Below are 55,483 nucleotides of genomic sequence, written 5' to 3'. Positions count from 1 at the left end.
CTAAGTGGCATGAGGTACGCTCACTATCGTGGGTCAGAGGGAGTTAAGGCACAGGCGCTGTTAACGGCGACTGCGCTTAATGTGAAAAAAATCGCCACTATCCTTGATAATAGAGGATAGGAATACCTTTCTCAAAGCAATATCACCCCTCAAAACTGATTCTAAGCGCAAAAAAGCCATGTTTCATCTCTAAAACATGACTTTTTCGACAACCTCAAACCCCCTGCTATTAGAGCAGGGGGTTTGTGCGTTAAGAAAATCTAGAGTTCGCCGGCAGTAACACGCTGCACCAAATCTTCCACCTTTTCTTTAATCAGATCCCGAGTTGTCCGAAACCCTTCAATGGGTCCACCGGAAGGATCCTCCAGTCCCCAATCCTCCTGGTGTTGGTTGGGCCAGTAAGGGCATACCACACCACAACCCATGGTGATTAGTATATCCACTTCTTCAGGAATATCTGAGAGTAGCTTCGGATAATGGTCACTCATATCAAGGCCGACTTCTTTCATGACCTCCACTGCACCAGGTTTCACTTCATGGTAAGATTCAGTGCCGGCAGAGTAAACTTCCAGAATATCTTTTCCAAGATGCTTCGCCCAGGCCTCAGCCATTTGTGAACGGCAGGAATTGTGTATGCACACAAAGGCAACCGTCTTCTTCATGATACCGCCTCCTTTGTTTTGAAACCCATCATACAGAAAAGATCTCTGAGAAACAAGCGCATTGATATAAAATTTTGATGAAGTCGACCGGCATCAATCTACATACCTTCTGTTCAGATTAAAACGGAGAGCAGGCTTTTTCGGGGCAGATGTCATTGGCATATAAGTCAGTGACAGTCAACACAACGGATCAAGTGCAGTGACGGTGGATAATCCCGGTCAGCTAAAAAAGGACTGCATTATTCGGATGCTGCCGGCGGTTCATAGGCAGTGAGTATATACGCTTCATTCATCAGTTCAAAATCCTGACGAAGTCCGGGGGTCAGAATCACTTCATCGTCGCGGGTGATAAAAAGGGCATCAGCACCGGGAGTATCAGTTACATAGCGGTAACCTTTCTCCAGCCCCATCACAAAGACGGCGGTGGAGAGGATGTCGCCCTCAAGGGCGGTGTCAGAGGCGATGGTGACGCTCACCAGTTCGTTGGAAGCAGGTCTGCCGGTGCGGGGATCAAGGATGTGGTGAAAGCGTTCACCTGTGTTTTCATCAGCGAGATAACGTTCGTAGTCACCTGATGTCACCACAGATCGATTAGTAACACCAAGACGCCCTACCAGGCCAGTGCTGCCAGGGATGGGCTCTTTGATTCCCACGTACCAGGGAGTGCCGTCAGGCTTTTCTCCCAAGGCATAGACATCGCCGCCAAAATTGACAAAACCACTGGTGATACCCAGATCCTGGAGCACCCGGGCAGCCTCATCCACGGCATAACCTTTGGCGATACCTCCCAGATCAATAGCGGTGCCACGTTGGCGTATGCGCACGTCACTGCCTGAAATTTCGATGGTTTCGATGTCAATGGCCGCCAGGGTATTCTGAATGGCTTCTCGCTCGGGTACCTGGGGCCGGTCTGTGCTGAGTCCCCAAAGGGATGTCAGGGTTCCCAGTCCGATATGAAACAACCCATCAGTGAGCTGATAATAGCGAAGACCCTCTTCAATCATAAAGAGCACATCGTCAGTTACGGTGACGCCTGTTCGGCCTGCAGCGGTATTGATGTGATAGATTTGGCTGTCAGGCAGTGTGGCAGACATGCGCCCTTCAATTTCCTGTACCCGTTCGAAAGCCGATGCCACAGCAGTGTCGCCTTCGGGCCGATGCTCACTGTGAATTCGAATGTGGCTGATGGTGCCCAGTACTGTTTCAGTCTTTTCAGACCAGCCGGGATCGGTGGTACTACAGCCAAAGAACAGAACAGCGAAAAGCAATGAAGCAGAAAGCAGCAAACTGGCCATTTTCACCGGAATGCCGCGTGTTGTCGGCAGATGTTTCATGATTTTTCCCCATTTCCTGCGTGATTAAGAACATCCTAATTACAGCATAGGCAAAAGAGAATGTCAATGGCTGGCAGTGGGAAGTGTCATGAAGTTGCATCGCTGGCCTGACTGTCGAAAGTATGAATACGAAAGTAATTGAAAAAGGTGATGACGAGGATTGTTTGTGTTAAAATGAACATGGCCAAAGAACTGTCGGCGGCTATGAATGATCAATGACAAATGACCATTACAGAGAAGGAGTGGATATCTATGAAAGATCCGCGCATTCAACAATTGGCACATAACCTGATTCATTATTCTGTTTCCCTGCAGCCGGGTGAGAAAGTTCTCATTGAAGCAGTGGGGCTGGAGTATCCCCTGGTGGAAGCCCTCATTCATGAGGCATATCAGGCGAAAGCAATGCCATTTGTTGCAGTGAAAGAACCCCGGTTCACCCGTCAGTGGCTGCTGGGAGCCGGCGAAGAACAGGTGAAACTGGCTGCTGCCGTTGAACTGCAGCAGATGAAAGCCATGGATGCTTATATCGGTATTCGGGCAGGCAACAATGCCAATGAACTGGCAGATGTACCCGGAGAAAAAATGCGCCTCTATTCAGAGCACTTTGTGGGACCGGTGCACATTCAGGAGCGGGTGGGCAATACCAAATGGGTGGTACTGCGTTATCCCAACGAAGCCATGGCACAGGCCGGGATGATGAGCACCCAGGCTTTTGAGGATTTTTATTTCAATGTGTGCAACCTGGACTATGCCAAAATGGACAAAGCCATGGACAGCTTGGTGGAATGGCTGGAGAAGACTGACGAAGTACACATCACCGGCCCTGGCACAGACCTGCGGTTTTCCATCAAAGACACTGGTGTGGTGAAATGTTCCGGCAAACGAAATATTCCTGACGGTGAGGTGTACACAGCACCAGTGAAAGATTCGGTGGAAGGAACCCTGACATACAATACACCTTCACTGCATCAGGGTTTTGTGTATGAAAACATCTGCCTAACATTTAAGGAAGGCAAAATTGTTAAAGCCATCTGCAATGATGAATCAAAAATCAATGAAGTACTGGATACCGATGAAGGTGCCCGCTATATTGGTGAATTTGCCATAGGTGTGAATCCCTACATTCTGCATCCCATGAAAGATACTCTTTTTGATGAAAAAATCATGGGAAGCTTTCATTTCACCCCCGGTAATGCCTATGGCGAAGCTGACAACGGCAACCGGTCGTCGGTGCACTGGGATTTGGTCTGCATTCAAACCGCTGCTTACGGCGGTGGTGACATCTACTTTGACGGTGTGTTGGTGCGCAAAGACGGTCTTTTTGTGCCGGAATCACTGCAGGTGCTGAATCCTGAACAGCTGAAGTAAAAGAGAATCATTGGAGAGGGAGTGAGCAGAAATGACACCGGAACAGCTTGTAAACCGTCTGAAAAACGGCATCCTGCTGGGAGATGGGGCCATGGGTACCATGCTGGGAGATGCGCTGGCCGATGTCCAGTGCCCAGAGGCACTAAATGTGCATATGCCTGAAAAAGTGAAAGCTGTCCATGAGGCCTATGTGGCGGCGGGCAGCGGCATGATTCAAACCAATACTTTTGGTGGGAATCCACTGAAATTGAAAGCCTATGGACTGGAAGCCTCTCTGGAGAAAATCAATGAGGCGGCAGTCAGGCTGGCTCGGGAAGCAGCCGGTGAGCAACGGTTGGTGGCCGGCGGCATTGGTCCGACAGGCAAATTGCTGGCTCCCATGGGTGAATTGTCTTTTGACGATGCGGTGGCCTGCTTCCATGAACAGGCCTGCGTGCTGGCAGCAGCAGGCTGCGACCTGTTTCTCATTGAAACCATGTCTGACATTCAGGAAGCCCGGGCAGCGGTCATTGGGGCCAAAAAAGCAGCGAACCTGCCGGTGATCTGTACCATGACTTTTGATGCCAATGCCAGGACCCTCACTGGTTCTGATCCGGAACAGGCGGCCACAGTGCTGGAAGCGCTGGGGGTCAGTGTGTTGGGAGCCAACTGTGGCATCGGGCCTGAAGTGATGGTGGAAATCATTCGCCGGATGCGCCGGGTCACCAGCCTGCCCCTCATGGCCCAGGCCAATGCCGGCTTGCCGGTGCTTCGGGAGGCCCAAACGTACTTTGAGATGACACCCGATAAAATGGCCGCTTTTATCAACGGAATGGTGGATGCCGGTGCCAATGTGATCGGCGGCTGCTGTGGCACCACACCAGATCATCTGGCGGCGTTTCGTGCCATTACCCGCACCTTGAAACCGGTGCAGGTGTCTGAGCGTGGTATTACCAAGCTGGCGGGCACTCAGGTTACGGTGATGGCAGGTCCCGGCCATCCCACTCCCATGATCGGCGAGAACATTAATCCCACTGCCCGAAAGGCCATTAAAGAAGCCTATCTCAGTGAGGTGTATGATCCCATTGTGGAGGAAGCCCTGCGCCAGCAAGAAGCGGGTGCCTCGGTGATTGATGTGAATGCCGGCGTTCCCGGTATTCAGCAGGTAACAGTGATGCCCCGCATCTTACAGCGAATTCAGCAAACCGTTCCACTGCCCTTGTCCATTGATGCCACCGACCCGGAAGTGACTGAAGCAGGACTGAAAGTCATTCGGGGTAAAGCCTTGATTAACTCAGCCAACGGTGAAACAGCACTGCTGGAAAGAATGGTTGATCTGGCGGTCACCTATGGGGCAGCGTTGCTATGCCTCACTTTGGATGAGAAGGGAATTCCCGAAAAAGCTGAAGGTCGTCTTGCTGTGGCCCGGCAAATGGTGGATACGGCAATCAAGAGAGGTATGCGCCGGGAAGACATTCTCATTGATCCTCTGACACTCACTGCGGGAGCACAGCAGGACCTGGTGATGGAAACCCTGCGGGCTCTGCGGATGATTCGGGAAGAACTGGGTGTGAAAACCATCTTAGGTGTCAGCAACATTTCCCATGGTCTTCCCGCTAGAAAGCCGGTGAATGCCGCATTTTTGGCCATGGCACTGGAAGCCGGGCTGGATATTCCCATCATCAATCCCAGGGAGCCGCTGTATCGTCAGACGGTGGCAGCAGCAGATGTGCTGACGGGGCGTGACCAGAAAGCCGGCAGGTATATCAAAATGGCGGCAACCGCTGAGTCTCAGCCCGGGTATCAGACACAGACAACAGCATCCACTGGAAAATCAGATATTGGAAAAATATCAAAACCGGGTACATTTGCGGCGGATTCACCGACGGCGAAGGAAGCGCAAACCCCGGCTCATCGACTTCATCAGAAAATTGTTCAGGGGGATGCCGAAGGCATTCTTCCCCTGGTGGAAGCCCTGCTGGCAGAGGGATGGAACGGACTGAAGATCATCGAAGAGGTGATCTCGCCGGCTCTGGGGAAGGTGGGGGACTGGTATGAAGACGGTACCTATTTTCTTCCGCAACTGCTCATGGCAGCCGAAGCCACACAGGAAGCCTTTGCCGCCATTAAAAAAGCCCTGCCGGGATCTGATGAAACCAGCAGAGGGACCATTGTCATGGCCACTGTGAAAGGCGATATTCATGATATTGGAAAGAATATTGTATCAGTGATGATGGAAAACCATGGCTTTCGCGTGGTGGATCTGGGGCGGGATGTACCGGCGGAAACCATTGTGGAGGCAGCTCAGCGGGAAGGGGCACACCTCATTGGACTCAGTGCCCTTATGACCACCACCATGCAGCAGATGGAACAGGTGGCAGCACTTCTAAAAACGGCGGGAATGGCAATACCCCTGATGGTGGGCGGCGCGGTGCTGACGCAGGGATATGCAGAGAGCATCGGGGCGGTCTATGCACCAGATGCGGTGCAGGCAGTGAAGACAGCCAAAAGGCTGCTGGGTTAAAGCCCGGCAGCCTCAGCCTGATCAATCACCTAAAAGCATGCCCAGTGCAATCAGTTCCTGCTGCAGATCAATCAACTTGTTTTTCAGAGCATCATAATCCTTCTTTAACATTTCTTCATCCAGTAAGCGTTCTGTCTGGGGAACCAGGCTTTCAATCTGCCGGTAAACCTGCTCAAGTTCCCGTTTAATGTTCTCTTTTCGCTGAATGGGCAGTAACACTTCGTTAGAATCGGCTTTTAACACGGCTTCTTCCATTTCAAAAACATAGCCTACAGAAGGGATTTCAACAGGTATGTGAAACTGATCCCGAATCAGAACAGCCAGTGCGCTGGAGGCATCTGGTTCGCCATGAACCAGAAATATTTTCTTGGGCTTCTTTTGAAAGCCTCGCAACCACTCCAGCAAAGCCGGTTGGTCAGCATGCCCTGAAAAACCGTCGATGCTCACCATTTCAGCTTTTACAGCGATTTCTTCCCCCAGAAGCTTCACTTTCTTAATGCCATCTTTCAGTAACCGTCCCAGTGTTCCCTGGGCCTGATAACCCACAAAAATCACTGTGTTTTTCGGGTTCCATAAATGGTGCTTCAGATGATGGCGCACCCGGCCGGCGGTACACATGCCGCTGGCAGAAATGATGATTTTTGGATGGGTGGCAGTGTTTAACTTAATGGATTCATGATGATCCCTAACAAAATGAAGGTTGTCAAATGACAGCGGGTTATCTCCCCTGAGAATCAGCTCTTTGGTGGTATCATCAAAAGAATGGGCATTCTTCTTAAATATTTTCGTGGCAGAGATGGCCATGGGACTGTCGATATAAACCGGTGTTTTTCGGAAAAGATCCATCTCGTTTGATTCGCCAAAATAACGATTCAGCTCATAGATCAGCTCTTGGGTCCGTCCAACGGCAAAAGAAGGAATGATGACGGTACCACCCCGTTGAAGTGTTCGGTTAATGGCGCTCATCAATAATTTCATTCGGTCTGACACCTGTTCATGAGTGCGGTCTCCATAGGTGGATTCCATGATGAGGTAGTCTGCCTCTTCGATGATTTCGGGGTCGCGTATCAATGGTTTGTCAGGCATGCCAAGATCGCCGGAAAAGACTATTTTCACAGTGTCTGGCGCTTCGCCGCCATTTGGCTCTGCAATCCAGAGTTCAAGGATGGCTGAACCCAAAATATGACCTGCATCCCTGAATCGAATGCTGATCTGATGGTCAATCACAATTTTTTGATCATAGAGAACGGGATGAAAGTACCGCAGGCTTTCTTCGGCATCCCTGACAGTATAAAGAGGTTCAATGGGTTGATCTCCTGCCCGTTCCCGTTTTCGATTGGTCCATTCAGCGTCATTTTCCTGAATATGGGCGCTGTCCAGCAGCATAATCTCTGCCAGATCGCTGGTGGCCCGGGTGGTAAAAATTTTCCCCCTGAAACCCTCTTTGACCAGCAGCGGAATCCGGGCGCTGTGATCGATGTGCGCATGGGTCAAAAATAGATAGTCAATGGTGGCGGGGTCATAGGTAAAGGGCTTTCGGTTCAGAGTTTCCAGTTCGCTGCTCCCCTGAAAAAGGCCACAGTCAATTAGAAAGCGTCTTGATTTCGTTTCGATTAGAATGTTGGAACCGGTGACGACCTGAGCAGCACCCAGAAAACGAATTTCCATGGCATTCACCTTTCTTTCTTGTGATAGATTCAACAACACCAGCATTGTTACATACATTCCCCAATACACAGATGACAAACAACCGAAAAAAGCCGTTGCCTTGTCACTAAAGAAACGTTACACTGATAGAAAGACTCAACAACAACGGGGACATCATATCAGTGACGACGCCACAGAACTGCGTGGCCGACGTTTCCGATCCTGCTGAAACCGGAGCGAAAGGAACCTGAAGCGACGATGCAAGCTGCCAAAATACTGATTCTGGAAACCAGCACCCATAATAACAGACTAAACAAAGACCAGTTTCGAAAATGGGGCTTTGAGGTAATTCAGCGTATCTGCGACGACGGTGTGTTGCAAGAAGTGCTTCGCATGGAGCCGCAGCTGATCTTCGTCCAAACCGACGACGAAAACATACCTAAGCTGCTTGACTGTATCAAACATGCCAGATTACAAATGAAACTGAAAGAAACGCCCATTGTTGTGCAGCTTCCTGACAAGGGGAACACCACAAAAGAGGCGCTGTTCTCTGCAGGAGTCACTCAGTGCCTTTTGGAACCAGTTTCGGAAATAGAGCTGAAAGAGTGCATCAACAGTCTGTTGAAACAAGTGGAGTTGAAAAACAGGCTGGAGATGACCCGGCGTGCATTGGAAGAGAGTCTTCATAAAATTAATCGACAACGGGCGGAGCTGGATCATCACCTGACATTAGCGGCTAAAATTCAGGAGTCGCTGATACCTCAAAATCTGATACAAGTACCTTTTTGCAATTTCTATTGTCACTTTCAACCTTCTGGAAAAGTGGGAGGCGACATTTACGACATCTTCATGCTGGATGACCGGCACATGGGACTTTATATGGTGGATGTGATGGGACACGGAGTGGCATCATCCATGCTGGCCGTGGCACTTTCTGAGTTCCTGGTGGTGGATGTGAATCGGGGAACACCCTTAAAAAGAGAACTGGATGAAGCACCCTACTATGAAATTGTATCACCGGTGGAAGTGATTCACTACTTGAATAAAAGATTTTCCTTTACAAAATACCAGCATTATTTTACAATTTTCTACATGGTGTTCAATGTGGAGACTGGTGAGCTGCGTTATGTTCGAGGCGCCCATCCTGAACCGCTTCTTATGCGGCAGGATCAGACAGTTGAAACACTGAACGCCTATGGCACGCCGATTGGTTTTGAGTTCTCGCAGGGATATGAGGAAGGAATACTTCAGTTGCAGCCTGGAGACAGGTTACTGGTCTATTCAGACGGACTGTTGGAACTGGAGGATGACATGAGGCAACCCATGGACTATGATAAATTGCAGCACATGGCTGGCGAATATCTGGCTGACAGTAACGGTCAGGGAAGGCCCTTTGCCATGAATTTCAAGCAAATGGTAGATCATCAGTCGCGTTTAAAAGATGATCTGACCATGATTGAAATGGTGTGGCAGCCCTGACATCTCTCATGGAATGATGATTGCGGAAAGAAGGGATTTATGAAATAGTGCGATTTTAAAATGGATAGTACCCCCTGCCACTGTTGATTCATATCAGAATGATGAACAGAGCCGCAACATATCACCAATGAATAGGAGATGCTGAGTTGAAAGAGTTTACCATTATGAAGAAACTGGAAGAATACACGTATGTTTTGGAAGTTATTTTGGCTGTACTGCTGGCGGTTGGAATCGCCATAGGCCTTATTGACATTGTCAAGTATTTCTTAGTAATTTTACAGGCAGGAACGGATGAAGCATATGCCGTCTTCAAGCATTTTTTGGCGCATACACTGCTATTGGTGGTTGGCATCGAGCTGATGCTGATGCTGTTATCCCATTCAACAAATGCCATTTTGGAGTTGGTGTTATTTGTCATCGCCCGAAAGATGTTGATATACGGTGAAACCATGATGGATATGGTGCTGGGAACATTGGCCATTGCCGGTGTTTTTGCCATTCTAAAATACCTGGCGCCGAAGAAAGACTTTGTTGCCCGGGATGACAGAGTTTACTCTGCATCCACCAGTGTTGATAAAATTCATCAGGATACCGGATTGGATTTGCCGACAAACCGGGGGAACACTGTGGGGGGACTGGTGTGCAGTCTGGCAGAAGAAGCCTGTGTACCCGTTTCGCAGGGATCAGAGTTCGAATCGGGAGATATTCGCATCAAAGTTGTTAAAGCCACTGATGGAGTGATTGAAAAAGTCATGATCACCAAAGTTGACCAAAATTCAGAAGCAGATAAAGACAAAGAAGACACACAGGCAAACTGGCATTATTAATAACTGCCTGCAAAAACCTCCTTTTCACGGAGGTTTTTGCATAGATAAAACGGGAAAAGGTTTGCATAAATATACACTTATGTGAATTATTTTACATTTCCCCCTTTACAATTGAATGGAGCATGCTATAATTAGTTTTATTGATGGTGTCGATTCATCAAGGCGAAGGAGGCTATGACAATGGAAAAAAACCTTGATCATTTATTGTCACAGAAGTTGCTCTACAGTGTGCCTGTATGGGCCCATGACAAGGACTTGCTGACCAGGTTGTTGCAGGCATTCCCCAACATCCAGTTTGTTTCGCTGGTGGGGGTTGATCTGAGAGGAAATAATACAGATGAAAAAATTCCCATTTCCATTATGCTGGATGATGTGGAAGCCTTTTTAAAACTGGGTGTTCAAACGGACGGTTCCAGTGTTATGCTTCATGAGATTGCAACGCTCAATAATGCCAAAGTGGATATCATTCCAGATCTGGAAGTTAACTGGTATGTGGACTACAATCCAGATCACCTCCATGAAGAAACTGGACTTCCCATCGGAACACTTCGCATTCCTGCTTTTTTGGAACATGAAAACACCTATGTTGGTTCCCGTGGTGTCTTGAAACGGCTGGAACTGTTTTTTGACACAGAACTAAAAAATACATTCAGTGCTCACCCTGAAATGTTAAAACCTTATGGAATTAGCTCTGTAGATGACATTGATAAAGTGAAGCTGACTGCAGCAACAGAGCTGGAGTTTTGGGTTAGAACGCCCCAGGATAGAGCCAATATCGAAAAGCTGTCCACTTCACAAACGCTGAAAGAGCAGTATTGGAAGCGCACAAAAGGCAGTGTGCGGACAGCCCTGGAAGAAACCATGATGATGCTGGAGTACTACGGTCTTGAGCCCGAGATGGGGCACAAGGAAGTGGGCGGTGTGACGGCTAAAATTGGCAACACAGGCAAACTGGACCATGTCATGGAGCAGCTTGAAATCGACTGGAAATATAACACTCCCATGGAGACAGCTGACAATGAAGCTTTTGTCAGGGATATTATTGAGGAAGTCTTCGAAAAATATGGGCTGGAAGTCACTTTTATGGCAAAACCCATTGAGGGTGTTGCTGGCAGTGGGAAACACACACATATGGGGATCGGACTCTCCCTGAAAAGTGGTCAGTTTATTAACTTGATGACTGCGGCTGAAACTGATGAGTATTTAAGCCCGGCAGGGTGGGGCTGTCTCATGGGGCTCTTGGAAAACTATGAAGCAATTAACCCGTTTGTTACTTCCACCAATGATGCCTTCAACCGGCTGAAGCCGGGGTTTGAGGCACCGGTGTGCATTGTGGGGTCAGTGGGTCACACACCTCAGTCCCCTTCCCGAAACAGAACGGTACTCGTTGGATTAGTGCGCGACATGAAGAATCCGTTGGCCACCCGCTTTGAGCTGCGTGCACCCAATCCGCTTTCTAACACCTACCTGTACGTGGCAGCTTCCTATCAGATGATGCTTGATGGGATCAAGGCAGTGGCCGCTGCCGGCTTATCCTCGAAAGAACTGGAGCTGGAGTTTTCCAAAGCTGCCGGTGAAGAGAAATTCTACCTGGCAGACGATCGAATGTTCCGCAGTGAGCATGATGTTTTTGATGACTATACAGAAAAAGAAAGAAATCAGCTTTTCAGCAAGCCGCCAGCTACTGTTTGGGAAAACCTGACGATCTTCCGCGGAGCTGCTGCTAAAAGAGAAAAATTATTCCGAGGTAACGTTTTTACAGAAGCCATAGTCCATTCTTATGAGCTGGCTACTCTGGACCAATGGGTCAGCGAAATTTCCGGGCGCATCATTTATCAGCACATGAAACTTGTTCGCAAAACCAATAAGCTTCATGGGTTGGAGTACGTTACCGATATTGATGTCGTTAACTGGGAAAAAATCAATGCCATTCGGTACGAGCTGATGAAAGACAGCCTTGAAAAGAAAGCGTATCTGACACAGTTGAGAGAAGCAGTTGCTGATCAAGACTATGCACGTGTTTCTGAACTGCAGTTGTACATTGCGGAGCAAGTGAACAGCCTGAAACAGCTTTACCTTCAATACCGTCGAAATCTCCTGGAAGAGATTAATGGGTTTTAGGTAAAGCCTGCAGTAAAAATAGTACAACAACTTCAGACTAATATCGCCATCAGCCCCCGGTTTTTCTGGGGGCTACTTTATTTTTTTCGGCATTTCTGTCGATGAAGAACGCCAAAAGTCTCAAAATGCTTGTTTATATTGCATAAGATGGGGTATAATTCAACGAAACAACGTCATCAAATAAGGGAGTGAAAGTGCATGAGCTTGAAAGAATTGTCCAAAAAAATGCATGAACTGAAAAAGGTGCTTGATCCTGAACGTGCACGGAAAGAAAAAGTGGCTGAAAAAAGAAGGGGTGTTGCAAAAGGTCTGGTTACCGGTGCATTCCTTGGTGGCTTAGCCGGTGTTTTCTTTGCTCCTGACAAAGGAGAAAACACCCGCAAAAAAACAAAGGAAGAAATTTTAAAAGCTAAGGAAAAGGTTGAAGAGGAACTGAAAGAAACCAAAATCAGACTGGGCGAAAATCTGGAAGAGAGCAAAGAAAAAATCAGCTCCTTTTATGAAGAAACAAAAGAAGTGATTGGTGACAAGGCTGATGACCTGAAAGAGAAAGCAGTCGACTTGAAATTGAAAATCAAGCGGGATAAAGATAGCCTTGAAGCAGAACTTGACGCGATGGCAGAGGATGTGGAAGACAAAGTCGAGGATGTCAAGGATCAGGTTGAAGAAGCTGTGGAAGAAAAAGTTGAAAAAGGGAAAGAAGCGAAGCAGAAAGTTGAAAAAGCTGCCGAAGCTGCAAAAAAAGAACTTGAAAAATAACAATCTTCCATAAAGGTGTGATTACATGAATGCAACCATCACTGTTGGCGAATTGCTCGTCGTGCTGATGTCTGTTTTAGGTGTGGGTGTGCTGGTCTATCTTCTGATCCTGCTCATGCGGGTGAATGAAACACTGAAGAGTATCCAAGAAATTGTTTCAAAAAATGAAAAACACCTGGACGAGTCCCTGGAACGTATTCCCCGTGTACTTGAACATGTGGAAGGGATCACGAAACATGTGGATCAAAGTATGGTACATGTTCAGTCGGCCATTGAAAATGTCAGCGATGTGACTGATTATGTGACAGATATGGTGGAAGGCATCAATGAAGAAGTGGTGGAGCCCCTAAAGGAAGCGTTTAAATTGCTGCTGATGATAAAATCGTTCTTTGGGGGATCCAAAAAGAAAAAGTGGTTTTAGTTCTGGTGAATCATGCACAGATGCCATAACAAATTGAATAAATATAAATAAGCAGACGTTTTCTTTATAAAGAAGGCGTCTGCTTATTTATGGTTCAGATAACGGCACAGCAACTAAGCTGCGGAGAAAATGCTCACAAAGCGTCGGGTTTTGATTTTCAGAATGCGCTTTTTTCGAAAAGCTGTCAACTGGGAGTCTGCCAAAGACAGTAAGGATCAATTTTTTGATAACTGAAATAAAGGTGTCATAGATAACGGGCAAACAGCAAAAAGAACTTGACAATAAGGCTATTTATAAGTATAAGTGTATATATATACATTTAAGGAGGAGTGGTTCATATGAACCCCTGTGAAAAAGCCGGCATTTTGGTGGAGAGTATCCCCTATATTAAGCAATTTAGAAATGAAATTGTGGTCGTTAAATACGGGGGGAATGCCATGATTGACGAAGAGTTAAAACAGACTGTCATTGAAGACATAGTGCTGATGAAATATGTGGGGATGAACCCTGTGATCGTTCATGGTGGTGGACCGGAAATCAACGCTCTCATGGAGAAAATGGGCAAAGAGCCGGTCTATGTGAATGGACTTCGGGTGACTGATGCTGAAACCATGACATTGGTGGAGATGGCGCTGCTGGGAAAAATCAACTCAGAAATAGTCGGCCGCCTGAATCAGATGGGTGTGCTGGCAACTGGCATCAGCGGAAAAGATGGGAGACTGCTGGTGTCTGAAGTCCGCGACCCGGCTCTAGGGATGGTGGGAAAAGTGAAAGAAGTGAGAGGCGAACTGATTCATCAGCTGTTGAATCTGGATTATGTTCCGGTGGTGGCACCAGTCGGCATTGGTACCTCCGGTGAGTCATACAACATTAATGCCGACGAAGCAGCTTCGCGAATTGCATTGGCATTGAATGCCAAGAAACTGGTGTACATCACCAATGTTGAAGGTGTGCTGGAATCGGTAGAATCACCAGGGAGTCTGCTGTCGCATATTCATGTGGATGAAATCGACGATCTCATCGCCCGGGGGATTGTTCGAAATGGAATGATCCCAAAAATAAAATACTGCCGAAAGGCTGTTATGGGAGGCGTTGAACGCGTTCACATGATCAATGGCAATAAACCACATGCATTACTGCTTGAAATTTTCACCAACGATGGAATTGGCACCATGCTAACCAGGTAACATTATTATTCTGACATCACAAAAACTGCCGCATGAGGGTAAAGCTTGTGTTGCTTTGCAACAGCCTGAAACCTGCCGCTATGGCGGGTTTTTTGCATATTAAACCATGCAATGGGTATAAGCTCAAGGAAGGCCGAAGACAGCGGAATCTGTAGAAGTATAAATGATCAGAAATGGAGCTGATGTTCATGAAGTTCATTTTGCAGGATAAAGTGGTTTTGGGAGTGAGTGGGTGTAATTTTGGGGCACCCTACAGATATAACCGGAAAGGGTGGGATCGAATCCGGCTTTTGAACAGGGAGCAGGGTGATTTTATCTGGCATCCGGTGTGTCCTGAAGTGATGGCTGGCCTGGGTGTCCCCAGAGATCCCATTCGACTGTCGGGAGGTAATGGTCACGATGTATGGGCAGGAAAAGCACGTGTGTTGAATCGCAGGGGAAAAGATGTGACAGATGCTGTCAAACAGGCGTGTCTCCAGTCTCTGGAGATTTTGAGATCAGCCGGTGCGGTCGGGTATGTTTTTATGGAGGGAAGCCCTACCTGTGGCGTTTACCGTACAAGTCTTAAAAACCAAAGACTGGGACATCCTCCGGGCGTTCTGGGGGCATTGCTACTTGAGGAAGGTTTTTTTCTTATCCCCGCTGTTGATCTTGAGAGCCCGCTGCGTTGGTGGGATTGGCGCAGAAGATTGCATGCGTTTGTCTGGGTGGGAAGACAAGAGGTGACATCGAAGCAGGAACTGTATAATTTATGGTACACAGTTAAATTTTTGTGTCAAGAGTTGGACGAGCCAGCCGCACGGCAGATCGGAAAAGACCTGGCAGCACTGCCTAAGGGCTTTTTTCCCGGGTATGCAGAAGAACTTAAAATACAAATACAGGCGATTCTAAGGCAACCATCAAAGGTGAGTCGGATCAAACAACGTCTTTGGAAAAGCTATGTTTATTATCGAAGACATACACTGGGTGACGATGCATTTGTTCAGCCGCCAGAAACGCCTCGCAATATGACCCGGATTACCCATGAGTTGATGAATATGGAAAGAAAAGCCTTTGAAGAAGGACAGTTTTTTTCCTCTGCCCCCATACTCTACCGGGATGAACAGCGGGTTCGTAAAATGATGAATGAATCACCTGATGCTCCGTGAGACGGTGTCTGCTTTTGCCAAAGAAGTAAGTGCAAGAGAAATTCATCGAAAAACTTGCTGAAATCTGTTAAAATGATGGTGTGGAAGTGTTAAGATGACTGAAAACCGGACTTGATCAAGGGGTGAAGACCACACTGAATCGATCCGTTGGGAGGAGACGTGTTTGTGCTGATCAATTCCCATTCGTATATTTGGCTTTTTTTCTTTTATGGCTTGGCCTTTTTTACTCTGGGAACCTCATCATTGCAACAAAAGTTGCGGCATAGCAGTGAATTTCCACTGATGCGATGTATTCACTTGCTGGGTTTTTTTGGGGTGCTTCATGGTATTTCCGAATGGATAATCATGTTGCGGGTGATGGGTGTTTATCAGGAAATTGATTCGGGGCTTTACCTAATCGAAACCCTTGTTAATGGTGCTTCCTATGCATTCTTACTCAGCTTTGCCATAGCCCTGTTGGTGCGGTACCGCCTAAAACATTTAAACCTGCATATTTGGATTCCAACGATGATTTTTACCCTTTGGTGTTTTTTCTACCTTGGAAGATACTATGGCGCTCCGGTGCAGGCATACCGTCACATCACTTTATTCAACCACCTCTCCCGCTATTTCATGGGATTCCCTGGGGCACTGCTGTCGGGTGTGGCCTACTACCTCAGTGGGCGTCAACTGCGGTTACTCAAGTTGCCGGTTTATGCCCGGTTCTATAGTGTTGCCGGCGTTCTGTTCATCGTCTACGGGATCACAGCGGGGCTCTTGACGCCACAAATGACAGGTTTACACCAAAATGTCTCGGTGATGGAAGCCACGATCATGACATCAAGGCTTCCAATTGAGCTGTTGCGGGCGGGGTCAGCCATCGGCATTACCATATTGACCATACGGCTGTTTGATTCTTTCTGCTGGGAAATGCAGGAACGTCTCAATGAGTATGCGCAACAACAGCTCTTGCTGCAGGAACGAAAGAAAACCACTCGAATGGTGCATGATCAGATTATCCAACGTCTTTTTGGAGCAGGAATCTATATTGAAAATATGCTTGGAAAAGACCCGACCACCTATGAAGAAGGGTTGTTGGTACTCAAAGATGAGTTGAATACAACCATTGGAGAAGCCCGGGCGTTTCTGAAGAGTTTTTCTGAGAGCAGCCTTGTTATGGAAGACTTTCAGGAAAATCTGCAACATCTCGTAGATCGCTTTCGAATGCAATCTCAGGCAAAACTGGATTTTGAGTATCATGTCCCGCCGATGGTGCTGGGAAAACTCTCTGCCGAGAAAAATGCACAGCTGTATTATATTGTACAGGAGGCGCTGCTGAATATTCAAAAGCATGCCTTGGCAGATCATGTTCGACTGACAGCCACCTCAAACCTTGAAGAACTGGTGATTCGTATTGAAGACAATGGCATTGGCATTTCATTAACATCTGATTCTCTTCAAGGTTTTGGAATACGATCCATGAAAGAAAGGGCAGAAAAAATGAATGCCACCATTCATTTTGAACGTCGGCAATTACACACCTGCGTAACCATCATGGTTCCCTGGGAGGAGCGATAAGATGAAAAATGACATCAGTCAGATCATGCTGGTGGACGATCATAACATTGTACGAATGGGGCTCAAAGGATTAATTGACAATGATCCTGAACTGAAAGTCTGCGCAGAGGCAGCATCATTGTCTGAAGCCTACCAGCAGTTGTCATCGATCACACCTGACCTGATACTGCTTGACATGAAACTGCCCGACGGCTATGGCGCTGAAGGTGTCAGAGAAATCAAGCGAATGGTTCCAAGTTCAAAAGTGTTGATTCTGACAGCTTTTGCAGAGGATTATATGGTTCAGGAAAGCCTGCGTAACGGTGCTGACGGATACTTGCTGAAAAATGTGGATGGACGCTCTATCATTCAGGCGATTCATAACGTCTTAAACAGCCTGATGGTGATGGATCCATCGGTGGGAAATACCATGTTGTCCACATCCAGAGATCCGCTGATTGCCCAGTTGATTGATCGGGAACAGTTGGTTTTGAACCTGATTAGTCAGGGAAAAACCAATAAAGAAATTGGCGAAAGTCTTTTTTTGGCAGAAAAGACAGTGCGCAATCTGATTACTAAAATCATGAAAAAAATAAACGTGACCAATCGAACAGAAGCCGCAGCTTTTTGGTTAAAACATCGGGCTGGAAAAGATGAAGAACGGTAAGAATCATTGACAGAAATAGAGGGATAAATATCACTTTTTATTAAGCTCCCAAACGAATGTTTTTCTTCAAAATGAAGTCGTCAGTGAAGAAGTGATTGAAGAACAGGGATAAAGGAAGATGGATGATACAAAAATACGCAACAGGCGTGGCACAAATGTCCCGTGTCAGTAATAACCACTTGTTTAAATTGATGTATGTGGGTATAATGATGAAGGTATTAACGGAATGGTCAATCGATCGTTGTTAAATATGAAGGAGGCGTATGATGCTTAAGAAGCAAATGAAAGGTGTACTGATATTGATGATGGTTGCAGTGCTTACCATGGGAGTATTGACTGCCTGTGGTGGATCGGGAGCGACAGAAGAGGCACCTGCAGCAACCCCCCAGACAGTAACAGGCACAGGACAGGGATATGCAGACGATGTGGTTGTTGAGGTGACTGTTCTTGACGGGGTTATTCAGTCCATTGAGGTGGTTGAATCAGCAGACACCCCGGGCTTGTCTGACGGCGCCTTTGATGCTGTTATCGAAGCCGTTCTGGAAAACCAGTCCACCGATGTGGATGCGGTCTCCGGTGCCACCGGTTCCAGTGAAGGACTTCTGGAAGCCATTAAAGATGCTCTTTCCAAAGTTGAATAACCATTATAAAAGCTAACGAACCCTCCGGCATCCATTTGGAAGCCGGGGGGTTCGTTTCGGTGACAGTAAAATGTTTCTTCAGCGGTAGCTGTGAATTCCAGGTAAAAGCGTATTCACCCCAATAAAAGTAAAAATAACGGCAATGAAACCAATGACAGAAAACCAGGCTGCTGGTTTTCCTTTCCACCCCCGGTTAAACCGCAGATGAAGATAGGCAGAATAGATGATCCAGGTAATGAGGGACCAGGTTTCCTTAGGATCCCACCCCCAGTAACGAGACCAGGCACTGCGGGCCCAGATGGCTCCAGTGACAATGACCAGTGTAAGCATCAGATACCCGAAAGCGATAATCCGGTAGCTTAGAAAATCGCAGGCATCCAGATCAGGGAGCAGGCGCTTCTTATGAGCACCTTCCTTGCGTCCTGAAATGAGATAGATGAGAGACAAACCTGCGGCCACAGCAAAAGCACCATAAGACAGCACAGCGGTACCAACGTGGACGGTGAGCCAGCGGCTCTGCAATGCCGGCATCAGAGGACGCACATGACGGGGCAGCAAAGAGGCATATCCCATCATCAGAAATGCCAAAGGCATGACAAAGGCACCCACTGCGGTAAAGCGATAGTAGAAATGAATCGCCAAATAACAGAGAACAATGCCCCAGGTAAAGCTGTTGGCGAACTCATACTGGTTGCTGAAAGGCAGACGGCCAGATTCAAGAATGCGGGCACCCATGGCCAGTGTATGAATAAAAAATCCTGCAAGAGCAGCATAAACACCCATTTGGCCGGCCCGGGCTTTGGAAGATGCCAGAAAAGCAAAAAAACTGAGAGAAGCAGCAATGTACAACACAAAGGCGATGGTAAACAACATTTCTTCAACAGCGATTAAATTCATGAACGGTCTCCTTCTTTCTCTTTCAGTTGTTGGAGGATTCGCTTTAACCACATGGAAAAGCCCCAGGCATTTTGTCGGGAAATGGCGTAAAGTTCTCCCTGGCGAACAAGGATGTACTTAGGATAGAAATAAAAAGCCATCAGAAGACCCGCCATCAGCAGCAAACAGCCGGCCAGCACTGCATAGTAACCAAAGTCTTTTCGATAAATAATACCGGTGTATAAGACGCTTTCTGCAAAACCAATTTCATAACCCTGGTAGGTAAATCGCTGAGAGGGATTCATGATAAAAGAGTCAACAAACTCACCAAAATGATAGAGGATCACGGCATAATGAGGATTGCGCTCTTCTTGGGACAAGGTGACAGGCATTCCCTGATGACCCAGCTGAAACTCCGGGAAATATCCAAAAAGATGTACCGTTAGATGTGCGGGTTGAAAAAAAGTGGTTTCGTCATTGCGCAGGAACTGATTGAAGACCACCTCATTGGTTTCGATTTCTTTAATCTGCAGACGACTGGCCCAGCCAAAACTGCTTTGATAGAGCATCATGCCCCGGTGACGCAGGGGACGGTTGACCCAGATGGTTTCTGAACCGACAGGAGCGTCATTTTCCAGTATTAACAGATCGCTATAATATTGCTCGGTTGAGCCGTCTTCTCTGAAGGACATATAAAAGTCCTGAAGCTGAACTGAAAAACCTTCCTGATGAAAAGTGGCAGTTTCTCCAGGCATCAAGTTGAAAAATCCTTCCTGAGCAAAATAGTTACCGATAAAACTGCCCAGAATAATGGTGATGATGCCTGCGTGGGTGATGGTGGAGGCAAAAACACCCCAACGGTTGCGAGTGGCATGGTAAGTTCCTGGTTCATGCAGCATTTCGGAGATGTGATACTTCTTGCGACGAAGCAGGTCCAGCAACTCATCAGAAGTAATGTCGTCTCGCCACAGGTTCTCTGCATCCGGTTTGGGTGATGGGAAATAATCCTGTCGATAGCGTCGCTGTTGTGACGGAATCATTTTCATGGTACATCCCGTCAGATTGACTAAGAACATCACCATAATCACTCTAAAAATCCAGGAACTGTAGGTCTGATGGAATCCCAGAGCAATAATGAGACTTCCAAGACGGTAGCTATCCAGGTAATGGCCAGGTGAAAGGTCTTGGGGCAATAAGGTGCCGAAGGTGACATAGATGGCCATTAATAAAAAGAGAAAAATGCCAAATCGCAGGCTGAACAACCAGCGTTTGATACGATTGAAAGTCATGGGAGGCCTCCTTCAGTCCATAAGCATCTTTAATGCGATGAAAAAGGGAGATAGCTCTCCCTTTTTCAGGTGATTCATAAACGTTTTAACGGAATTGACGACATGATTATCTATTGAGGAACGACTGGAATCAGGTTCCAATTTGCCTTGCTGTCAGATTCCAGCAAATCTTCTTCCTGCAGGAAAATCTTTTCGTTGCCGTGGCATGCATCACACGATTCATTCTGGAAAGTGATGCGCTGAATGTTGTGAGTGGGGGAATATTTCCAGTTGCTGATGTCATCATAATTGGGAAGCAGGTCAGGGCCCACGACTTCAAATGAATCCACATAAGTGGGGATATGACGCAAGGTCACATACTCATAGGGGCGCATTTCTGACTGAATGGGATTTTTGCCAATACGGAACATCAGACGAACCGTTGAGGTGCTTCCCAGTCCGGTCTGGTCTTCGTTGTATTCAACGTGACATTCAAAGCAGTTGTTATTGGCCTGAGCATGGCAAACCTGGCATGACAGAGAATCACCGTGAATGTTATGAACCTGTAGTTCAGATTGCCCGGGTCGCTGATCATCATGGCAGTCATAACAGCTGGGGAGTTCAGCCTTCGTCCACATGCTGTCATTCACTTCTCCGGTACCATGGAAGTTGTTGACGGGATGGCAGTCCATGCAAGTCATCCCCATTTCAAAGTGAACATCTCCCCGAAAACCAACTGTCCCCATGAACTCGCCGGCATTTCGGGCACCGTGACATCCGAAGCAGGTTTGATCCATGGGAGGGGTTCCAAAGAAATTGTGCTGATCGATGAGGCCGCCGGTGAAAACCTTGGGTCGGCTCACATGACAGTCGCCACAAGTTGCATGGCAGGCGATGCAGTTCTTATCAAAAATTTCATCGTGATGGGGCGAATCTGAAAGAAGGCTGTCATGGGAGAATGCCATGAGACCGTTTTGCATGCCGTGTAGGTTGTAGTGGATGGAATCGGCAAAGGTATCGGTCACGCCGGCGTGACACTGATAACAGATTCCCTGCAGATCACGGGAAGGATAAGGCTGCATGCCAGCATGAGCAGCATCCTTGTCCATCACATTATCACCACCGTGGCAGGTGATACATCCCAGTTCGCCGTGGGTGGAGGTTGTAAAATCTGTGGATACCAGAAACATGTCTGTGGCCGTCAACTGAGGGCCGGCAACACCTCAGCCGCCTTCGCCGCCATGGCCGCCGTCCTCTGCCATGACCGCCATGGCTTCGATGACCGCAGCATCTGTATGGCACGCGATGCAGCTGCTGCTATCTGTGGGTGCAATGGAAACAGGTGAGGTGGGTTCTTTGGGTCCACTGTCAGTGGTAAGCGTATGTATTCCCACCAGAACCGCCACAGAAAGAGCAGTCATCAGGAAAGCACTGACCCATCTGCTTTCATAGAGTTTAGGGGATTTATCTGCCATAACATCACCTCCATGGTTGATATTCGTTGCGATGTCAGCACATCATTTTGCTTTGAATCACATCAGTATGTTGACATTATTTTACCGGATGTATGGCACCAACACAAGGAAAATTAAAAAGTTGAACGAGTATTTATAAAAACATACCTGGTTTAGCAGGTTTATGATATCACAAGGTATGAAAAGGAAGCCCTTCCAGATCATTAGTGATATCAGAAGGGCATCCTCTATGAGTATTACAGGTTATTCGGTCACAACGGGCATTTCAGCGTTGGTCCAGCCTGCCATGCCGCGGTTAAGTGTAAAGCTGTTGTAGCCGTTAAGCCTTAGCAGCAGATGGGTCTGACCAGCTGTTTGACCAGAGTAACAGGTGACATAGATGGGACGTACTTTGCTGATTTCATTCAGACGCTCACCAACGTTTCGGAAAGGTACATTAACAGCACCCTCAATATGCCCTGTGTTAAAATCATCTTCTGCCCGGATATCCAGTACGGTGATGGCATCTGGGGTACTGTCAATTAAGTCGAAGAGATCCTGTGGCGGGATGATGTGGTTGTTTCCGGCAGCAAAGTAAGAGCTGATGGCATCGAACAGAATTTCTTGCTCTTCGTCCAGATTCATGTCCCGTGCATCGCCCAGCTCACTGGCTTCGGTTTCCAGTGTGTCTTCACCCAGTTCCAGTGGCGCCCAGCCGAAGTTCATGCCACCCTGCATGGAGATGGCGTTGTACCCAAGAAGCTTTAAAGCAGCAACGCCCTGCGCTGAATTTTGTCCACTATAGCAGTAAACAATAATCTGACGTGTGGTGGACAGGCGATTCATTTGATTGGCAAACTCAGAGAAAGGAATGTGGACAGCGCCTGGAAGATGGCCGGCTTCATAGTCTTCAGCGGCACGCATATCCACCAGCACAATGGCGTCAGGGTTATCTTCCATTAGTTGAAGCACATCTGCAACGGGAATCATGTTCAGGTTATCAGGGATACTCTCAAAATAACTGCTTGTGTGAGCGGCAATTACTTCTGCTGGGTCAAGGGTGACTTCGGGCTCCTCCTCAGGGGCTTCTGCCGGAGCTGGCTCTTCAGCTGGAGCCGGCTCTTCTGCAGGTGCCGGAGCAGGTGCCGGAGAACCGCATCCTGTGAAAAGAATGAGCGAGAGCATTAATGCCAGAAACAGAATGAGTTTTTTGTTGCTAAATAACATGGTAAATCCTCCTTTGTCATTTGAGATTTTTTTGTTTATACATATTTCAGCATTTCCAGATGAAAGCAAGGGAAGCAAAGCATCTTCATCCGGCAATGGACTGATCAAAAACTACGCTGATAATACATATTGAAATGGGAACGTTTTCATGAAAGCGGCTAAAAAAAACAATCAAAAACATGAATACGCTGACAGTATAAATTTTATGTGCTATGATAACATCATAACCGAATGTTAAAATAAAAGCAATCCATATTCATTATTTTTATACCCATTTTGTTTCGTGGACCTGACAGGCATCCCTGTTTTTATGCTAAAATGAATAATGAAATAGTAAAATCATCTGCCCATATGACAGATGCACTTGAAAGGGTGGATCCAATGATCAATTCAGCGGCACTGGCAAAAATTAGAAATAAAAGAAAAATGAGTCAGCGTGAGATGGCCGATCACCTTCGTGTTCCATTGAAACAGTGGCAGGAACTGGAAAAAGGTGAAAAGGAACTGACACCCAGCACCTTTAGCCGCATGGTGACGGCGCTTGAAATCAGCGATGATGAAATTCCAAGTTGGAAACAGCTGGCTGTGGGCAATACGGGGGTCAAGATTCGCGCGCTGCGAAAAAAACAGGGGTTCAGTCTGGAGCAGTTGGCCGCCCTGACAGACCTTTCGGCAACGTATCTAAGCGAGGTGGAACGGGGAGAAAAAATTGCGTCTTTTTCTGCGCTGAGATCCATCACTGAAGTGTTCCAGGTACCCATTAGTCTCTTTGTGGGAAACAAGCGCAAACAGAGCATTGTCGGCGAAAAACTACGTGCTGCCCGAAAAGATCGTACTATGACACAGCAGCAATTGGCAGAGGCCGCCGGAATTTCCACAGCCATGGTGGCACATCTCGAAAATGGTAAAGTGCAGGCATCTTTGGATACCATAGAGAAGATCAGCGAAACACTGGGTATATCAGTTTGTTACCTGATTTTGGAGCAGGAAGAAGTGGAAGAAATGATTGGCGCCATCACACCTGAAATGAGGGATATACTTTTTGATCCCCAGGTTCAAAATATCATTGGTTCCATTTGTACGTTTAGTAAGAAAGAAATGATGATGGTGTTGAACTACGTTCACATGATTAGAAATCCTCATATTAAAGCCTGATAATTACTGATATTTATATGGTTAGCACGAATGAGGCTGGAAAAAGGGTTTGTGATGTGGGAATAACGCCCTATTTATCCTTTGTTCACTGGACATTGGGTGGAAAATCCGATATTTTACTATCATATAGCTATGTGGAGTCCACCAGAGTTGAGAGCGTCTAAGGAGTGAAGCCGATGTCTGCCTGCCAGGATGAAATTCTGTATGACATATTAAAAAACCCACATCTAAACCTGGAAGAGATTGCCTTTCTGACAGAAACCTCTGAAGATCAATTAGTGCGTATGAAGCAGCGCCTCGAAAATGAAGCATCAGATTAGTCAAATCTGCCTGAGTCAACTCAACAGCGTTTCTGCAAAAACTGCCGCGAACTATATTTTCGGCAGTTTTATGTATGTCAGTGTACTTTTCAACTGGAAACGTATTCGTGGAAACGTTTTTTTGAAATGAAGGGGATTGACAAAAGAGAAAAGACTTCATACAATGTTGTTAGTTATTACTAACGAAATGAAAGCGGGATGAAACATGCCGAAGTCCTATTTAACACGCAAAGAAAAAATCATTATCAACGCCATTGATATTCTTGACCAGGGAGGCATCAATGGATTAACGATGAAAGAAATCGCCAATCAGCAAGGCATTACAGAACCTGCGGTGTATCGTCAGTTTAAGAACAAGCAAGAAATTGTATTAACTATTCTTGGGCGTTTCAGCGCCTTTGACAAGGCTCTGGAGAACGCGATTTATCAGCATGCGTATGCCCCTGATCAGGCGATTGTCTATTTAATGGAATCTCACATCACCTATTATCAAAATTACCCACAGGTGATCACTGTGTTGTTTTCTTTCGATGTCTATCGTTATGACCCGGAGGCATTGGCTTTGATGGAGATGATTATGAAACAAAGGCATCACTTGATGACAAAACTGGTGATGCAGGGCGTTGACCAAGGTCTTTTCAACTCAGAACAGGAGCCTTCAGATTATGCAGAAATGCTTTTGGGGCAGATGGAATCAACCATGTATCGCTGGAAGCTGGACGATTGCCGGAAAGATGTCAAGCAAATTTTGATGAAACGTGTTCATTGGATGCTTAAAAAAATGAAATAAGCCCTGAATGAAAACTCTATAAAATGAATGGGTTAACGGGTTGAAGAGAAGATTGAAAAAACAAGCAGACCGCGAGCATCATGACCACTGAACTGGATAAAAAACAAACTTAAAACACCTGGCGTCCGCCAGGTGTTTTTGAAAGGGTCAATAGATGAAAGAATTACTACTGTTTGAATTGATTCCAATGAAGCACTTCTTCCAGTTCCCGTTTCTCCGCCACGAAATGTTCGTCACTATAGCCCAGAGAGACAATGGAAATAAGCTCCATGTCCACAGGTGCTTTCACAATCTCTTTCAGTTTGGAACAAAGGTCGTCATACATGGGAGGAATTTTGCAGGGTACACCTTCGCACATGGCGATATCATCATTTTCATAATAGGGGCCTTTGCAGCCGCCAATCCAGCAGCTTTTAAGGTCATAAAGGCGTGCGGCCACGATGATGTTCTGTGTGGCGGCAGATCCGTCCTCAATGAAATAGTCGGTCTCCCGGCGACAGAGAACAACAATGGCAGCCGGTGCATCTTTCAGAAAACGGCCATTGACATGAATATCAGCAAGCTGCGTCAGAACTTCCCGATCAGTGATCACCACAAACTCCCAGGGCTGAATGTTTCTGGCAGTGGGAGCCATCCGTGCAGCATCCACCAGATCTTTCAGAATTTCATCATCAATGGGTGTGTCTTTGTAGGTGCGAATACTACGAATATCTTTTAAGAAAGCTGTTTTTTCAGGATTTGCGCTCATACGATCCCTCCGTTTTGTCTGATTGATGGCGGATAACGTGCTGATTATCACATAAATACCCAGCAGCACGGGGGGTTCAATCAATTAATTTTGAGGGGGAGACACTTTTATGCGGAGGTGCTGAAAAAAGCACGATAGATCGCCGAAACAGTTTTTTCAAAGTCTTTGTTTTCAACGCCTACAATAATGTTGATTTCGCTGGAGCCCTGATCAATCATACGAACATTGATACCGGCGTTGTAAAGAGCTGTAAAAAGTCTTGAAGAAATACCGGGAGTATAGGCCATTCCATGACCCACAGTGGCAATGAGGGCCATGTGAGGGTACACTTCCAGTAGATCAGGTTGACATTGCAAATGAATTTCCTCCAGCAACTGGTCCAGCTTTCCATTCAACTCACTGCTGGGAATCACCAGCGACAACGTATCGATGCCCGAAGGCATATGCTCAAAACGTATCTGAAGTTGTTCCAAAATCGTGAGCAGCCGCCGCACAAAACCCATTTCTCGTTTCATCAGATTTTTCTCGATGGCGATAACTGTAAAATCTTTTCGACCAGCGATGCCAGTGATGGTACCCCGGGGTGTCACTGGGTCTGCGTAGCTGACAATCATGGTGCCTGGATTTTCAGGCTCATTGGTATTTTTGATATTGATGGGAATGCCGGCCTCAAGCACCGGGAAAATGGTTTCTTCATGGAGTACCTGAGCCCCCATATAGGAGAGCTCCCGCAGCTCCCGGTAGGTGATGGTATGAATGGGCTGAGATTCTGGAACAATACCGGGGTCGGTGACAAGAAAGCCGGAAACGTCGGTCCAGTTCTCGTAGATGGAAGCGCCAACAGCCCGTGCCACGACTGCGCCGGTAATATCAGAGCCGCCCCTTGGGAAAATTTTAATGGAACCATCAGGCAATGCTCCGTAAAAGCCGGGGATCACCACTCTGGATTTTCCGGCAACAGCCTTTTCCATGGCTGATGCAGTTGCTTCAGCATCCACAGACTGGTCGGCCTTGAAGCAAATGACAGTTGCGGCATCTAAAAAATCACATTTCAGAAAGTGGGCCAACAGAAGACCGTTCAAATATTCTCCCCGGCTGACCACATAATCAAGATTGGCGCCTGCGCTGATCTGTTCCCGGGTATCGTCCAGCACCTGTTTCATGTCGAAATCAATGGCCAGTTCACGGGCAATTTGCAGGTATCTGTCAGCTATAATACGAAATATTTCGCCGAAAGGAACCCGGTGAGATACTTGGGCATGGCATAAATATAAGAGATCGGTAATTTTAATGTCTTCCCGATGGCGCTTGCCCGGTGCAGATGGGACGATGAACTTTCGGGTGTCATCTGATACAACTATGGAACGAACTTTTTGGTATTGGCCGGCATCTGCCAGAGAACTGCCGCCGAATTTGGCAACTTTAATGGTCATGTGCAACACTCCTCAAAATGAATAATAGCATTATAATGTAAATTTTCAGAAACAGTCAAGCTGTTTTGCATGAGGAAATGGAAAATGCCTGTGATCTGTCAATGAAACTCAGCAAAGGGAGTGATGATATGCCAACTGTCTATCTGCTGTATTGTGCCGATGGAAGCTATTATACCGGCTGGACAAAAAACCTGGAAAAGCGCCTGAAAACACATCAGAGCGGCAAGGGTGCCCGGTACACCCGCAGCCGCCTGCCTGTTCGGCTTGCATATGCGGAAACGGTACCTGATAAAAGTGCAGCACTTAAAAGAGAATACCAGCTGCGTCGTCTTAGTCATCAGCAAAAAGCAGCCATAGTGGCAACCTATCATGACCAAAAAGCCGATTTCCAGTGAGGAAATCGGCTTTAAAATACACATTATATACAAGAAAAGATCAGGCAGTTTATTCTGTTCGGGCACCCATTTCTTTATCCAACAGATAAAGAATGTGTCCTTTGGCACCCACCATTTTGATTTTGTCAATAATGCTGCGCATGGTGTCTTCTTCTTCAACCTGCTCGTCAACAAACCAGTTCAGGAAAGATACGGCAGGATAGTCTTTATCAGCCAGGGCCATCTCCATGAGAAAGTGAATACGCTTGGTGACAAATTGCTCATGCTCAAAGGCGGCTTCAAAAACAGCCTGAATTGACTCAAACTCGTTGGTGGGTTCATCCAGCCCCTGAATCACCACTCGCTGGCCAAGCTCATCAATAAAATCAAAGAACTTCATGGCATGCATGTTTTCTTCCTGGGCCTGCACCTTGAAGAAATGGGCAAAACCCGGCAGGTTCTGATCATGACACCAGGCAGACATGGCCAAGTAATAATTGGCAGAAAACATTTCATGCTTGATCTGATCATTCATTTCTTTCAAAAGTTTTTCTGATAACATATTTCATCCTCCTGTTCAGTAGTTGCATTATTCAGTGGTTGCAATAATCACTTCAGCTTTATTATACACTGATTTGCAACAAGATAAACACATATCTGGTATAATAAACTCATCAATTTATAAGCTTTTTCAGGATGTCACCCGTGAAGGAGGAGTAATATGAAGGTACAGTTGCTGGCAACAGACATGGATGGCACTTTGCTGGATGACCATAAGCGTCTGACCGAAAAAAATTGCCTGGCTTTACAGGAAGCTCATGATAGGGGCATCCAGGTGGTCCTCTGTACAGGGCGACCTTATCAGACGGTGAAACCCTATCTGGGCCAGCTGGCAATTCCTTGCTGGCTTGTAACCAACAATGGCGCCGTCATTCGAGATCCCAAAGGGAATGTGCTGCATACCAGCTACCTGCGTCACGAGACCCTGATACAAGTCGTTCAGGCACTTGAAACACCGCCGCATCTCTATTATCATGGTTCAGACGATCACTACACTTATGTCAAAAGCCGCTGGCAGCGGATGAAAAACATCTTCAGCTTTGAACGAAGAAGCCTGAAATCACGGCAACAGGCGGCTTTTCATGCTGTTGACACGGTTTTGCTCTCAGGCCTTCATCGGAAGGTGAATTATGCCACCTTTTCACAGAACGGCGGGCAGCTGGCCAACCTGATTGTGATCTCTCAAGATGGAGAAGCGCTGGAACTCAAAAGACAACAGCTGGAAAAGATTCCCAACCTTTTTCTGACTCGTTCAGGACATGACAATCTGGAAATACTCGACAGGTACACCACCAAAGGGAATGCTCTGGCTTGGCTGTGCCGTCATCTGAATCTGGACATGGGAAATGTGGCTGCCATTGGGGATCACGAAAATGATGTGAGCATGATTGCCATGGCAGGGTTTGGTTTTGCAACAGAAAATGCTGTCACCACAGCCAAAGAGCAGGCAATGCATATTACCTGCTCCAATAACGAAGGCGCCTTGTGGGAAATGGTGACGTTGCTCGATTTAAAAAAGCAAGCGGGTTAAAAGCGGCGAAACAGTGAGTATCATCACCATGACGGTGGCAGCCCAGATAAACATGACCCTTCGTCGGCTCATCACCTGTTTTTCCATACGGTAGTGAGCCCACATTAGCATAACGATTGCGAATACCTGAAAGATCCGCTGATAGGGCGCCAATATTGCCACATAAGATAAACCGATGCCACTAAGCCCGAGTGACACAATGATCAGTGGAATCACTCAGCACATGGAAGAGAGCAGTGCACCGCCCACGGCACCGACTCCCAGTAAATAGTCTTTAAAGGATTTCATCCATCAACACCTCATTTCATTGCAGACTCAATACACGTCATGTTATTGCAAACCCATTTTACCACATGAAAGCATACGAGAGAACCTGGTGAGAAAAATCATAAACAGATACTTTTGGAAAAAAATCAACATTTTTTGATGATATTTCACAGGAATAGCAGGAACTTTCAGATTTATGTCGAATAATGTAAGTGACACGCTTTTTAAGAGACACACACGTGAAAATTTAATGCTATTGAATCATCAAAAACCAAGAGAAAGAGAGGGAAGGTCAACATGAGTGTATTTCCTGATGCAAAAATTTTGGATGTGAACCTGACAGATGGCACCATCACCACCCGCACCCTGCCGGGAGACATTTACCGGTTGTATCCTGGTGGTTCAACTCTGGGATTGTACCTGGCTTTACAGGAGATGGAGCCCAATATCGACCCCCTGGCCCCAGAAAACATGCTGATTTTTTCAGTGTCGGTACTGACGGGACTGCCCATCAGCGGCCAAAGCCGCCTTGTGATCACCACAAAAAGTCCGTTAACGGGTACCATCGGCGACAGTCAGTCTGGCGGCTTTTTTCCGGCTCACTTAAAAATTAACGGGTATGACGCAGTAGTATTTAAAGGAAAGGCAGCTAAGCCAGTGTATCTCTATATTGACGGTGATGATGTCAGTTTGCGGGATGCCGTCGGCGCTTGGGGTAAAGTCACAGGTGAGGCAGAAAAAGTGATCAAAGATGAACTGCAGGATGAAAATATTGAAATCGCACAGATTGGTCCCGCTGGAGAAAATTTAGTGAAATACGCTTCCGTCATGAACATGAGCAACCGGGCCAACGGCAGAAACGGAACCGGGGCAGTCATGGGCTCCAAGTTACTGAAGGCTGTGGTGGTAAAAAAGGGTAAAGCTCGAAAGGCGGCGGATCAGGAAAGCTTTCGCAAACTCACAGGAAATGTAAGAGATCGCATCAAGGATAATGAAGGAATTGAAGCGTTGGGATTATTTGGTACCGATGGAGAACTCAACGCCACCAACCGAGACGGTTTTTTGGCCACCCGAAATTTCAAATCAGGCCATTTTTTCGAAAAAGCCAAGAAAATCACTGGCACTACCATGGCAAAAACCATCCTGAAAGAAAGAGATACCTGCTTTGCCTGTGCCATTCGGTGCAAGCGAGTGGTTGAAGTGGAGGGAAAGGTTGATCCCTTCTACGGCGGGCCGGAGTATGAAACCTGTGCCACCTTTGGGTCATACTGTGGTAACGACAGTCTTGAAGATATTGCCATCGCCAATCAATACTGTAATATGTATGGTGTGGACACCATCTCGTGCGGTGCTACCATTGCCTTTGCCATGGAGTGCTTTGAAAAGGGACTGCTCACCACTGAAGACACCGACGGTATGATCCTCAAGTTTGGCGATGGTTCAGTTTTCAAGGAATTAATCGAAAAAATTTCACTGCGGCAGGGATTCGGGGATATGATGGCTGAAGGCAGTTACCGAATGGCAGAAAAACTGGGTCCTGAAGCTATTCCATTAAGCATCAGTGTGAAAAAGCAGGAACTGCCAGCGCATATGCCTCAGTACAAACCTGCTGTGGGCCTCATGTATGCAGTGAACAACTTTGGTGCAGATCACCAGTCCTGTGAACATGATCCATTCCTCACCATGCCGCCGGATGCCAAAGAACAGGTGTGGCTGGGAATGCTGGGGATTAACCTTCTTTACGATGATCAATTTTCACTTGACGATAATAAAGTTCGGTTTGCCACTGCCGGTCAGCGCTTTTATTCGATGATGGACACCCTGTGTCTTTGCCAGTTTGCCTGGGGACCAGCCTGGCAGCTCTACGGGCCGGCTGACCTTGTGGAGGCCTGCAGCGCCGGTATTGGATGGGACACTTCAATTCAAGAGCTCATGGAAATTGGTGAAAGACGTATTAACATGATGCGCTGGTTTAATGTAAAAGCTGGCTTCACGGCAGCAGATGATCAATTGCCAGACCGGATCTTTGAACCACTGCCTGAAGGCCCTTCAGAGGGTCATCAGATGAGCCGGGAAGATTTCGAGAAAGCACGCAGCACCTACTATGAGCAAATGGGATGGGATCAGCAGGGGCGTCCAAAAGAGACAACCCTGCAGCGACTGTCTCTGGGGTGGCTTCTGGAGAAGTAACGCAAGTCATTCCGAAAGTAAACGAACGACATAGCGGACTGTTGGCCTGCGGGTTGACTGTCCGCTTATATCTTCCTCGCTATACGCTTTTTCTTGACGAAAGCCAGCCGGTTCCATACAATAAAAGAAAAGCAGAAATCAGGTGATGGCATGGAACCAACCATTCATGATCGGCGAAATCAGCAGAATGGGACAACAAACCATCGGGAACGGCGCAAAGGCCCCGATGTCTGGCTGCGGAGTATTCAGTGGATTGGAATGATTTCCTGGGGATTAATGTTACCCTTGCTGTTTCTCATTGACCGGGCAAAACCTGAGTTCGAGACATTTTTTGACAAAATGTTTGATATTCAGGTGCGTTCCACGTGGGACCAGGATGTTTTTCGATGGGCCTTTTACCTCATGGTGGGTTTACTGGTGTTATCAGCTGGCGGACTGGCCATCAATAAATCCCGCAAAAGACGCCGGGAAGACTATTACCGCATTAACTTGGTCATCATCTTTCTGTTGTCTGCTGCCGGGATTTTATATTATCTGATGAACTTCATCGGATGAACAGCGGCAAATGCTCAACGAGCCAATAGAAAATGGTTCTTTGTAAAAGTGAGGGAAACCGATGCGTATTGTGGTTAATGGAGAATCTGTTGAAACGATGGATAATGCTGTTGTGATGCAGGTGCTTGAACAACAACAGGCAGGGCGAAATGTGGCCGTGTGGGTCAATGAGCGACGCCTGCTGCAAAAAGAATATCCTACATTTTTGCTTCATGAAGGGGACCGCCTGCGAGTGCTTAAACCCCTTGGGGGCGGATAGCTGCAGCTGCCTGAAAGAGGTGCTTCCGATGTTTGAAATTATGCGGGATATACAGGGTAATCAACTGCCCATCCCCATCAAGGTCTGGCTGCCGGATCAGAGTGAACTGGAAGAGGGCTGTTTTCAGCAGGCATTGAACCTGTCCCGATTTCCCTTCGCATATCATCACATAGCCCTCATGCCGGATACACACCAGGGGTTTGGTATGCCCATCGGCGGCATACTAGCAACACGGGATGTGATTATTCCCAATGCTGTGGGTGTGGATATTGGCTGCGGTGTAGCTTTTGCTCAAACCGATCTGCTGTGGGACGACGTCACCTGTCAGGCTATTCACAAATGGGTGGAAGCAATCATGCAAGTGATTCCCCAGGGATTCAGTCATCATAAAGAAAAAATGAAGGCGCAGGCATTGGACGATTTTCAGCGGGACTACCCGGAAGAAAAGCAGCAATCGATACTTTGGAAAGAAATTGAAAGAGGTTATTACCAGATGGGAACCCTGGGCGGCGGAAATCATTTTATCGAGCTGCAGGCAGATGAAGAAAATCGAATTTGTCTCATGATTCATTCCGGATCCAGGAACTTCGGCTATCAGATTGCCCGTCACTTTAATGCCATTGCAGGCAGGCAACGTCGACAATGGCAGAGTTGTGTGCCAACAGCACATCAATTGGATTATTTACCGGTCGACTGCCACGAGGGATGCTCGTATATCCGGTGGATGGAACTGGCCAAGGCTTTTGCCCGCGAGAGCCGGCAGCAGATGCTGCAGACCGCTTTACAGATTGTGGCTGGCCAGCGGTTTGAAGAGAAAGTAATTGACATCTTTGATGTTCATCACAATGATGTTAATCAGGAAGTTCATGGGGGAACAAATGTTTGGGTTCATCGGAAGGGGGCCATCCGCGCCAATGCTGGTGAAAAGGGATTGATACCGGGAGCCATGGGGCGCAGCTCCTTTGTGGTTACAGGCAAAGGGAACGTCAGCTCATTCAACTCCTGTTCCCATGGAGCAGGCCGGGCAATGAGTCGAAAAGACGCACTGCGGCGTTTTTCCAAAGAGAGGGTAATGGAAGAGTTGGCAGTACAGCAGGTGGTTCTGGGGAAGCAGCAGCTCGCGGATGTGGGAGAGGAAGCTCCCATGGCCTACAAGGAGATTGCCTTTGTGATGAAACAGCAGGAAGACCTGGTGATTCCTGTAAGACAGTTGAAAGGAAAGGTAGTTATTAAGGGATAGTGAAGCAAAGCAAACATCAAGGAGGATTAAAATGGAAAAGCAATACGTTGTTTTCAAGCTGAATCAGGAAGAGTACGGTGTCGCCATCAGCCATGTTCAGGAGATCACGGAGATCAAGAGCATCACCAGCGTTCCCAATACACCCGCTTTTGTGGAGGGCATCATCAACCTTCGGGGGAAAATTGTACCGATTGTCAGTATTAAAAAGCGGTTTGACCTGCCTCTCGAGGGAGAGCTTGAGGAACAGCGCATTATCATTATCAATTTGAACGAGAAACAGGTGGGCTTTATTGTAGATGATGCTTCCCAAGTGCTGACTATGGATGAAAATCAGATTGAGAGTCCGCCGGAACTCATCGCAGGCATCGATCGGGACTATATCATTGGTATTGGTAAAGTGGATGAGAAAATCATTGTCCTGCTGGATCTGGAAAAAATTCTCAGTGATAAAGAGAAAAAAGAAATAGAAGCCATGTAATCTGTCTTCAATGCAAACCTGATATCATGTAAAAATCCTGACACAAGAACGCTGTAGGCGGATAACACTCCGCTTGCGGCGTTCTTTGCCTGAATCATCAATTTCTAAAAGCATCCCCTTTGTTCTTTTTGGCAGAATGAGGTACAATATGGATGTAATCATTAGAAATGACGCGGATTGGTTCACTCGAATATGGAAACGAGGGAGTATAAATGAAAAAAAAACAACATCGGGAACCGGGTGCAATGCCACAGGAAATCAGGATGGCCTATGGAAAACTTCTGGGGCTGATGCTACTGGCAGAGCCACGGCCAGAATCGGCCCAAGTCGTCGCATTTTACCGGGCTTTGAGTGGCATCAATCTTAAAGATCGTGACCGTCATGCTGTTCTTGAGTTCATCATCTCCCCTGATACATCTGGTGAAGAGCTGTGCAGGCTGATCCTTGACACGCCGGATGAACAGGAACGTAATCTTCTTCGCTTTACGTTGCTGGAAGACCTCTATCGGATCATGATGGCTGACCATTATGAAGGTGATGAAGAAGCGACATTCTTTATGCGCGCTGCCAGATGGCTGTCCATTCGCCAGGAACATGTTGAACAGGTGCGCAAAAGTATTGAAGAGGCTGCAGGTTACTTGCCGGCAGACGAAAAACCTGCACTGGGAAACCGGGTTATGCATCAGGCAGTTGCAGGGACGGCGGGATTAGCTGTTCCGCTGCTGATGGTGGCAGAAGCAGGTCGCAGTGGTCTGACACCCAGAGGAGTCATCAGTGGTCTTCATGCCCTCAGTCCCGGCAAAAGCCGTCGCCGGTCCATTATTCCAGGGCTGCTGATTACCCTTGCCGCCGGAGCAGCAACATGGCAATGTTCCCGTTGGCTATTCCAACTGCCCCAGTGGCGACGCAACCGTATGGCAGCCCGGATCTCCAAAATTGAAGACAAACAGCTGCGCCAAATCGAAAAAGACCTGCAGAAAGATGAGCAATTGGCACGACGTATGATCAAGCGGCAATCCCGGGAATTTCAAGACTCAGACACATGGCAGGAGCTGGCAGCGTTATTGCTTAAAAGCAGGGCACTGGCCGGTGTTTTGGTAAAAGAAATACGTATCGCACGGGGACTATCTTGATGAAGCAACAGCAAAAACGGTTCTTTGTAATCATATCCAGCACGCAGCTGACAGCAGCAGTATAGTACTGAAGCCATCCTGATTTTGGGATGTTTATCCTGATATGATTGGATGATGACGGGGTATAAAACTTCTGATTGGCAGAAAATCAGCAAAGCGTTATAATGGATTGAAACCGTTTTAAAGCGGTGAGCATGACAGGAGGTTGCGGCTATGAAGGTTGGTATTCCAAAGGCACTGCTATACCATTATTACTTTCCTTTCTGGAAAACCTATTTTGAAGAATTGGGGTTTGAGGTGATGGTTTCTGCATCAACCAACAAAGCCATCATGGATCTGGGCGTGAAAGCCTCTGTGCCGGAGATCTGCGTTCCCATTAAGGTATATTTGGGACACGTGCTGTCGCTGGCAGAAAAGGGTGCAGACTGGCTCTTCATCCCTCGGTTTGTTTCCATTCAAAAAGGTCAGTTTTTTTGCCCCAAGTTCATGGGACTGCCGGATATGGTACGCCACTCATTTCCCCATTTGGCAAACCGATTATTAATTCCATCGGTGGAGAGTTCAACAGATGATCTGGCAACTTCTGTGAAGCAGTACCAGATAATGGAGGAAAAGCTGGGAGTCAGTCGAAGTGACAGCCGAAGGGCGCTTCGAAAAGCCGAAGCAGTCTGGCTGGACTTCAGACGCTGGAGCCTGAAAGGCTATGAAGTGCCTGAAGCAATGGCAATGGCCTTAGCTAAAACACAGGATAGCATCCTTGAAAAGAAAACGGTGGATGCTGGGCATCAGCAGGAAATAACCCTGGGAGTGCTTGGTTATGTGTACAATCTTTATGACTCCATGATCAGTCTGGATATCCTCAGTCGTCTGAGGGAGATGGGCGTTCGCGTGGAAACCTTCGAAATGATCCCGGAACGAGCTTTGAGACAGCAGTTAACAGGAATGCCCAAAACCATGTTTTGGACTTTCAGTGATAAATTGTTTGCAGCAGGCTATCACTTTTTTGAAAAACCGGAAATTGATGGACTGATTCATGTCACAGCCTTTGGCTGCGGCCCGGATTCCATGCTGGGAAAACTGCTGGAGCTGGATTCGGTCAAGTTTCAAAAACCCTTTATGACTGTTCGCATAGACGAACACTCTGGTGAAAATCATTTACAAACGCGCATTGAAGCCTTTGTAGATATGTTGAGGCTTAAGAAACAAATGAACGCTCAAAGAGGTGCGTAGGCATGAAAGTATCATTTCCTTATATGGGGACCACGGTGGTCTACAAAAAACTGCTGGAAATGCTGGGGCATGAAGTGATCATGCCGCCGAAACCCACCCAGCACACCATTAATCTGGGCGTTAAATACAGCCCTGAGTTTGCCTGCTTTCCTTTAAAAGTCATCATGGGTAGTTACTTTGAGGCAATTCAACGGGGAGCAGAGGTGATTGTTACGTCTGGTGGCCACGGCCCCTGTCGGGCGGGTTTTTACGAACGGGTTCACCGGCGAATTCTTGAGACCGAAGGTCACCAGGTGGATTTCATCGTCTTCGACTCCATGTTTCGAAATCGAAAAACCTTTATGGAAAATGTAAAGCGCTTAAAAGGTCAGACACCTATGCATCGCGTCATCCATGCCCTTTGGCTGGTATATGACATGATCGGCAAACTGGATCATCTGGAAAAACAGGTGCAGCGAATACGGGCTTACGAAGTGAATCGGGGTGAGACCACAAGGGTTTGGGAACAGATTCAGAAAATGTTTGATCAGGCGTATACAAAAAAAGCTTTAAGTGAAGCCTTTAACAAGGGCCAAGAGATGATTTCAGCCATTCATTTGAAACAGGTGGACAAAGAAGATCGGATCAGAATCGGCATTGTGGGCGAGATCTACGTAGTAATGGAAGACTCCATCAATATGAAGATGGAGCAGTTGCTGAACAGTCTGGGAGCTGAAGTGGAACGATCTCAATACTTATCTCAATGGGTCACCTACAATATGCTGCCCAAATGGATGAACTGGTCCCACGAAAAGAAAATCCTTCAAAAAAGTGATGGATATTTGCCTATTCAAATTGGCGGGCATGCCAAGCATAATGTGGGTCAAATGATAGATTACAGCCAGCGGGGATTTGACGGCGTTGTTCACCTGATGCCTTTCGGATGCCTTCCTGAGCTGGTTTCACAGAGTATTATTCCTAAAATCAATGAAGACTATGAAATTCCCGTTCTTACGATTTCGTTGGATGAACAGACGGGAATAGCTAATAATCAGACCAGGGTGGAGGCATTCCTGGATTTGGTGAGAGGAAAGCATCAAGAAAAGAAGCAGAGCAGGAATCGTGTCACAGAGTCGGTGACACAGCGGGTGTCACCCACGGGATAACCCCTTACAAGATCATATTTTAATCGATGACCATAGGAGGATGAAATAGTTGCGAGAGCTTTATATGGGTGTGGATGTGGGCTCCGTCAGCACTAACATTGTGGTGGTTGACGAAGCTGTGAACGTGATTTCAAGCCAGTACATCCGAACGAATGGACAGCCCCTTGAAACTGTCAAGGCAGGGTTGAAGACATTGCAGCGACGCTTTCCTGATGATGGTGTGATTAGGGGAGTCGGAACCACTGGCAGTGGTCGTCAACTGGTGGGCGTGATGCTTGGCGCAGATGTCATCAAAAATGAAATTACTGCTCATGCAACAGCCACCATTCAATTTGTTCCGGATGTGCGCACCATTTTTGAAATTGGTGGACAGGATTCCAAAATCATCGTGGTGGAAAACCAGATGGTAACCGATTTTGCCATGAACACGGTTTGTGCTGCGGGCACCGGCTCTTTTCTGGATCATCAGGCTGAGCGGCTGGGCATCCCCATTGAAGACTTTGGAGACAAAGCTCTTTCAGCCGACCGGGATGTGCGCATTGCAGGGCGCTGCACTGTTTTTGCAGAATCAGACATGATTGCCAAGCAGCAATTTGGATTCTCAAAAGCAGAGATTATCAAAGGACTGTGTGAAGCACTGGTGCGCAACTATATCAATAACCTGGGCAGGGGAAAAAAACTGGAACCACCCTTTGTTTTTCAGGGTGGAGTTGCTGCCAATAAGGGAATCATTGCTGCTTTTGAAAAAGAAATCAATCATCAAGTGATGGTGCCGGAACACTATAACATCATGGGAGCTGTTGGCTCGGCCATTTTGGCTCGTAATGAAGTGAAGATCAGTGGAAACGCCACCAGTTTCAGAGGATTTCAGGCTGCTGATCTGGAATTTGTCCCTGCAACATTTGAGTGTGAAGATTGCCCTAATCATTGCGAAGTGATCGAGGTCAAACTGGATGGCCGTATTGTGGCCCGCTGGGGAGACCGGTGCGGCAAATGGACCAATTCAGTCAGTGCCATTGCCTGAGCACCAAAAATGCGGAATAACTGCAAAAAGAAAGCCAGGAGCCTCTGAACCCCTCCGGCGCAGAGGTTTGTTTTCAGAGTATACCCCCTCCCCCTACGGGAGAGGAAACAAAAAGGAGTGATTCCATGCCAGACGTTTCTTGGATGGTTGCACTGGCAGCCGGCGGTATTTCTTTTCTGTCTCCCTGCATTTTACCATTGGTTCCCGGGTATATTGGTTATATCAGTTCAGGAATTGATGAGGTGGAGGGTAGTGAGCCCAATACACGACTGATGGTAATCCGTTCTCTGTTTTTTGTACTGGGATTTTCACTGATATTTATTGCTCTGGGAGCTACTGCAAGTGCGATGGGCCAGTTTCTTTATCAGTATGTGCATCACCTGAACCGGATTGCCGGCGCGTTTATTGTCTTTTTTGGGTTATATCTTTTGGGGGTGATACCGCTGGATCAACTGGGCAAAACCTTTCGGCTGCCACTTCCAAAATCAGGAGGATCTTTGAGCGCTTTTCTCATGGGGTTGGCCTTTGCAGCAGGGTGGACGCCCTGCATTGGGTCCGTGTTGGCGGGAATTCTTTTGTATGCAGGCATGTCCGAAACCATGATGCAAGGCGTTATGTTACTGGGTTTCTACTCTCTTGGACTGGGAATACCCTTTGTTCTCACAGCAGTTTTCCTCAAATACTTTTATGGTTTTATTTCCCGATTTGACCGGGTGCTGGCGGGGATCAGCAAGGCCGGGGGGTTCTTGCTCATTCTTCTTGGGTTGGGAATCTTTTTTGACAAAATGACAGATATTACCATTTGGCTTCAGACCATTGGAATATAAAGGTTTAAACACCAAAGCCATTCGAAAGGAGTGAAGTGTAATGAAAAAAAGCGTCTTGCTGTTGGTGGTGTTGCTGTTGTTGAGCATGGCGGTACTGCAGGCATGCAGCCCGACGGCTCCTGAATCGCCACAGGTGACAGTTGAATCTGCAGAAATAGATGAAGCGGCAATAGAAGAACCTGAAGTAACGGAAGCATCAGAAACAACTGAAATCGACGAACCGCCGGTGGGCATCTTTCAGGGGAATCGCGCCCCTGACTTTACCCTCTATGATTTGGAAGGAAACCAGGTGTGTCTGGAAGATCTTCGGGGAAATCAGGTGGTCTTGAACTTCTGGCACATGGGTTGCCCACCCTGTGTGATGGAAAAGAAAGAAATTCAGGCTTTTCAAGAAGTCCATGAAGATAAAAACATTTGGATCCTTTCCATTAACATCAGAGATTCTCAACAGGCAGTGGAAGCCTATATGGAAGAAAACAATTACACGTTTCCCGTTCTTTTTGATACCCATGACAACTTTGCCGCTGTGGAATACCGTGTTCGGGCAACACCCACCAGCGTGTTCATTGATGAGGACGGACTGGTGAAGCACAGGGTGGAAGGGGCTATGAATGTGGCTTTCATGGAAAATCGTTTGGGATTAAGTGAATGAATGACTTTGAATCATCGGCGCAGCAAAGAATTGCTGCGCTTTTGTTATACAGCCGTTGGTGGGCGCTGTGATGTCTTTTTCAACGGATTGCCAAACGGGAAAAACTGCGTTACACTGTATGCAGGTACAGAATTGGAAAGTATGCATAAGAAGACGCAGGAGTTGAAAAAATGAAACCTGATATGAAGCTTGTCAAAAAAATTGATTTTGGACTCATTGTCCTTGTTTTATTACTGTGTGTTTATGGGCTGGTGGCTATTTCAAGTGCCACGTTAAATCACCGGTTGGGTTCGGCGGCCTTCATTAAGAGCCAGCTGCGCTCTATTCTGGTGGGACTGGCTGCCATGGCTGTAACCATCACCATCAATTACAAAACTTTGAAACGTCTGGCAACACCCATCTATGTGGTAAGCAACCTGCTGTTGGTGCTGGTGCTGGTGGCTGGTACCGGTGCAGAAGATTGGGGTGCCAATCGCTGGATTCGAATTGGAGGGTATGGTTTCCAACCCGCAGATTTCGTCAAAATCGGCCTGATCATCTGTCTGGCCAAAATTGCTGACGATCACCGGGACTTTCTCGACAGTCCCGGTGTGTTGATCAAAATTGGTCTCTTTATGGCACTGCCCATGGGTCTCATTATGATGCAGCCAGACCTGGGTACCACTGTCATCATACTGGCATTTACCGTGGGGATTTTGTTTATGGCAGGGTTGCAGTATCGCTACCTGTTTAGTGCAATGGGGATGGGGCTTATCAGTCTCCCGGTCTTTTGGCATTTCCTTGAAGGTTACCAAAAGACACGTATCTTAATTTTTTTAAACCCTGAGATGGATCCCATGGGTGATGGGTATCAGATCATCCAGTCCAAGCGGGCGGTTGGAGCAGGCATGATGCGGGGGCAGGGATTGTACAAGGGAACCCAGAGCCAATACGGGTTTCTACCGGAGCGGCATACAGATTTCATTTTCTCGGTTATTGCTGAAGAGCTGGGTTTTATTGGGGCGGCGGTTTTATTGCTGTTGTTCTTTGTTCTTCTGGTCAAATGTATCCAAATTGCCATGAACGCCAAAGACCACTTTGGCATGTATCTGGTGATTGGCGTGGTTTTCATGCTTGCCTTTCACATTATCATCAACGTGGGCATGACCATAGGGTTGTTTCCTGTTACGGGGAAGCCTCTGCCCTTCATCAGTCATGGTGGGACCTTTATGTTGACCAATTTCATTGCCATTGGCCTGGTGTTGAATGTGAACATGCGCCGTGACGTGATTAATTTTTAGGAATAACAAGTTAACATATGGAACCCATCAATCACGCCAATTATCAGTTGTTCGCTGAGACAGGCACTTTTGCAAAGCAACTGAAAGTATTTGAGGGAGGTGGAAACGGATGGATTCAGGATCTGATACGCACAGTACGACGCATACCATTGAAAAACTCAGTCAGGAAGACGCCCGTCCTCCCAGGCGGGGTGTCACCTGAAGAAATGTGAGGTGACCCCATGAATGAAGAAATGACATTGTTGTACGAAGAAATGCTGCGGCTCATGGAGGAAAAGCGTTTTTCCCATTTACGGGAACTGTTGGTGGATACAAAGCCGGTGGATATCGCCGAAGCCATGGAAGAAATGGGAGAAGAAGCGCCTGAAAGTACCATTATCGTTTTCAGGCTGCTTCCAAAAGACTTGGCGGCAGAGGTGTTTTCCTACCTTTCCACAGCAGAGCAGTTAAGCATTGTAGGTGCACTTCATGAAAAACAGCTGAAGAACATTGTCGAAGAACTGAACTTTGACGATAAGATAGACTTTCTGGAAGAAATGCCGGCGAATGTGGTGAAACGCATCCTGAAAAATGTAACAGAAGAGGAACGAACACTGATTAACCAGTTTCTCAATTACCCTGAATACTCGGCTGGCAGCCTCATGACCATTGAGTACATTGACCTGAAAAAAGAAATGACTGTGTTTGAAGCCCTTCAACATATTCGCACCACCGGTGTTGACAAAGAAACCATCTATACATGCTACGTACTGAATGAAACCAGAAAGCTTGAAGGAATTGTTTCTCTTCGAAAACTGGTATTAGCAGAAGCACATATGCTGATTGAAGATCTCATGGATGAAGATCTGATTAACACATCCACCTGGGATGACCAGGAAGAAGTGGCCGATCTTTTTAAAAAGTATGATTTGATGACACTCCCCGTTGTTGATCAGGAAGGACGCTTGGTGGGAATCATCACCATTGATGATATCGTAGACGTTATCGAACAGGAAAATACCGAAGACTTCGAGAAAATGGCGGCACTGTTGCCCGGTGACGAAGAGTATCTGGACGCCAGTATTCTTACCATGGCAAAGAAACGCCTGCCCTGGCTTCTGATCCTCATGATCTCTGCCACTTTCACCGGCAGTATCATCAGTCGGTTTGAAGATGTGTTGCAGGCAGTGGTGGTATTGGCCGCAGCCATTCCCATGCTCATGGATACCGCCGGAAATGCCGGCAATCAGTCTTCCACCCTGGTCATTCGGGGAATCGCCCTGGGTGAAATTGAACTGGAAGACTATTTGCAGGTGCTGTGGAAAGAATTTCGCATCAGCCTATTGGTGGGCTTGATGCTGGGACTCATTAATTTTGTCCGCATGCTTCTCATTGTTGAATCCTCAGTGTTAGTAGCGGTGACAGTATCTTTCACCCTGTCCCTTACAGTGGTTATGGCAAAGATTTTTGGCGGTCTGATGCCCATTATTGCCAAAAAAATGAAAGTGGATCCGGCGATTATGGCAGGGCCGCTGATCACCACCATTGTGGATGCCATGGCACTGATTGTATACTTCAATATGGCCAGCCTGATTCTGGGAATTCATTAAGGAACCTGTTTTCCTGCTGGTGTAACTGGATATACAATGAGCATTTTCTTGCAATATCACATTGAGTTTTGCACTTAAGACAATCAAAGGAGGCCATATTGATGAAGCTGATCACCATTTATCATCAGGAAAAAGAACTGCCGGCATTGTTGGTCAATGACGGTCAATCAGCCCTGCCCTTCACAGCCGTACTGGGAGACGAAGCTCCGGCATCAGTGCTTGATCTCATTTTGCTGCAGGACGATCATCTCAATGACAGGTTGAAGCTTGCCCAGGAAAATCCGGGAGAAGGCCAGGTATCCCTGCAAGACGCGCAGCTGCTGGCCCCTATCCCCCATCCTGTACGAAATGTCATTTGCCTTGGCTTGAATTATCAGGACCATGCCACTGAGCTGAAAGACAGCTTTGGAAAACAACGGCAGGTGCCGGAGGCGCCTGTATACTTCGGTAAAATGGCAACAGAAATCGTGGGTCCGGGAGCCATCCTAAAGCGCCATGAAGGGATTACCAATGCCATTGACTATGAGGTGGAACTGGTGGCGGTTATCGGCAAGGGTGGCACCAATATTCCTGCAGAGAAGGCCTTTGAGCATATTTTTGGATACACCATCATGAATGATGTCACTGCCCGTGATTTACAACAGCGGCATACCCAATGGATCAGGGGGAAGAGTCTTGACACCTTTACAGCCATGGGGCCGGCACTGGTGCATCGCAGCCTCTTTAATGATCCGCCGGAACTGGATCTCAGCTGTGCCGTCAATGGTGAAATCCGACAATCTTCCAATACCCGCCAGTTCATCTTTAATCTGTCCTATGTTATCAGTGACCTGTCTCGGGGTTTTACACTGAAGCCGGGCGATCTCATTGCCACTGGAACCCCTGCCGGCGTGGGAATGGGATTTGATCCTCCCCGTTATCTGAAGGCGGGAGATGTGGTAACCTGCACCATTGAAGGAATCGGTACATTGGAAAATCGGGTGGAGGCATAAGAAAGAATTTGTGAAACAGGAGGGAGCTCTATGGAACAACTATTTTTTGATGATGGAATGGCCGGCAGTCTTCTTCGGCAACATGAGCTGGAAGATCTGAAAGCTCAGCTGGAGGCAGTCGACCGAATGCTGGATGAAAAAGATGGACCGGGAAGTGAATTTCTGGGTTGGCTTGACTGGCCGACCCAGTTGGAAACCACCGAGTTAAAACGGATTCACAAAGTGGCTGAGCATCTGCAGGGCCTGGCAGATGTATTGGTGGTCATTGGCATCGGAGGGTCCTATCTGGGAGCCCGGGCCGCCATCGAAATGCTCACCCCCGCCTTTGGAAATTCAAAGGGAATGGAAATTCAATACGCCGGTCATCATCTGAATGGTGATTATCTGAAAGAGCTTTTGGCATACCTGGAAAACAAACAAGTGGCTGTCAATGTAATTTCCAAGTCTGGCACCACCACAGAGCCAGCCATTGCTTTTCGACTCATTAAGGAAATGATGGAACGAAAATACGGAAAAAGCGGTGCGAAGGAACGCGTCGTGGTAACCACAGATAGCGCCAGGGGAGCATTGAAGAATCTGGCAGACAAAGAAGGGTATGAGACTTTTGTGATTCCAGACGATATCGGTGGCCGTTATTCAGTATTAACACCTGTGGGGCTACTTCCCATTGCCGCCGCAGGCATTGATATTGAAGCCATGATGCGGGGAGCAAGGGAAGCTCAGGCCCTTTATCTTGACCAGCCGATCCTGGACAATGCCTGCTATCGTTATGCGGCTATTCGAAATATTTTGCATCGGAAAGGCAAAACCACTGAAGTTCTTGCCACCTTTGACCCCGCTTTTCAGTACCTGGGAGAGTGGTGGAAACAGCTCTTCGGTGAGAGCGAAGGAAAAGATCATATGGGAATTTTCCCCGCATCCCTTCAAATGACCACCGACCTCCACTCTATGGGGCAATATGTGCAGGACGGACAGCGCATTCTTTTCGAAACCATGGTACTGGTGGCAGATAATGGTCAGGAACTTCTCATCCCGGATACGGGAGAAGACGATGACGGGCTGGGATACTTGGCAGGCAAACCGGTTTCGCTGGTGAACCACAAAGCCATGGAAGGAACCGCCATGGCCCACATGGACGGCGGCGTTCCCGTGCTGAAAATCACCATTCCTGAAAAAAGTGCCTATTGGACAGGCCATCTGTTTTACTTCTTTATGAAGGCTTGCGCCGTCAGTGGTTACTTGCTGGGAGTGAACCCTTTCAACCAGCCAGGGGTGGAAGCTTACAAGGCTAACATGTTTGCGCTGCTGGGTAAACCCGGATCTGAAACGCTGAAAGAGGAGCTGGAACGGCGATGACAGTCGTCAAATCCAGGGAACAGGGAATCGGTATTTTTGATTCCGGCCTGGGAGGGTTGAGCGTGCTGGCAGACCTGACCAAAGTCCATCCCGGCGATGAATTTCATTATTATGCTGACACCCATTTTGCTCCTTATGGCGAAAAAAGCCGTGATCTGGTGCGGAAGCGGGTGTTGGAAGTGGCTGAAAAACTGTTGCAGCGACACATTCGGCTGTTGGTGATTGCCTGCAATACGGCCACCAGTGCAGCGGTGGAAGAATTGCGACAGCTTATGCCCATTCCCGTGGTGGGCATGGAGCCGGCACTGAAACCAGCGGTGTTGGGTGAAACACCGTTGCGGATCGTTGTGGCGGCCACGCCGCTGACACTGAAAGAAAAAAAATTCTCAGCATTGCTCCAGCAAAACAAGGGCTTACACGACATCATTCCCTTACCCTGCCCCGGACTGGTGGAAGTCATTGAAAATGCAGGGCCAGGTTCCCGTCAGGTGGATGAAAAGATGGCTGAGCTTCTGGCACCTGTGGCACAAACCCCGATACACCGGTTGGTGTTGGGGTGTACCCACTATGTGCTTATTCGACCCCAATGGCAGCAGGCGGTTGGTGACGGTACTCAATTGGTGGACGGCAATGAGGGCACCGTCAGGCAGGCCCTTCGGTTGCTCCCTGCCACCAATGAACAGGAGAAACATGCGTCCACAGCCCGTATTCACCTGATGACTTCTGCTTCAGGGTTGGCACCCAGGGAAAAGATGAAACATATTCTACATGAGCAGCTCCTTCAGAGGGGGCTGCCTGCGGCACTATTGGAAAAACAAATGCAGATCATACTGGAAGAGGAATAGCGATGAATCAAGTTACCTTACACCAAGTGACCCATCACTACGGCATTAAACTGCTGCTGAAAGACGTTACCTTTCATGTTACCGATGATACCCGCCTGGGGCTCATCGGCATAAATGGTACCGGAAAAACCACACTGTTGCGTATTTTGGCAGGTGCGCTGACCCCTGAATCGGGAGAGGTTGCCTTTCACCCCGACACTCAATGCCAAATGGTGGATCAAGACCCGCAGCTTTCTCCGGAACTCACCGTGTTGGAGGCCGCCTTTCAGGGTGGTGACCAACAGTGCCGCCTGGTGCTGGCGTACCAGCAAACACTGAACCGCCTTCAGGAAAAACCGGATGAACCCCAATTGCAACAGCGCTTGCTGGAACTGCAGCAGCAAATGGATAGTCAGAATGCGTGGGATATGGAAACCCAGGCCCGGGTGATTTTGACTCGTTTGGGGCTCCCGAATGTACATGCCCGGGTGGAGACCCTTTCCGGCGGCCAGCGGCGGCGCATTGCCCTGGCAGGAGCACTCATTCGACCTGCCAGCCTGCTGATTTTGGATGAACCCACCAACCATCTCGACCTGGAAATGATCGAATGGCTGGAAACCTACCTTCAGCAACGCAAAGGCGCACTGGTGATGGTCACTCATGACCGCTATTTCCTTGACCGGGTGGTGAATCAGATTGGAGAACTGGAAGACGGCACACTGACCCTTTACAGTGGAAGCTACAGTGAATACCTGACACAGAAAGAAGAACGCATGGCCAAAGAGGCGGCCACCCAGCGAAGGTTGCAAACCCTTTTCAAACAGGAGCTGGCGTGGATTCGCCGGGGAGCCAGAGCCCGTACCACCAAGCAAAAAGCCCGCATTCAGCGCTTTGATCATTTGGAAGAATCACTGGTAAAAAATCAGGAAACCAACCTGGACTTGCCAGTGTTAACTCATCGGCTGGGCAAAAAAGTCATGGAACTGAAACAGGTGAGCGTTGCCTACGAAGGACAATCGCCGGTGATCCAGAACTTTAACCTGTTGCTGAAGCCCGGAGAAATTGTGGGGCTGGCAGGCCCCAACGGCAGTGGCAAAAGCACCCTGATGAAACTGATGGCAGGAGAGCTGGAGCCTGTAAAAGGAACTGTGGAACGGGGAGAAACTGTGCGTCTGGCCTTTTTTCGTCAGGAAAATCAGGAGCTGAATGCCCAGCAAAGAGTATTGGAGTACATGCGGGAAGGTCGGGAAGTGATTACCCTCAGCCAAAACCAGCGAATCACAGCTTCTCAAATGCTGGAACGATTCCTGTTTTCCCCTGAAAAACAGTGGACCACAGTGGGTTCCCTTTCCGGCGGCGAAAAACGTCGCCTGTTGTTGTTAAGGCGCCTTATGGAAGAACCTAACCTCCTGCTGTTGGATGAACCCACCAACGACCTGGATGTGGTCACGCTGGCTGTGCTGGAAGACTATATTGACCAGTTTCCCGGAACGGTGGTCATTGCCTCTCATGACCGATATTTGATGGACCGTCTGGCAGATCGGCTTATTGTATTTGGATCCGATGGCAGCGTGACAGAAACAGGCCTTTCATGTAGCGAATGGCTGAAAGAACAACGTTCCAGAGAAAAGGAACTGGGTGATGCAGCAAAAGCAGCAGAAGCTGAAAGAACCGAAAAAAGAGCTGGTACACCAAATCAACCACTGAAAAGAAGCCAAGCAGAACGTCCCCTTAAATTCACCTATAAAGAACAACAGGAATATGACACCATCGAAGAACGCATTGTAACCCTTGAAAAATCCATCAGTTCACTTGAAGAAGCCATGCTGGAAAAAGCCGCCGATTTTCAGTTTCTCGAAACTGCCACCGCAGAAAAACTGGCACTGTTACAGCAAATGGACGCACTGTTGGAACGGTGGACATATCTGTCAGAAAAAGCGGAAACCATTGCTGAACAATAAACAAGGGCCACCCTTCAGCTGAATGTGAAATAGGTCTTTAGACATAACTCCTGTCAAAGACCTTTTGAATTGCCTGCAATCAGCGGGCTTCTTTTGTGGAAAAACTGTTTTTATCCAATGTCAAGGAAAAATATCGTGGGATCAGCTGAAAAAAAGCCGATGATTCGTGAGAAGGAGAAAGAAGAAGCTATTAGACAGAAAAACAGTAAAATCAAGGATTTTGGCATTTTGAAATCATTTCAAAATAGGCTAAAATATACCATATGTTGTGCATTCATTTTTAGCATGCTACTAAATAAAGGAGGTTACGGATCGTGGCCATTACCAAGATTCAAAAAAGAAACGGGGAAATTGCTGATTTCCAGTTGACAAAAATTAAAGATGCCATCTTCGCCGCGGTGAAGTCCGTGGGGGGAAGTGATGAAATAAGAGCCGGCAGCCTGGCAAAAAAAGCAGAGGACATCCTCAACGAAACCTTTCGGGCCAGCATACCGTCTGTTGAAGACATTCAGGACATTGTGGAAAAAGTGCTCATTGAAGAAGGCCATGCCAAAACGGCCAAGGCATACATACTTTACCGCAAGCGGCGGGAAGAGATTCGGGAAGTTAAAAACCTGTTCATGGATGCAGAAGAAATGGTGGAAGAATACGTGAGCCTGGCCGACTGGCGGGTGAATGAAAACGCCAATATGGGTTTCTCTCTCCAGGGACTGAACAACCACATTGTGGAATCCATCAGCTCCAAATACTGGCTGAACAAAATCTACCGAAAAGAACTGCGGGACGCCCACGTACGTGGCGACCTGCACATTCATGACTTGGGGTTGCTGGCACCCTACTGCTGTGGCTGGGATATGGAAGATTTTCTCCGCAGAGGCTTTAAGGGAGCCAAGGGAAAAGTGGAGTCTAAGCCGCCCAAACACCTAGAAACCGCATTGGGACAACTGGTAAATCTGCTGTACACCCTTCAGGGGGAGTCAGCCGGTGCCCAGGCGGTTTCCAGCATTGATACTTATTTGGCGCCTTTCATCTACTACGATGAGCTGGACTATGCCCAGGTAAAAAAAGCCCTGCAGCGATTTGTGTTTAACCTGAATATTCCCACCCGGGTGGGCTTTCAGACCCCCTTTACCAACATCACTCTGGATATCGCCCCCCACCCCATGCTGAAAAATCAGCCGGTTACCATTGGCGGTGTTTCCATGGATAAGACCTACGGAGAGTTTCAAAAAGAAATGGACCTGTTCAACATGGCTTTCTGTGAAGTGATGATGGAAGGTGACGGGGCCCAGCGGGCTTTCAGCTTCCCCATCCCCACTATCAACATCACCCCCGACTTCCCCTGGGAGTCTGAGGTGGCCGATGCCATCATGGAAATGACCCGTAAATTCGGCACCCCCTATTTCGCCAACTTCCTCAACTCCGATATGTCACCGGAGGATATACGCAGCATGTGCTGTCGCCTGCGGCTGGATAACCGGGAACTGCGCAAGCGGGGCGGTGGTCTCTTTGGCGCCAATCCCATGACAGGCTCCATTAACGTGGTGACGCTGAACATGGCCCGCATTGGTTACCTGACCAACAATCCGGAAGAGTTCAAACGAAGGGTGCGGGAACTAATGGAGCTGGCCCGGGAAATCTGTGATGAAAAACGACTGGTGCTGGAAAACTACATGGAATCAGGCCTTTATCCTTATTCAAGGTACTATCTTCAAAGCGTCAAAGACTCCACGGGAGAATACTTTAAGAATCATTTCTCCACCATTGGCCTCAACGGCATGAATGAAGCCTGCCTAAACCTGCTGGGAGTCGACATCACCAGTGAAGAAGGTCAGGAGTTTGCCATTGACATCATGGAGTTTATGAACCGGGTGATTTCCATCTTCCAGGAAGAAACAGGAAGCCTGTGGAATCTGGAAGCCTCTCCGGCAGAGGGAACCTCCTACCGGTTCGCCCGCATCGACAAAGCCATGTACCCCCGCATCATCAGCCAGGGAGAGAATGAGCCCTATTACACCAACTCTACCCAGCTGCCTGTGGGACACACCAAAGATATTTTTGAAGCCATTGAAGCCCAAGAGCCCCTTCAGACAAAATACACCGGCGGCACCGTGTTCCATGGGTTCATCGGTGAAGAAATCGAGAACGTTGAAACCGCCAAGCTGCTGATTAAGCGAAGCTTTCAGCATTCCCACATGCCCTACATGACCCTGACACCCACCTACAGCATCTGTTCTGAACACGGCTATTTAAAGGGCGAGCAGTTCACCTGCCCCCACTGCGGCAGCGAGGCAGAGGTTTGGACCCGGGTGGTGGGCTTCCATCGACCGGTACAGTCCTGGAACAAAGGAAAAAAAGAAGAGTTTAAAGATCGGTTGGAGTTCGATACCCAAGTAAGCCTGGAAGGTGCAACCGCCAGTGCTCAGGCAGTACAGGAAAAAAACGCTGTGAAAGCTGGGTAAGGCGCTGCGTGCCAGCCCGATGACAGACCATTAAGAGTAGGGGGAGTTCCATTGAGGGGGACTCCCCTTCTAATGCCATGACGTTTTTTCTTGCCATGTCACCCATTTTGCTTTAGGATGAAAAGAGGAAAACGATTTACCCAATCCAACAAACCGAGGTGAAGCGTGTGCGCATTGGCGGCATTCAGAAAACATCGCTGATTGATTATCCCAACGGGCTATCCACAGTGCTATTTTCAAAGGGGTGCAATTTCCGCTGCCCTTACTGTCATAATGCTGAATTGCTGGAAGGGGAAGGAGAAGATCTTGACCAGAAACAACTATTGGAAGAATTGGCAAGACGCGCCCATCTCATCGATGCAGTGGTCTTTTCAGGGGGGGAGTGTACCCTCACCGACGACCTGTATGACCTGGTGGTGGAAGTTCGAAAACTGGGCTACCTGATTAAAATTGACACCAACGGCACCAACCCTGAGTTGTTGGAGCGCTTGCTGAAAGAAGGTCTGGTGGATTATGTGGCCATGGATATCAAGGCACCTCCAGAGCGTTATGAAGCAGTTGCCGGCGTACCGATGGATGAAGCCGTTATTAACCGCAGTATTGAACTCATCAGAACCCACCTGAAGCAATATGAATTCCGCACCACTGTCTGTCAGGAGCTGCTTTCCCGGGAAGATTTGCTGGCTATCGCCTATTGGCTGAAAGGCAGCAAACGTTATGTGCTCCAAAATTTCCGGGACAGCAAAAATGTGCTGGCCGGCAAAGGCTGCTTTCATCCCTATAAAGAAAGCTTTTTAAAAAGCGTTCGAGATGAAATGAAGCAATGGTTTGAAGAAGTGATCATACGGCTGTAGTGATGAAAGGCGCTTTGAAAGGACTCCCGGACAGCTTTTTCGGGTGTCTTTTTGTTTTGCAGTCAATAACCTGACCCATACTGGGTAAATATGTGACGTAACCTGTGATCATGACACAATGAGTGAAAGAAACGGAGTGGAGCCCATGCGAAAATTAGTTGTCTATGCCCCCAAATACCTGAAGGTTGACCGGGAAGCATTTGAAAAACTGCTGCCAGCAGACGAGTGGCAGTTGGAGACCGTGATCCGGCCGGAGGAACTGGCTGAAATCATTGAAGATGCCGAAGTACTGGTGGCATTTCCCTGCGAGATGGATATTCTTCGAAAAGGCCGTCGGCTCAAATGGGTACAGGCCCTCAGCGTGGGGGTGGATGCCTTCCCCCTGAAAGAACTGATAGATCAGGGAGCGGTGGTCACCAATGGCAAAGGGATACACCGCATTCACATGGCCGAGTATGCCATCGCCGCCATGGTGATGCTGGCTCGCAGCATTCATTTGCTGATGCGACGCCAGTTTAGCGGCCAGTGGGATCGCAAGTCCCTGCAAGGGGAAATTAACGGCGCCACCCTGGGTATTCTGGGTTTGGGAACCATCGGTGAAGAGGTGGCCCATAAAGCCCAGTTCATGGGTATGCGGGTGTTTGGCCTGAAAAACAATCCCCGTGAAGTACCCCATGTGGAAAAAGTGGTGGGCATGGAATCCATTGAATGGCTCTTCAGCGAAAGCGACTATATTGTCAACCTGCTGCCGGGTACCCCAGCCACAGAACACCTTGTTAACCGCGCCCTGCTGGAAAAAATGAAACCGGAGGCCTGCCTCATTAACATGGGCCGGGGCAGCACCATCAAAGAAACCGACCTGATTGAGGTGCTGCGGGAAGGGAAGATCCGAGCCTTTTGGTCCGATGTGTTTGAGGCGGAGCCCTTGCCGGAGAACAGCCCCCTTTGGCACATGGAAAATGTGGTCATCACCCCCCACATCTGCGGCGAATCCACCAAATACATGGAAAAAGCCATGGAAATTATCTCCCATAACCTGCAGGTGTATCTGTCGGGAGAAGGCACCATGATGAACCTGGTGGATCCTCAAAAAGGCTATTAAGCCGCCATCGGCTCTCTAATAACACCCATTAAGAAACCACTTATCAGCAGCCAGCTTCTCAGCCTTTCACAGGCTGTCAGGTTGGCTGCTTTTGAATGGTATGTTAAAATGAGGGAAATCAGGCAGACATTTTCCCGTAAAACTTCGCCTTGGCATTGAAAGGAATGAAATAGAGATGCTTCAGTTTCTCATGGTCATACCGAATCCAGAAATAAGAAGCAAGCTGGAGATGGTCTATCTGAAATACCAAAAAGTAATGTACTATATGGCTTTGAAGATATTGAAAAATCCCCAGGATGCTCAGGATGTGGTGCAGGCATCGGTGATCAAGCTGGCTCCCTACATGGAAAAAATGGAAGACATCGACTGCAACAAAACCAAAGCCTATATCGTTACAGTTGTTAGGAACACTTCCATTGATCTGTACCGAAAAAAACAGCGCCGGTCGTTAGTACCTTTTGATGACATTGAAGACCAAATACCCGATGAAGCAGATTCCATGGATAATGTCATGATCCGTGTGGGCGACGCAGCCTGGATTAAAGAAAAGCTGAAGCAGCTGAAGCCTGAATATGCAGAGGTGTTGATGCTGAAGTATTACAGCGATTTTAAAGATCAAGAGATCGCCGACACACTCAGCATTCCAAAAGCCAATGTCAGGGTGCGCCTCTCTCGAGCCAGAACAGCCCTTCGAAAGCTCGTCGAGAAAGAGGCACAACGGGAAGACAGGGAGAAATGTGCTTATGAATAGAAAAAATGAAAATTATCAAGAAGAAGCCGACAAGATGATGGAAGGGTTCTATCGATATGCAGGCTATTATTTAGCGGAAGACATGGCACAATCTCTGGACCTCATGGCAAAAGAAGCCGCTGAAACGCCCTATCCCCCGGCGCTGGACGAATGGTTTGATGACTACATAAGTGGATTGAAAACAATGGAAAAACAGCAGAAAAGACGTCGGTACATCACACGCATTGGCAGAAGGGCGGCCATGGTGTTACTGGCTGTGGGCTGCGGCATGGCTGTACTGGTATTCAGCGTGGATGCCTTCCGTGTCAATATGTTTAATCTGGTCACCGAAATCACAGAGCGCTACACCAGCGTCGATTTCGTCGCCCAGGAAGCATCGGAGCAGGTGATGATCCCTGAAGAATGGCAACAGGTATATCTGCCGGCTTTTGTTCCTGAAGGTTATCAGGTGGCAGACACCATGAGTGTTGGTGACATGCGCATCCTCTTTTATCGTAATGAGTTCGGGGATGAAATTCAGTTTTCTCAGTCTCCCACCGGAGGAAGCTTTCAGCTGGATACAGAAGATGCCGCTACCCAGCAAGTGTTCATCGGACAAAAAGAAGGGCTGTTGGTGGAAAAAGAAGGACTAAGAACGCTTTTGTGGTATGACCATGTGCATACCTTTTATCTCATCGGCAACATCGATGAAGAAACCATCATCCAAATGGCGGAGAGCATTCAACTGGAACAATAAGAACAAGAGAAGTGGTTTTAAGAACAAGAAAAGTGCTTGTAAGGTGAAACTAAAACAGGACGTCAATCTCAGTTTTAGCGGAGGTGCTGCAATGACTCGAAATCAAAAATGGCTAATGGGCCTGACCTGCCTTATGGGATCGGTTCTCATGGCTTGCAGTGGTGTCGGAACAATGGCAAGGGAAGCAATTGACCTGCAACAACATCCGTGTGGCTTATGACGACGAAGCCATTAACCAGAGAGGCTACGCCATGGACTACTGGGAGCAGCTTCAGGAGGGATATGTCTTTTATCTGTATATGCTGGAGGATGACAGGCTGTTTTTCTTGGATGGCAAGATGAATGATGAAGGCGGACAGGGACTGGTGACAGTGCCTTTTGATTTTCAGTGGTTTGAAGGGCTGATCCATTAGCAGGTTGATTACCTTCATCGGGTCATTCACCGCTTTATTTTCAACGCGGGTATGAACATTATCACGATACCGGGTTTTCAAGCCTGGGATTTTTTCATGCTACCTTTGCTGTGCCTGCTCCTTCTGGGCATTTCATATAAAAGTGCCCGTTATTCACTCGAGAAGACGTTGAAATAAAGGGATCAAGAAGGCTGCACAGATATGACGTCTATTTATCATGAAAAACGCAGGGAACTTCCAACAGAAGAAAATGAGTGTAACAGATAGCCTCTCCATGCACAGCTGTAATTTGATCACCTCATTTTCTTCAGGGTTGCGATTAATGATTGGGTTAGTAAGTATGCAGAAGGGAGAAGATAATTAATGCTTGATGGGACATTGATTTTTCAATTAATAAATACGGTGCTAGGAGTTGCTGTTATTGGAGTGGTAATTATATTTATCAGGAAGTTAGTCAATATACCTAATCGCATAAATAAAAATGAAAAAAGCATTGAAAATTGCCTATGCTAATCTGATAGTGAGCCAAAAACAAGCTTTGTGCTGATGAAAAAGTGAGCCACTCTCCAAAATCACCAGATAAGTTGTGCTGATGAAAAAGTGAGCCACCTAATCCAAACTCCTATA

The 55,483-nt window shown here is 47.6% G+C and carries 52 protein-coding genes; 40 read left to right on the top strand and 12 right to left on the bottom strand.

The features are described 5' to 3' along the window. Positions 1-260 precede the first annotated feature (260 nt). Positions 261-662 carry an arsenate reductase ArsC gene (locus AAIG11_RS15840; RefSeq protein ID WP_343187207.1) on the bottom strand — a complete coding sequence of 134 codons (402 nt, stop codon included), beginning with the start codon at positions 660-662 and terminating at the stop codon, positions 261-263. Positions 663-901: 239 nt separating this feature from the next. Beyond that, positions 902-1,996, bottom strand: coding sequence for an FAD:protein FMN transferase (locus AAIG11_RS15835; protein ID WP_343187206.1), 1,095 nt, complete (start codon positions 1,994-1,996; stop codon positions 902-904). A 252-nt stretch (positions 1,997-2,248) separates the two neighbouring features. On the opposite strand from AAIG11_RS15835, the gene AAIG11_RS15830 reads away from it, so the two are divergent. Next, positions 2,249-3,364: an aminopeptidase gene (locus tag AAIG11_RS15830; protein WP_343187205.1), complete on the top strand. Its 1,116-nt coding sequence runs from the start codon at positions 2,249-2,251 to the stop codon at positions 3,362-3,364. Between the two features lie 31 nt (positions 3,365-3,395). Continuing rightward, positions 3,396-5,867, top strand: a complete 2,472-nt coding sequence (locus AAIG11_RS15825) for a homocysteine S-methyltransferase family protein (RefSeq protein WP_343187204.1) — start codon at positions 3,396-3,398, stop codon at positions 5,865-5,867. A 21-nt stretch (positions 5,868-5,888) separates the two neighbouring features. On the opposite strand, the gene AAIG11_RS15820 is transcribed toward AAIG11_RS15825, so the two are convergent. Beyond that, positions 5,889-7,535 carry an MBL fold metallo-hydrolase RNA specificity domain-containing protein gene (locus tag AAIG11_RS15820; protein ID WP_343187203.1) on the bottom strand — a complete coding sequence of 549 codons (1,647 nt, stop codon included), beginning with the start codon at positions 7,533-7,535 and terminating at the stop codon, positions 5,889-5,891. Between the two features lie 237 nt (positions 7,536-7,772). Here AAIG11_RS15820 and AAIG11_RS15815 point away from each other — a divergent pair, with 237 nt between their 5' ends. From AAIG11_RS15815 to AAIG11_RS15770, 10 genes are all read left to right on the top strand, one after another. Continuing rightward, positions 7,773-8,993, top strand: coding sequence for a SpoIIE family protein phosphatase (locus AAIG11_RS15815; protein WP_343187202.1), 1,221 nt, complete (start codon positions 7,773-7,775; stop codon positions 8,991-8,993). Between the two features lie 146 nt (positions 8,994-9,139). Continuing rightward, positions 9,140-9,820: an HlyC/CorC family transporter associated domain-containing protein gene (locus AAIG11_RS15810; protein WP_343187201.1), complete on the top strand. Its 681-nt coding sequence runs from the start codon at positions 9,140-9,142 to the stop codon at positions 9,818-9,820. 204 nt (positions 9,821-10,024) lie between these two features. Next, complete coding sequence (locus AAIG11_RS15805; RefSeq protein ID WP_343187208.1) at positions 10,025-11,941, top strand: glutamine synthetase; 1,917 nt, start codon at positions 10,025-10,027, stop codon at positions 11,939-11,941. 198 nt (positions 11,942-12,139) lie between these two features. Beyond that, complete coding sequence (locus tag AAIG11_RS15800; protein WP_343187200.1) at positions 12,140-12,700, top strand: YtxH domain-containing protein; 561 nt, start codon at positions 12,140-12,142, stop codon at positions 12,698-12,700. Positions 12,701-12,725: 25 nt separating this feature from the next. Continuing rightward, complete coding sequence (locus AAIG11_RS15795) at positions 12,726-13,121, top strand: hypothetical protein (protein WP_283407860.1); 396 nt, start codon at positions 12,726-12,728, stop codon at positions 13,119-13,121. Positions 13,122-13,459: 338 nt separating this feature from the next. After that, on the top strand, positions 13,460-14,308 hold the full coding sequence (gene argB / locus AAIG11_RS15790; RefSeq protein WP_343187199.1) for an acetylglutamate kinase: 849 nt from the start codon (positions 13,460-13,462) through the stop codon (positions 14,306-14,308). A gap of 188 nt (positions 14,309-14,496) precedes the next feature. Continuing rightward, complete coding sequence (locus AAIG11_RS15785; protein ID WP_343187198.1) at positions 14,497-15,456, top strand: 2-thiouracil desulfurase family protein; 960 nt, start codon at positions 14,497-14,499, stop codon at positions 15,454-15,456. 282 nt (positions 15,457-15,738) lie between these two features. After that, a complete protein-coding gene (locus AAIG11_RS15780; protein ID WP_343187197.1) occupies positions 15,739-17,013 on the top strand; it encodes a sensor histidine kinase in 1,275 nt (424 codons plus the stop codon). Between the two features lies 1 nt (position 17,014). Beyond that, complete coding sequence (locus AAIG11_RS15775; protein ID WP_343187196.1) at positions 17,015-17,659, top strand: response regulator; 645 nt, start codon at positions 17,015-17,017, stop codon at positions 17,657-17,659. 266 nt (positions 17,660-17,925) lie between these two features. Continuing rightward, complete coding sequence (locus tag AAIG11_RS15770) at positions 17,926-18,300, top strand: FMN-binding protein (protein ID WP_343187195.1); 375 nt, start codon at positions 17,926-17,928, stop codon at positions 18,298-18,300. Between the two features lie 78 nt (positions 18,301-18,378). Here AAIG11_RS15770 and ccsB read toward each other — a convergent pair whose 3' ends face one another. The 5 genes from ccsB to AAIG11_RS15745 all read right to left on the bottom strand — a co-directional run bounded on the left by ccsB (position 18,379) and on the right by AAIG11_RS15745 (position 23,125). Then, positions 18,379-19,197: a c-type cytochrome biogenesis protein CcsB gene (gene ccsB, locus AAIG11_RS15765; RefSeq protein WP_343187194.1), complete on the bottom strand. Its 819-nt coding sequence runs from the start codon at positions 19,195-19,197 to the stop codon at positions 18,379-18,381. Beyond that, entirely contained in the window at positions 19,194-20,465 is a 1,272-nt protein-coding gene (locus AAIG11_RS15760; protein ID WP_343187193.1) for a cytochrome c biogenesis ResB family protein, read from the bottom strand. The genes ccsB and AAIG11_RS15760 overlap by 4 nt, the downstream gene beginning before the upstream one ends. Before the next feature lie 110 nt (positions 20,466-20,575). Continuing rightward, positions 20,576-21,634 (bottom strand): cytochrome c3 family protein, encoded by a 1,059-nt coding sequence (locus AAIG11_RS15755; protein ID WP_343187192.1) that lies wholly within the window; start codon positions 21,632-21,634, stop codon positions 20,576-20,578. 33 nt (positions 21,635-21,667) lie between these two features. Continuing rightward, positions 21,668-21,919: a hypothetical protein gene (locus tag AAIG11_RS15750; protein WP_343187191.1), complete on the bottom strand. Its 252-nt coding sequence runs from the start codon at positions 21,917-21,919 to the stop codon at positions 21,668-21,670. Between the two features lie 243 nt (positions 21,920-22,162). Then, positions 22,163-23,125 (bottom strand): rhodanese-like domain-containing protein, encoded by a 963-nt coding sequence (locus tag AAIG11_RS15745; RefSeq protein WP_343187190.1) that lies wholly within the window; start codon positions 23,123-23,125, stop codon positions 22,163-22,165. 351 nt (positions 23,126-23,476) lie between these two features. On the opposite strand from AAIG11_RS15745, the gene AAIG11_RS15740 reads away from it, so the two are divergent. The 3 genes from AAIG11_RS15740 to AAIG11_RS15730 all read left to right on the top strand — a co-directional run bounded on the left by AAIG11_RS15740 (position 23,477) and on the right by AAIG11_RS15730 (position 25,390). Continuing rightward, positions 23,477-24,280: a helix-turn-helix transcriptional regulator gene (locus AAIG11_RS15740; protein ID WP_343187189.1), complete on the top strand. Its 804-nt coding sequence runs from the start codon at positions 23,477-23,479 to the stop codon at positions 24,278-24,280. A gap of 176 nt (positions 24,281-24,456) precedes the next feature. After that, positions 24,457-24,600 (top strand): hypothetical protein, encoded by a 144-nt coding sequence (locus AAIG11_RS15735; RefSeq protein WP_343187188.1) that lies wholly within the window; start codon positions 24,457-24,459, stop codon positions 24,598-24,600. Between the two features lie 205 nt (positions 24,601-24,805). Then, positions 24,806-25,390 carry a TetR/AcrR family transcriptional regulator gene (locus AAIG11_RS15730; RefSeq protein ID WP_343187187.1) on the top strand — a complete coding sequence of 195 codons (585 nt, stop codon included), beginning with the start codon at positions 24,806-24,808 and terminating at the stop codon, positions 25,388-25,390. 166 nt (positions 25,391-25,556) lie between these two features. Here the strand turns inward: AAIG11_RS15730 and AAIG11_RS15725 are convergent, their stop codons facing one another. Both AAIG11_RS15725 and AAIG11_RS15720 read right to left on the bottom strand, forming a co-directional pair. Then, positions 25,557-26,138, bottom strand: a complete 582-nt coding sequence (locus AAIG11_RS15725; protein WP_343187186.1) for a nitroreductase family protein — start codon at positions 26,136-26,138, stop codon at positions 25,557-25,559. A 107-nt stretch (positions 26,139-26,245) separates the two neighbouring features. Beyond that, the gene (locus tag AAIG11_RS15720) at positions 26,246-27,571 is read right to left on the bottom strand and encodes an aspartate kinase (RefSeq protein ID WP_343187185.1); all 1,326 of its coding nucleotides are present in this window, start codon (positions 27,569-27,571) and stop codon (positions 26,246-26,248) included. A gap of 101 nt (positions 27,572-27,672) precedes the next feature. Between AAIG11_RS15720 and AAIG11_RS15715 the strand changes: the two genes are divergently transcribed. Then, complete coding sequence (locus tag AAIG11_RS15715; RefSeq protein WP_343187184.1) at positions 27,673-27,966, top strand: GIY-YIG nuclease family protein; 294 nt, start codon at positions 27,673-27,675, stop codon at positions 27,964-27,966. A 49-nt stretch (positions 27,967-28,015) separates the two neighbouring features. Here the strand turns inward: AAIG11_RS15715 and AAIG11_RS15710 are convergent, their stop codons facing one another. Then, a complete protein-coding gene (locus AAIG11_RS15710; protein ID WP_343187183.1) occupies positions 28,016-28,507 on the bottom strand; it encodes a ferritin in 492 nt (163 codons plus the stop codon). Between the two features lie 159 nt (positions 28,508-28,666). On the opposite strand from AAIG11_RS15710, the gene AAIG11_RS15705 reads away from it, so the two are divergent. Next, complete coding sequence (locus tag AAIG11_RS15705) at positions 28,667-29,536, top strand: Cof-type HAD-IIB family hydrolase (RefSeq protein ID WP_343187182.1); 870 nt, start codon at positions 28,667-28,669, stop codon at positions 29,534-29,536. Here the strand turns inward: AAIG11_RS15705 and AAIG11_RS15700 are convergent. Beyond that, positions 29,516-29,752: a putative mercuric transport protein gene (locus AAIG11_RS15700; RefSeq protein WP_343187181.1), complete on the bottom strand. Its 237-nt coding sequence runs from the start codon at positions 29,750-29,752 to the stop codon at positions 29,516-29,518. The two genes, AAIG11_RS15705 and AAIG11_RS15700, sit on opposite strands and share 21 nt — an antisense overlap. A gap of 348 nt (positions 29,753-30,100) precedes the next feature. Between AAIG11_RS15700 and AAIG11_RS15695 the strand changes: the two genes are divergently transcribed. The 23 genes from AAIG11_RS15695 (at position 30,101) to AAIG11_RS15585 (ending at position 54,856) form a co-directional block, all read left to right on the top strand. After that, positions 30,101-31,993: an aldehyde ferredoxin oxidoreductase family protein gene (locus AAIG11_RS15695; RefSeq protein WP_343187180.1), complete on the top strand. Its 1,893-nt coding sequence runs from the start codon at positions 30,101-30,103 to the stop codon at positions 31,991-31,993. 150 nt (positions 31,994-32,143) lie between these two features. Further along, positions 32,144-32,548, top strand: a complete 405-nt coding sequence (locus AAIG11_RS15690) for a hypothetical protein (RefSeq protein ID WP_343187179.1) — start codon at positions 32,144-32,146, stop codon at positions 32,546-32,548. Positions 32,549-32,609: 61 nt separating this feature from the next. Beyond that, positions 32,610-32,807, top strand: a complete 198-nt coding sequence (gene thiS / locus AAIG11_RS15685; protein ID WP_343187178.1) for a sulfur carrier protein ThiS — start codon at positions 32,610-32,612, stop codon at positions 32,805-32,807. A 28-nt stretch (positions 32,808-32,835) separates the two neighbouring features. Next, on the top strand, positions 32,836-34,047 hold the full coding sequence (locus AAIG11_RS15680) for an RtcB family protein (protein WP_343187177.1): 1,212 nt from the start codon (positions 32,836-32,838) through the stop codon (positions 34,045-34,047). Positions 34,048-34,078: 31 nt separating this feature from the next. Then, positions 34,079-34,525 carry a chemotaxis protein CheW gene (locus AAIG11_RS15675; protein WP_343187176.1) on the top strand — a complete coding sequence of 149 codons (447 nt, stop codon included), beginning with the start codon at positions 34,079-34,081 and terminating at the stop codon, positions 34,523-34,525. Between the two features lie 212 nt (positions 34,526-34,737). Further along, entirely contained in the window at positions 34,738-35,658 is a 921-nt protein-coding gene (locus AAIG11_RS15670) for a hypothetical protein (RefSeq protein ID WP_343187175.1), read from the top strand. Between the two features lie 213 nt (positions 35,659-35,871). After that, complete coding sequence (locus AAIG11_RS15665; RefSeq protein WP_343187174.1) at positions 35,872-36,888, top strand: acyl-CoA dehydratase activase-related protein; 1,017 nt, start codon at positions 35,872-35,874, stop codon at positions 36,886-36,888. Between the two features lie 2 nt (positions 36,889-36,890). Continuing rightward, positions 36,891-38,033, top strand: coding sequence for a 2-hydroxyacyl-CoA dehydratase (locus tag AAIG11_RS15660; RefSeq protein ID WP_343187173.1), 1,143 nt, complete (start codon positions 36,891-36,893; stop codon positions 38,031-38,033). A 64-nt stretch (positions 38,034-38,097) separates the two neighbouring features. After that, the gene (locus AAIG11_RS15655) at positions 38,098-39,057 is read left to right on the top strand and encodes an acyl-CoA dehydratase activase (protein WP_425499431.1); all 960 of its coding nucleotides are present in this window, start codon (positions 38,098-38,100) and stop codon (positions 39,055-39,057) included. 125 nt (positions 39,058-39,182) lie between these two features. Next, on the top strand, positions 39,183-39,884 hold the full coding sequence (locus AAIG11_RS15650) for a cytochrome c biogenesis CcdA family protein (RefSeq protein WP_343187171.1): 702 nt from the start codon (positions 39,183-39,185) through the stop codon (positions 39,882-39,884). 40 nt (positions 39,885-39,924) lie between these two features. Then, positions 39,925-40,536 carry a peroxiredoxin family protein gene (locus tag AAIG11_RS15645; RefSeq protein WP_343187170.1) on the top strand — a complete coding sequence of 204 codons (612 nt, stop codon included), beginning with the start codon at positions 39,925-39,927 and terminating at the stop codon, positions 40,534-40,536. Between the two features lie 170 nt (positions 40,537-40,706). Then, positions 40,707-41,816 (top strand): rod shape-determining protein RodA, encoded by a 1,110-nt coding sequence (rodA, locus tag AAIG11_RS15640; protein WP_343187169.1) that lies wholly within the window; start codon positions 40,707-40,709, stop codon positions 41,814-41,816. A 221-nt stretch (positions 41,817-42,037) separates the two neighbouring features. Next, a complete protein-coding gene (mgtE, locus tag AAIG11_RS15635) occupies positions 42,038-43,405 on the top strand; it encodes a magnesium transporter (RefSeq protein WP_343187168.1) in 1,368 nt (455 codons plus the stop codon). A 101-nt stretch (positions 43,406-43,506) separates the two neighbouring features. Next, positions 43,507-44,397 carry a fumarylacetoacetate hydrolase family protein gene (locus tag AAIG11_RS15630; protein WP_343187167.1) on the top strand — a complete coding sequence of 297 codons (891 nt, stop codon included), beginning with the start codon at positions 43,507-43,509 and terminating at the stop codon, positions 44,395-44,397. A gap of 30 nt (positions 44,398-44,427) precedes the next feature. Beyond that, positions 44,428-45,753 carry a glucose-6-phosphate isomerase gene (locus tag AAIG11_RS15625; RefSeq protein WP_343187166.1) on the top strand — a complete coding sequence of 442 codons (1,326 nt, stop codon included), beginning with the start codon at positions 44,428-44,430 and terminating at the stop codon, positions 45,751-45,753. Continuing rightward, positions 45,750-46,598 (top strand): glutamate racemase, encoded by an 849-nt coding sequence (murI, locus tag AAIG11_RS15620; RefSeq protein ID WP_343187165.1) that lies wholly within the window; start codon positions 45,750-45,752, stop codon positions 46,596-46,598. The genes AAIG11_RS15625 and murI overlap by 4 nt, the downstream gene beginning before the upstream one ends. 2 nt (positions 46,599-46,600) lie before the next feature. Beyond that, positions 46,601-48,538, top strand: coding sequence for an ABC-F family ATP-binding cassette domain-containing protein (locus AAIG11_RS15615; RefSeq protein ID WP_343187164.1), 1,938 nt, complete (start codon positions 46,601-46,603; stop codon positions 48,536-48,538). Between the two features lie 314 nt (positions 48,539-48,852). Then, on the top strand, positions 48,853-51,000 hold the full coding sequence (locus AAIG11_RS15610; RefSeq protein WP_343187163.1) for a ribonucleoside triphosphate reductase: 2,148 nt from the start codon (positions 48,853-48,855) through the stop codon (positions 50,998-51,000). Positions 51,001-51,158: 158 nt separating this feature from the next. Further along, complete coding sequence (locus tag AAIG11_RS15605) at positions 51,159-51,854, top strand: anaerobic ribonucleoside-triphosphate reductase activating protein (protein ID WP_343187162.1); 696 nt, start codon at positions 51,159-51,161, stop codon at positions 51,852-51,854. Positions 51,855-51,999: 145 nt separating this feature from the next. Beyond that, on the top strand, positions 52,000-52,956 hold the full coding sequence (locus AAIG11_RS15600) for a D-2-hydroxyacid dehydrogenase (RefSeq protein WP_343187161.1): 957 nt from the start codon (positions 52,000-52,002) through the stop codon (positions 52,954-52,956). A gap of 190 nt (positions 52,957-53,146) precedes the next feature. Beyond that, positions 53,147-53,707: an RNA polymerase sigma factor gene (locus AAIG11_RS15595; RefSeq protein WP_343187160.1), complete on the top strand. Its 561-nt coding sequence runs from the start codon at positions 53,147-53,149 to the stop codon at positions 53,705-53,707. Next, positions 53,700-54,443, top strand: coding sequence for a DUF4367 domain-containing protein (locus AAIG11_RS15590; RefSeq protein WP_343187159.1), 744 nt, complete (start codon positions 53,700-53,702; stop codon positions 54,441-54,443). Before AAIG11_RS15595 ends, AAIG11_RS15590 begins: the two co-directional genes overlap by 8 nt. A gap of 209 nt (positions 54,444-54,652) precedes the next feature. Next, positions 54,653-54,856, top strand: a complete 204-nt coding sequence (locus tag AAIG11_RS15585) for a hypothetical protein (RefSeq protein WP_343187158.1) — start codon at positions 54,653-54,655, stop codon at positions 54,854-54,856. Positions 54,857-55,483: the final 627 nt, after the last annotated feature.

Source organism: Anoxynatronum sibiricum (assembly GCF_039414295.1).
In the GTDB taxonomy this organism is placed as follows: Bacteria; Bacillota; Clostridia; order Peptostreptococcales; family Tindalliaceae; genus Anoxynatronum; species Anoxynatronum sibiricum.
Note: the sequence above shows the minus strand (reverse complement) of the source record. Positions and strands in the feature narration are given on the sequence as shown.

Excerpts from the sequence above, each read along its gene's own strand:
- AAIG11_RS15840 (WP_343187207.1), bottom strand. The coding sequence starts at position 662 with ATGAAGAAGACGGTTGCCTTTGTGTGCATACACAATTCCTGCCGTTCA.
- AAIG11_RS15835 (WP_343187206.1), bottom strand. The coding sequence starts at position 1,996 with ATGAAACATCTGCCGACAACACGCGGCATTCCGGTGAAAATGGCCAGT.
- AAIG11_RS15830 (WP_343187205.1), top strand. The coding sequence starts at position 2,249 with ATGAAAGATCCGCGCATTCAACAATTGGCACATAACCTGATTCATTAT.
- AAIG11_RS15825 (WP_343187204.1), top strand. The coding sequence starts at position 3,396 with ATGACACCGGAACAGCTTGTAAACCGTCTGAAAAACGGCATCCTGCTG.
- AAIG11_RS15820 (WP_343187203.1), bottom strand. The coding sequence starts at position 7,535 with ATGGAAATTCGTTTTCTGGGTGCTGCTCAGGTCGTCACCGGTTCCAAC.
- AAIG11_RS15815 (WP_343187202.1), top strand. The coding sequence starts at position 7,773 with ATGCAAGCTGCCAAAATACTGATTCTGGAAACCAGCACCCATAATAAC.
- AAIG11_RS15800 (WP_343187200.1), top strand. The coding sequence starts at position 12,140 with ATGAGCTTGAAAGAATTGTCCAAAAAAATGCATGAACTGAAAAAGGTG.
- AAIG11_RS15795 (WP_283407860.1), top strand. The coding sequence starts at position 12,726 with ATGAATGCAACCATCACTGTTGGCGAATTGCTCGTCGTGCTGATGTCT.
- argB (WP_343187199.1), top strand. The coding sequence starts at position 13,460 with ATGAACCCCTGTGAAAAAGCCGGCATTTTGGTGGAGAGTATCCCCTAT.
- AAIG11_RS15785 (WP_343187198.1), top strand. The coding sequence starts at position 14,497 with ATGAAGTTCATTTTGCAGGATAAAGTGGTTTTGGGAGTGAGTGGGTGT.
- AAIG11_RS15780 (WP_343187197.1), top strand. The coding sequence starts at position 15,739 with ATGCGATGTATTCACTTGCTGGGTTTTTTTGGGGTGCTTCATGGTATT.
- AAIG11_RS15775 (WP_343187196.1), top strand. The coding sequence starts at position 17,015 with ATGAAAAATGACATCAGTCAGATCATGCTGGTGGACGATCATAACATT.
- AAIG11_RS15770 (WP_343187195.1), top strand. The coding sequence starts at position 17,926 with ATGCTTAAGAAGCAAATGAAAGGTGTACTGATATTGATGATGGTTGCA.
- ccsB (WP_343187194.1), bottom strand. The coding sequence starts at position 19,197 with ATGAATTTAATCGCTGTTGAAGAAATGTTGTTTACCATCGCCTTTGTG.
- AAIG11_RS15760 (WP_343187193.1), bottom strand. The coding sequence starts at position 20,465 with ATGACTTTCAATCGTATCAAACGCTGGTTGTTCAGCCTGCGATTTGGC.
- AAIG11_RS15755 (WP_343187192.1), bottom strand. The coding sequence starts at position 21,634 with ATGTTTCTGGTATCCACAGATTTTACAACCTCCACCCACGGCGAACTG.
- AAIG11_RS15750 (WP_343187191.1), bottom strand. The coding sequence starts at position 21,919 with ATGGCAGATAAATCCCCTAAACTCTATGAAAGCAGATGGGTCAGTGCT.
- AAIG11_RS15745 (WP_343187190.1), bottom strand. The coding sequence starts at position 23,125 with ATGTTATTTAGCAACAAAAAACTCATTCTGTTTCTGGCATTAATGCTC.
- AAIG11_RS15740 (WP_343187189.1), top strand. The coding sequence starts at position 23,477 with ATGACAGATGCACTTGAAAGGGTGGATCCAATGATCAATTCAGCGGCA.
- AAIG11_RS15735 (WP_343187188.1), top strand. The coding sequence starts at position 24,457 with ATGTCTGCCTGCCAGGATGAAATTCTGTATGACATATTAAAAAACCCA.
- AAIG11_RS15730 (WP_343187187.1), top strand. The coding sequence starts at position 24,806 with ATGCCGAAGTCCTATTTAACACGCAAAGAAAAAATCATTATCAACGCC.
- AAIG11_RS15725 (WP_343187186.1), bottom strand. The coding sequence starts at position 26,138 with ATGAGCGCAAATCCTGAAAAAACAGCTTTCTTAAAAGATATTCGTAGT.
- AAIG11_RS15720 (WP_343187185.1), bottom strand. The coding sequence starts at position 27,571 with ATGACCATTAAAGTTGCCAAATTCGGCGGCAGTTCTCTGGCAGATGCC.
- AAIG11_RS15715 (WP_343187184.1), top strand. The coding sequence starts at position 27,673 with ATGAAACTCAGCAAAGGGAGTGATGATATGCCAACTGTCTATCTGCTG.
- AAIG11_RS15710 (WP_343187183.1), bottom strand. The coding sequence starts at position 28,507 with ATGTTATCAGAAAAACTTTTGAAAGAAATGAATGATCAGATCAAGCAT.
- AAIG11_RS15705 (WP_343187182.1), top strand. The coding sequence starts at position 28,667 with ATGAAGGTACAGTTGCTGGCAACAGACATGGATGGCACTTTGCTGGAT.
- AAIG11_RS15695 (WP_343187180.1), top strand. The coding sequence starts at position 30,101 with ATGAGTGTATTTCCTGATGCAAAAATTTTGGATGTGAACCTGACAGAT.
- AAIG11_RS15690 (WP_343187179.1), top strand. The coding sequence starts at position 32,144 with ATGGAACCAACCATTCATGATCGGCGAAATCAGCAGAATGGGACAACA.
- thiS (WP_343187178.1), top strand. The coding sequence starts at position 32,610 with ATGCGTATTGTGGTTAATGGAGAATCTGTTGAAACGATGGATAATGCT.
- AAIG11_RS15680 (WP_343187177.1), top strand. The coding sequence starts at position 32,836 with ATGTTTGAAATTATGCGGGATATACAGGGTAATCAACTGCCCATCCCC.
- AAIG11_RS15675 (WP_343187176.1), top strand. The coding sequence starts at position 34,079 with ATGGAAAAGCAATACGTTGTTTTCAAGCTGAATCAGGAAGAGTACGGT.
- AAIG11_RS15670 (WP_343187175.1), top strand. The coding sequence starts at position 34,738 with ATGAAAAAAAAACAACATCGGGAACCGGGTGCAATGCCACAGGAAATC.
- AAIG11_RS15665 (WP_343187174.1), top strand. The coding sequence starts at position 35,872 with ATGAAGGTTGGTATTCCAAAGGCACTGCTATACCATTATTACTTTCCT.
- AAIG11_RS15660 (WP_343187173.1), top strand. The coding sequence starts at position 36,891 with ATGAAAGTATCATTTCCTTATATGGGGACCACGGTGGTCTACAAAAAA.
- AAIG11_RS15655 (WP_425499431.1), top strand. The coding sequence starts at position 38,098 with ATGGGTGTGGATGTGGGCTCCGTCAGCACTAACATTGTGGTGGTTGAC.
- AAIG11_RS15650 (WP_343187171.1), top strand. The coding sequence starts at position 39,183 with ATGCCAGACGTTTCTTGGATGGTTGCACTGGCAGCCGGCGGTATTTCT.
- AAIG11_RS15645 (WP_343187170.1), top strand. The coding sequence starts at position 39,925 with ATGAAAAAAAGCGTCTTGCTGTTGGTGGTGTTGCTGTTGTTGAGCATG.
- rodA (WP_343187169.1), top strand. The coding sequence starts at position 40,707 with ATGAAACCTGATATGAAGCTTGTCAAAAAAATTGATTTTGGACTCATT.
- mgtE (WP_343187168.1), top strand. The coding sequence starts at position 42,038 with ATGAATGAAGAAATGACATTGTTGTACGAAGAAATGCTGCGGCTCATG.
- AAIG11_RS15630 (WP_343187167.1), top strand. The coding sequence starts at position 43,507 with ATGAAGCTGATCACCATTTATCATCAGGAAAAAGAACTGCCGGCATTG.
- AAIG11_RS15625 (WP_343187166.1), top strand. The coding sequence starts at position 44,428 with ATGGAACAACTATTTTTTGATGATGGAATGGCCGGCAGTCTTCTTCGG.
- murI (WP_343187165.1), top strand. The coding sequence starts at position 45,750 with ATGACAGTCGTCAAATCCAGGGAACAGGGAATCGGTATTTTTGATTCC.
- AAIG11_RS15615 (WP_343187164.1), top strand. The coding sequence starts at position 46,601 with ATGAATCAAGTTACCTTACACCAAGTGACCCATCACTACGGCATTAAA.
- AAIG11_RS15600 (WP_343187161.1), top strand. The coding sequence starts at position 52,000 with ATGCGAAAATTAGTTGTCTATGCCCCCAAATACCTGAAGGTTGACCGG.
- AAIG11_RS15595 (WP_343187160.1), top strand. The coding sequence starts at position 53,147 with ATGGTCATACCGAATCCAGAAATAAGAAGCAAGCTGGAGATGGTCTAT.
- AAIG11_RS15590 (WP_343187159.1), top strand. The coding sequence starts at position 53,700 with ATGAATAGAAAAAATGAAAATTATCAAGAAGAAGCCGACAAGATGATG.